We start from the raw sequence: 55,484 nt of genomic DNA on the forward strand, positions 1-55,484 counted from the left end.
CGCCGCGACGGGGTCGGCGGGCGGTCGCCGGGCCGCGTCGGTGGTGTCGGCCTCGGCGAGGACCGCGCGGACGGCGGCGTCCTCCGACTGCCAGGCGTCGAGCCGTCGTTGCAGCTCGCGGTGGGCGGTGTCGTCGAGCAGGGCGGCGGCCGCGTCCGCCGGGGTGTCGAAACCGGCCCGGAAGGCGGCGTCGGCGAGCCGGGCGTCGGCGTCCTTGAGCCGCTGGGCGGTGTCCTCGGCGACCCGGGCGGTGTCGGCCGCCTCCGTGAGCAGCGCCGCCCGTCGTTCCAGCTGCGCGGCCCGCGCGCGCACGCTCTCGGCGCTGCCCCGGGCCCGCGCCAACTCCTCCTCCAACGCCGTCTGTTCGCGCTCCAGCCGCTCCCGGCCCGCGACCCGGGAGGCGGACCGGACGGCGGCCTGCTGCTGGGCGGCGACGCGCTGTTCGCGTTCGCCTTCGGCCCGCCGCAGCTCCTCCTGCGCGGCGTGCAGGCCGGAGGCGGTCGCCCGCGCCCGCGTGTACGCCGCCTCCAGTTCCTCGGCCTCCTCGGCCAGCCGGGCGGTGGGCGCGTCCCCGGCTTCCGCCGTGGCGGCGGCGAGCGCCTCCCGTACGGTGCCCAGGTGCCGCTCGGCCCGTGCGCGCCGCTCGTCGGCGGCCTGGTAGGCGGCGAGGGCGCGCTCCTCCGCGTCGCGGTCGACGTGCCCGGCGGTCTTGCGGGCGGGGGCGGGGTGCTCGGTGGCGCCGCACACCGCGCACGGTGTGCCGTCGGTGAGGTTCGCGGCGAGTTCGGCGGCGATGCCGTGCAGCCGCTGTTCCTTGAGGTCGAGCCAGTGGGCGCGGGCCTCGACGGCGTCTTCCGCCGAGGCGAGCGCCCGCCGCCGCGCCTGTTCGGTGTCGTCGGTGAGCCGGTCCCGTTGCCGGGCGGCCTCCAGTCTGCGCCGCGCCGGGTCGCGCTGTACGGCGAGCTGTTCCGCGCGGCTGGCGGCCTCCTGCGCGGAGTCGACGCGGCCCTGGAGTCCGGCGCGGGTGGACTCCCAGTCGGCGAGCCAGGTCTCCGCCTCCTGGCGGACCTCCTCGTCGGCGCGTTCCTGCCGGTCGAGGCCGTCCCGCTCCGCGACCAGGTCGGCGAGGCGCCGTTCGGCGCGCCTGGCCGACTCGAGGCCGCCCAGTTCCTCGGCGGCCCGGCGGGCGGCGGCGGCGAGGCCGGGCCCACGGCCCAGCTGATCACCGAGGACGGTCCGGCCGAGGGGAGCGTGTCGGTGACCTACACGCCGCAGGGCGGTTCCGGCTCGGCGACGGCCACGGTGTCCAACGCGTGCGTGGGGACCGTGTACTGGACGGGGCTGCTGGCGGACTCGGGCTCGGGGGCGTAGCCCCTGGCGGGCGGCCCCGCCGTCAGGAGACGAGCCCCGCCCTGTCCCCGTCGGCCTTCTCCCCGTCGGCCCCGTCCCCGGACGCTCCGGGCGTCCTGCTCTCTCCGCTGGCCTCGTCCGCCCCGTCCGCCCCGTCCGCCCCGTCCGCGTCGTCCTGCGCGACCAGGCCCAGCTCGGCGTCGCGGGCGAGTTCGACCTCGCGGCGCAGCAGGCGGAACCACATGAAGATCACGAAGCCGACGAAGGCGAACCACTCGGCGGTGTAGCCGAGGTTCTGGAAGGCCTTCAGGTCGAGCCCCGTGTTCTGCGGCGCGCTCACGGGCACGGCCCGCATCCCGGAGTCGCCCTCGTTCAGCGTGACCCAGGCGTCGTACACGTCGTACGGCACCAGGTTCAGCAGCGTGGCCGCGCTGATCGCGCCGGTCTGTCCGGCGGGCCAGCCGGAGCGGCCGCTGACGCCGTTGCCGCCGGGGGACTCGGCGGCCTGGAGCGCCCCCGTGACGGTGACCTCGCCGGTGGGCGGGGCCGGGGCCTTCGCCGGGTCGGGCTCACCGGGCAGCCAGCCGCGCACGACCGGCAGCGCCTCGCCGCCGTCGGTGCGCAGGAGGGTGAGGACGTAGAAGCCCTCCCGGTCGTCCAGCTTCCGCTCCGGGACCAGCAGCTGATCGTCGTACCGGCCGGTCACGGTGGTCTGCTTGCCGACCGTCGCCTTGTCCACGGGCAGCAGCTCGGTCAGCGGGCGCGCCGCTTCCCGGCGGGCCGACTCGTGCTGCGTGGTGGCGGTCTCGTGGTCCTGCACCCGGTCCTCGAACCGGCCGAGCTGCCAGGAACCCATGAAGATGCAGAAGGGGATGGCCAGGACGACGAAGACGTTGATCCCCCACCATCGGGGCGTCAGCAGAAACCGGTACACGCCCTCCACGGTACGGTGCGCGCCCGACGACCCCGCAGCGGGGCTGTGGAAAACATGGTCGCGCGGGAGTGGTCCGGGGGAGGTTGTCCACAGGCTGGGGATCTCCTCTGCGCGTTGTCGCCGGGTCGGGGCAAGATGGGGCCATGACTGAGAGCAACGGGTCCGTTCCGCCGGACATGGATGACTGGGAGAAGCGGTTCCGGGCGCCGAGGGTGTCGCTGCCCGACTGGGCCGAGGACGCCCCGGACCGCTCCCTGTTCGTGTCGAACGCGACGGGGACGTACGAGCTGTACGCCTGGGACCGGTCGAGCGGCGAGCAGCGCCAGGTCACGGACCGGCCCAACGGCACCACGGACGGTGTGCTCGCGCCGGACGGCGAGTGGATCTGGTGGTTCGACGACAAGGACGGCGACGAGTTCGGCGTCTGGCGCCGCCAGCCCTTCGCCGGCGGCCAGGACGAGGAGGCCGTGCCCGGCCTCGACCCCTCCTACCCGGCGGGCCTCGCCCTCGGCCGGGACGGCCGCACGGCGGTGATCGGCCGCTCGACGGACGAGGACGGTACGACCATCCACCTCGCGCGCGGAGACGGCGGCGCCCCGGTGGAGATCTACCGGCACCGCGAGTCCGCGGGCGTCGGCGACCTCTCCCACGACGGCTCCCTGATCGCGATCGAGCACACCGAGCACGGCGACGCCATGCACTCGGCGCTGCGCGTCCTGCGCCCCGACGGCAGCACGGTCGCCGAGCTGGACGACACCGAGGGCGGCGAGCGGGAGCTGGGCCTGGAGGTCCTGGGCTTCGCGCCGGTCGACGGCGACACCCGCCTGCTCATCGGCCACCAGCGCCGGGGCCGCTGGGAGCCCCTGGTGTGGGACGTGGCGACGGGGGAGCAGACGGACCTCGCGCTGGAGCTGCCGGGCGACGTGAGCGCGGAGTGGTATCCGGACGGTTCCGCCCTGCTGATCGTGCACGGCTTCGAGGCCCGCAGCGAGCTGTTCCGCTACGACTTCGCCGAGCGCGGTCTGACGGAGATCGACACCCCCGCCGGCACCGTCTCCGGGGCCACGGCCCGCCCGGACGGCAGCGTGGAGTACCTGTGGTCCTCGGCCGCCGAGCCGTCGGCCGTCCGCTCCACCACCGGCCGCGTCGTCCTGGACCCGCCCGGCATGAAGTCGCCCCGCTCGGTGCCCGTGGAGGACGTGTGGGTGGAGGGGCCGGGAGGCCGCATCCACGCCCTGGTCCAGAAGCCGGCCGGGGCGGCCGGTCCGCTCCCGACGGTCTTCGACATCCACGGCGGCCCGACCTGGCACGACAGCGACTCCTTCGCCGCGGGCCCGGCCGCCTGGGTCGACCACGGGTACGCGGTGGTCCGCGTCAACTACCGGGGCTCCACCGGGTACGGCCGCGCGTGGACCGACGCCCTCAAGCACCGGGTGGGCCTCATCGAGCTGGAGGACATCGCGGCGGTGCGGGAATGGGCGGTCACCTCGGGCCTCGCGGACCCCGAGCGCCTGATCCTCACCGGCGGCTCCTGGGGCGGCTACCTCACCCTCCTCGGTATCGGCACCCAGCCCGAGGCGTGGACGCTGGGTATCGCGGCCGTGCCGGTCGCCGACTACGTCACCGCGTACCACGACGAGATGGAGGGCCTGAAGGCCCTGGACCGCACCCTGCTGGGCGGCACCCCCGAGGAGGTCCCCGAGCGCTTCGAGGCGTCCTCCCCGCTGACCTACGTCGACCAGGTCAAGGCCCCGGTCTACATCTCGGCGGGCGTCAACGACCCGCGCTGCCCGATCCGCCAGGTCGAGAACTACGTCAAGCGCCTGGAGGCCAGGGGCGCCGTCCACGAGGTCTACCGCTACGACGCGGGCCACGGCTCCCTGGTCGTCGACGAACGCATCAAGCAGGTCGCCCTGGAACTGGACTTCGCGAGGAGGCATCTGCCGAAGGAGTAGTGGCTGCCCGGCCTTCTCGGCCGACCGAGTCGGGACGGGGGCCCCCGCGCGAGCGCAGCCGAGCGTGGGGGAGGCTGGGCACAGGCCGGGGGCCCAGGGGGCGCGGAGCCCCCTGGCGGGGTCGCAGGGGCAGCGCCCCTACACGTCCGTCCGCCGCCGCGCCCGCCGCCCGAGCAACTCCGCCAGCCCCCGCCGAGTCGCCGCCAGCACCACCCGGTCCGACCCGCGCAGGACATACGTGTCGGGCAGCTCCCACACCAACCGCGACTGCCGCGCGCCCTCCGGGGCAACGTCCTCCACCCGCTCACCGTCGGAGACCTCGAGCGCCAGCACCCGCCACGCCCCCGCCCGGAACGTCTCCCCGACCGTCTTCCCCTCCAGCTGCGGATGCCCCGCCACCTCCACCGCCGCGAACAGCAGCACCCGTCGCTCCACGGGGATCGCCCCCAGGATCTGGCGGCCCATCATCGCCCCGGCGAAGGACGGCGCCGCCAGGTGCGTCACGCTCCGGCTCCGGGTGAGCGCGCGGGGGTGTGCGGCCCGCAGCGTGCGGTAGACAGCGGTCGCGAAGTCGTCGTCGTACAGGCGCAGCACCACCCGCAGCCGCGACCGTACGGAGCGGGCGTACAGCACCGCCTCCAGGTTGGTCGTGTCGACGCTGGTCAGCGCGAGCAGCGAGTGCGCACGGTGGATCTTGGCGGCCTCCAGGACGCCCTCCTGCGTGACGTCCCCGAGCACCACCGGCACCCGCAGCTGCCGCGCGGTCGCCATGCCGCGCGCCTCGGGGTCGGCCTCGACGCACACCACGGGGATGTCCATCTCCCGCAGCCGGGTCAGGACCCGGGTGCCGATCTTGCCGAGACCCAGCAGAACGACGTGCCCGCCCAGCCCGCGCGGCGGCTTGCGCAGGGCCGAGGCGCTGCGGAAGGTCCCGAGCGCCTCCAGCACCGCCGCCAGCAGGACGGGCAGCAGCAGCAGTCCGACGAAGCCGGAGAGGAGCTGGAGGATCTGACGGCCGGTGTCCTTGTTGTGCGCGGGTTCGTTGATGGAGAACAGGTCGAGCAGCGTCACGTACGTGGCGTGCAGCGGATGGTCGCCGGTGACCAGCATCAGCGCCACGGCGAGGGCGACCACGCAGGCCGCCAGACCGGCCAGCGACCACCGCAGCCGCCGTGAGAACAGCTCCCCGAAGGCGGGCACCCCGGCCCGCCCGGCGGGCAGCGCCGGCCCGGAGTACGACACCTGCTCCAGGACCACGGTCCCGCGTCCGGTGGCCGCCCGCACCGCCGCCTCGTCGGGCAGCAACCGCGGCCCCTGTTCGCCGCTGCTCTCCGAACCGTCCGCCCCGGCCGGGTCGTTGCTCGTCGCCGACAGCAGCGCGAGGGTGCACAGCCCCGGGTCGGCCACCTCGCCGGGCCGGGGCGGATCGCGTTCGACGGCGCGCAGCAGCAGGCCGTCCGTCTCGACGACCTTGCCGGTGCCGACGAGAGCGGTGGCCGCCAGCGCGGGCGCGGCGGTGTCGGCGTCGGACAGCACGGTCGTGGACCCGGTCCAGGAGCCGGGGCCGTCGCCGGTGGCCAGCGCGGCGCTCTGGTCGAGGAGTTCCTCGATGTGCTGGCCCAGCCGCCGGTTGTACAGGCGCAGGACCAGTCGCAGCCGGGGGTTGAGCCGGCGCGCGGTCAGGGCGGCGCGGATGTTCGTCTCGTCGTCGTCGTACACGAGCGCCAGGGCGGTGGCCCGCTCGACACCGGCCTCCGCGAGCACGTCCTCGGTCGGCTCGGTGGCCTCCAGTTCGCGGCCGGCGCCGCCCGGGTCGCCGTTGCCCGTCCGGTTCACCGCCGCGTTGACCATGTCCAGCAGGGCCGCCGAGGCCGCGCGGGCCCGCCCGACCACCGGTTGACGCACCCGGCGCACGGAGGGCGGGACGACGAGAGTGACCTGTTCGCGGTAGACGCCGCGCAGTTCGGCGGCCAGCCGGTGGGCCAGCCCGTCGTCGCCGCACACCACCATGTGCGCGTATCCGTCGCCCTGCGGAACCTGGTTCGGAACGCTCCCCGTATGAGTCCCCATGTGGAGAAGGACAGTACAGGCACCGCCTGCGGTTGCGGCCGCGCCGGAACGGACCGAGGGCGGCATCAAAGACGCGTAAAGATTGCCGGAACACGGCAATGACCCGCTGTCGCGCCGCGTGTGACGATTCATCTCACCGAAGCTCAGCGACGGGCGAGAGGGGGACGGCACGCATGGCCTGGTTTCTCGGGCTGGGTATCACGGGGGTCGTGCTGCTCGCCCTGTCGCTGGTCTTCGACGGAGTGCTGGAAGGCGCGTTCGGGGGAGCGCTGGACGGCGTCCTGGAGGGGTGGCTGTCGCTGCCGGTCGTCGCCGGGTTCACGGCGATGACCGGCTTCGCCGGCGCCATCGCCCTCGGCACCGGCTGGACCGGTCCCGCGGGCGCCGCCGGGGCCGGCGCGGTCGCCGGAGTGGGGGCCGGCTGGCTGACGTACCGCTTCAGCCGCGCCCTGATGCGCGACCAGACGGCCGTCACGCCCCGTACCGACGATCTCCTCGGCACATCCGGCAAGGTCGTCACCGCCATCCCGGCGGACGGCTACGGGGAGGTCCTGCTCCGGCTCGCCGGCCAGCCGCTGAAGTGCGCGGCGCGCAGCGCGGTGCCGGTGGCGCGGGGCGCCGAGGTGTGGGTCGAGGCGGCGCCGACCGGGACGTCGGTCGTGGTCCGCCCGGTGGACCGCTGAACGGCCCCGCGGACCCCTTCCTCCTGTTCTTTCTTGTTCGTCCGTACCTCTCTGTGAATCGGGGGCGTTGTCATGAGTCCTGTTGTCATCGCGGTGCTGGGGGTTGTCGTACTCCTGGTGCTGCTCGCGCTGGTGGTGGTCAGCCGGTACAAGGTGGCCGGCCCGAGCGAGGCGTTCATCGTCACGGGGCGGCGCGGCAAGAAGTCCACCGATCCGGAGACGGGCCGCGTCTTCACCGACAACAGCGGCCAGAAGGTCGTGGTCGGCGGCGGCGTGTTCGTCGTGCCGTTCGTGCAGCAGCGGTTCACCCTCGACCTCTCCTCGCGGCACATCCCGGTCGCCGTGCGCGGCGCGGTGACGCTGCGCGGGGTGAAGGCCCACCTGGAGGGTGTCGCGATCGTCAAGGTCGGGGGCACGGAGGACGCGATCCGCGCCGCCGCCCAGCGGTTCCTGATGCAGCAGGACGGCATCGTCGGCTTCACCCAGGAGGTGCTGTCCGGCGCGCTGCGCGCGATCGTCGGCCGGATGTCCGTGGAGGACGTCATCCGGGACCGGGCCGCGTTCGCCGGCCAGGTGGCCGAGGAGGCGGAGGCGAGCCTGTCCGGGCAGGGTCTGGTGCTCGACGCCTTCCAGATCCAGGACATCACCACCGAGGGTTCCTACCTGGAGGACCTCGGCCGTCCCGAGGCGGCCCGCGCGAAGCAGGAGGCCGACATCGCGGAGGCGGTGGCCCGGCGGGCGGCCGAGCAGGCGCGGCTGAAGGCGGAGGAGGAGATCGCGGTCGCGCAGCGGACCCTCTACCTGAAGCAGGCCGAGATCAAGGCCGAGACCGACCAGGCCGCGGCCCGCGCCAACGCCTCGGGCCCCCTCGCGGAGGCGGCCCGGCAGCAGGACATCCTCGCCGAGCAGGAGAAGGTCGCCGAGCGGCAGGCCGCGCTGAAGGACCGCCAGCTGGACACCGAGGTGCGCAAGCCCGCCGACGCCAAGCGGTACGAGGCCGAGCAGGAGGCCGAGGCCCGCCGGGTGGCCCGGGTGAAGCAGGCCGAGGCCGAGCGTGCCGCCGGTATCGCCGCGGCCCAGGCCGAGGCCGAGCGGGCCCGGCTCACCGGTGAGGGCGAGAAGCAGCGGCGCAGCGCGCTGGCCGAGGCGGAGGCCATCGAGGGCCTCAAGCAGGGTGAGGCCGAGCGGGCCCGGCGTGCGGCGATCGCCGAGGCCGTACGGCTCGAGGGCGACGCGGAGGCCGCCGCGATCGGTGCCAAGGGCGCGGCCGAGGCCGAGGCGATGGAGAAGAAGGCCGCCGCCTTCGACCGGTACGGCGACGCCGCCGTGCTGCAGATGCTGGTCGAGGTGCTGCCGCAGGTGGTGGCGAAGGCGTCCGAGCCGCTGGCGGCCGTGGACAAGATGACGGTCATCTCGACGGACGGCGCGAGCCGGCTGTCCCGTACGGTCGCCGACAACGTGGCGCAGGGCATGGAACTGCTCGGCTCCACCACGGGCGTCGACCTGGCGGCCCTGCTGAAGAACATCACGGCGAAGGGCGCCGCGGAGCCGGACAGCGGCCCCGACCAGCGCAACGGCAAGGTCGAGATCACCGGCTGACCCGAGGCGCGGGCGGCCCCGGTGGCCCGGTCAGATCTCCTGGCCGGGCCACCCCAGCAGCCGGGCTCCGATGACCGCGGTCTGCAGCGTGTAGCGGTGCACCGGGTCGGAGGCGTTCGCCCCGGTCAGCTGGTGGATGCGGTCCAGCCGGTAGGTGAGCGCCCGCACGCTGAGCGTGAGCCGCCGGGCGGCCTCGGCCGCGGTGCAGCCCGCGTCGAAGTACACCTCCAGCGTCCGCAGCAGCGGCTCGGCACCGCCGCGGGCCTCGCGCAGCGGACCCAGCACGCTCAGCACCAGGTCGGCCATGGCCTGCCGGTCACGGGCGAGGACCGGGTAGACCAGCATGTCGGCGGCGCGCACCACGGGCTCCTCCAGCCCCAGCCGGTCGGCGAGTTCGAGGGTGCTGAGCGCCTCCTCGTAGCTGTGCACCACGCCGCCCGCGCCGCTCTGCGAGCGCCCGATGGCGACCCTGCTGCCGTCCGTGGCGGCGTAGGCCTGCTTGGCGAAGAAGGACAGGACGTCGTCCTGGTCGCCGGGCGCGATGCAGATCAGCTGCCCGTTCTTGGTGGTGATCAGGATGCGCCGGTCGCCGAAGCGGGAGATGAGCGCGCTCTCCACGACCCGGGTGACCGGGGCCGTGTCGTCGTACACCTCGGGCCCCTCGGCCACCGCGACGGCGTGGGCGCGGGACAGGACGAGGCCGAAGCGCTCGGCCCGTTCGGCGAGACGGCCCAGATCACTGCGACCGTAGAGCAGGTCGTCGATGAACTCCCGCCGCGCGGCCTCCTCCTGGCGTACGGCGAGCCGCTGCGCGCGTTCGTAGCCCTCCGCGAAGGCGTCCACGGCCTGGGCGACGGCGGCGAGCACGGTACCGGTGACGTCCGGGCCCAAGACCGCCGAACCGCCGCCGGGCCAGGACGCGCGCGTGGCGTCCAGGTGCAGCCGGACCAGACTGCGCAGACTGTGTCCCGCCTCCGCGGCCTGCTCACCGAAGAGCCGCCGCTCCTCCAGTTCGTCGCGGGTCAGCCGGCGCCCCGTGCCGGCGACCTTCGCGAGGATCTCGGCGTACCCGGTCAGGTACGTCTCCCGCTGGTCCGTCTGCAGGTCCGTCACCCCGCGCCTCCCCTGCCGTTCACGCCCGGTGCGCGGAGTCCGGCAACGTGAGGGTAGTCAACACTGCCGGAACCCGGCAATGCGCGAGGGAGGGCGCGGCAGGTCCCTACGGCCGCTGGTACGGCTGCTGCCCCGACGGCCCGTACGCCTGACCGCCGGTCTCCTGCGCCTGGAGCTGCTCAGCCTGCTCCTTGGTCACCTGCTGCTCGGCGCCGCAGAACGTGCACTGGGTCGCGTACTTCGTGGAGAAGGGGAACAGCGGCACGAAGAACAGCGTGAACTTCGTGACGCGCTTCCTGAGCGTGTGCGCGGCGGGGTTGCCGCACCGGCCGCACACCAGCGTCAGTATCGCGAGCTGGTAGAGGTAGCCCTTGGTGCCGAAGATGATCACGAGCTGGGTCCTTCCCGGTCGGCCCCTGCGAGTGCGCAGGACACCCAGATCTTCCCCCGGACGGAACACGTCTCCCTAACACGTGCGCCCCACCCCTCTCCCTACAGGTCGCACGCCGCCGTATGTGGGTGCCGTCCCGGATGGCCCCGACCCGCCCGCGCGGGCGACTCTGGAGCCCACTCCCTCTTACCCGGCCGCTCGGCCCCGGTGCGATCGGGATGTCCCACCCGCAAGGAGAGCACATGGCCCGCCCCGCTGACCGCGTCGCCCGCCCGGGGCCCCGCGTCGGGAGGAGGACCCCATGCCCGTACCCGAAGACCGCAGGCTCACCGAGATCGAGAACCGGTTGCACCGCGAGGACCCCGAGTTCGCCAGGGCCTTCGCCGACGGCCGCCCCCGCCGCCCGCGCGAGTACCGGTACCACCGGGCCTGGCTGCTGCTCGCCGTCGCCCTGGGCGCGCTGGCCACCGGCATGTTCCTCGCCCACGGGCTGCTCATCGCCGCCGGGCTGGTCTTCGCCGGTGTCGCCGGTGAACTCTTCGACCCGCACCGCCGCGAGCGCGGCACCCGGTGCCCGCCGTCCGGGACCTGACCCGACCGTGATCGTGGCCGTGGCCCTGGCCCTGGCCGCGATCGTGGCCGGGGCCGCGTACCGCCCGGAGCCCGCTCGATGACCCTGTCCGAGCTGTACGTCATGCTGCTGATCGGCGGCACCGTGCTGCTGGCCAGCATCGCCGCGGCCCGCGCCGCCCACCGCATCGGCCTGCCCAGCCTGCTGCTGTTCCTGTGCGTCGGCCTCGTCGCCGGGGAGGACGGTCTCGGCCTGCGGTTCGACGACGCCCAACTGGCGCAGGCCCTGGGCGCCGCCGCCCTCGCGCTCATCCTGGTCGAGGGCGGGCTGACCACCCGGTGGAGCGACGTGCGGCGCCTGCTCGCCCCCGCCGGTGTGCTCGCCACGGTCGGCGTGGCGATCTCCGTCGTGGTGACCGCTGCGGGCGCGCACTGGCTGCTGGGGATCGACTGGCGGCTGGCCCTGCTGATCGGCGCGATCGTCTCCTCCACCGACGCCGCCGCCGTCTTCGCCGTACTGCGCGCCCTGCCGCTGCCGCGCAAGGTGAGCGTGCTGGTGGAGGCCGAGTCCGGCTTCAACGACGCGCCCACCATCATCCTGGTGCTGCTCTTCTCCACCACCGCCGGCCTGCCAGGACCGCTCCCCGTCGTGGGCAACCTGCTCTTCCAGCTCGTGGTGGGCGGCGTCCTGGGCGTGGCGATCGGATGGCTGGGCGTCGCGGCGCTGCGGCACATCGCCCTGCCCGCGACCGGCCTGTACCCGCTGGCCACGGTCGGCTTCGGCGTCATCGCCTTCGCCGCCGCCGGAGCGCTGGGCGCCAGCGGCATCATCGCCGCCTACCTCTCCGGGCTCGTCCTCGGCAACGCCAAGCTGCCCCACCGCGCGGCCACCCGCTCCTTCTCCGAGGGCGTCGGCTGGCTGGCCCAGATCGGCCTGTTCGTCATGCTCGGGCTGCTCGTCGACCCGACCGAACTGCCCTCCGCGATCGTCCCGGCCCTGGTCGTGGGCCTGGTGCTGCTGCTGGTCGCCCGTCCGGTCTCGGTCCTGCTGTGCCTGCTGCCGTTCCGGGTGCCCTGGCGCGAGCAGGTCTTCATCTCCTGGGCCGGTCTGCGGGGCGCGGTGCCCATCGTGCTCACGACCTTCCCGGTCGTGGCCGGAGTGGCCGGTGCGCGCGACGCCCTGAACATCGTGTTCGTCCTCGTCGTCCTGTTCACCCTGCTCCAGGGGCCCATGCTGCCCGCGGTCGCCCGGTGGACGGGGGTGACCCGTCCGGACGCGCTGCGCGAGATCCAGGTCGAGACCGCGCCGCTCGACCTGCTGGACGCCGACCTGCTCACCGTGTCCGTCCCGCCGGGCTCGCGCCTGCACGGCGTCACCGTCCTCGAACTGCGGCTGCCGCACCCGACGGTCGTCACCCTGGTCATCCGCGACGGCACCAGCCTCGTACCCGACCGCGAGACCGTGCTGCGCGCCGGTGACGAGCTGCTGCTCATCACCACACCCCGGGTCCGGGAAGCGTCGGAACGCCGGCTGCGCGCCGTCGGCCGCCGCGGCAGACTGGCCCGCTGGCTGGGCGAGCACGGCGCTCCGGAGTCGGAGCACGCCGGGGCGTGAGCGCGTGAGGGCGGGCGGTCTCTGAGGGGGTGTCGGGGGGGGTGTCGAGGGGGGTGTCCGAGGGGCGGCGACCCTCAGGTCCCGGTCACTCCGTATCGCCGCCCTCCGTACCGCCACCGGTTCCGCGCGGTCCGGTCCGGTTCCCGCCCGCCGCCCCGGACGGGTACCGCGAGGTCTGGGCCGCTGGTCGTGCTGGTTCGCTGTAGGACATGCCGCCAGTCAAGGCGGCGCGGTGTTGCCGACACGTATGCGGCTTCCGATACACCGGCGATATATACCGGCGAGGTCGGGCAAGGCTGCCCCGGTCCTGCCAGGCGACGCTCACCAGCTGACTCCGGCCGCCACCGGCAGGTGGTCGCTGCCGGTGGCAGGCAGCACCCACGAACCGGTCGGCTGCACGCCGCGCACCAGGATCTGGTCGATCCGCGCCACCGGGAACTTCGCCGGCCAGCTGAAGCCGAACCCGTCGCCGGCCGCGTCCTGGGCCGAGTGCAGCTGCGCGGTGATGCCCGCCAACGCGCGGTCGTCCAGGGTGCCGTTCAGGTCGCCGAGCAGCATCACCCGCTCACTCCGGTCGGCGGCGAGGACCTTGCCGAGCGCCTGTGCGTTCCGGTCGCGGGAGTCCGTCCAGAAGCCATCCCGGGGAGTGAGCCGTACGGAGCCCAGATGGGCCACGTACACCACCAGCGGACCCCGGTCCGTGGCCACCGTGGTGCGCAGCGCCCGGTTGCCGGCCAGCTGGACGTCGGCCGGTTTGGTGTTCGCGAGCGGCCCGTAGTCCGTCGCGATGTCGACCGGCCGCGTGTCCGACAGCGGCAGCCTGCTCCACAGCCCGACCGTGCCCTGCACCGTGTGATACGGATACGCCCCCGCCAGCTCCTTCTCGTACACCCCCCGGTCCTCCTCGGTGATCTCCTCCAGGGCCAGCACGTCCACTCCGGAGGCGACCAGGTCGCGGGCGGTGCCGACCGGGTCCGGATTCCCGGCGCCGACGTTGTGGGTGGCCACGGTCAGGTCGCCGCCCGGTTCGGACTTGTCGCCGAGCAACCCGCCGAAGAGGCTCAGCCACACCGTGACCGGCAGCACCAGCGCGACCACCGCGGAGGCGGAGCGGCGCCACAGCGCCCCGGCCGCGAGCACGGGGACGAAGAGCCCGAACCACGGCAGGAAGGTCTCCACCAGACTGCCGAGGGACCCGATCCGGTTCGGTATCTGGCCGTGCAGCAGCATGACCAGACCCAGCAGCAGCGCGGCCCCCGTGAGCACGGGCCCCCGCTTCCATGCCCCCGACCGGACAGCACGACGGAAGGCGGCACGCGGCAGCCGACTCGGCGCGGCGGCCGTTTCTCTCGCGGCGGCCGTTTCTCTCGCGGCTTCTGTCTGTGCCGCTGCTTCTGTCGCTGTTTCCGCTACCGGAGAAGGCGTTGGTGGTGAGATCTGACGCATATGGTCAGTGAACGCGGCGCGGTGTTGCCGGCACGTATGCGGTTTTCGATATGCCGACGATATGCGCCCACTCGTAACCTCGACGGCATGCGTGTGCTGATTGTCGAGGACGAGCCCTACCTGGCGGAGGCGATCCGCGACGGCCTGCGCCTGGAGGCGATCGCGGCCGACATCGCCGGGGACGGCGACACCGCGCTGGCACTGCTGAGCGTCAACGCCTACGACATCGCCGTCCTCGACCGGGACATCCCCGGTCCGTCCGGCGACGAGATCGCCGCGCGCATCGTCGCCTCCGGCAGCGGCATGCCGATCCTCATGCTCACCGCGGCCGACCGCCTCGACGACAAGGCCTCCGGCTTCGGACTCGGCGCCGACGACTACCTCACCAAGCCGTTCGAACTGCAGGAGCTCGCGCTCAGGCTCCGGGCACTCGACCGCAGGCGCGCCCACAGCAGGCCGCCCGTGCGGGAGATCGCGGGTCTGCGCGTAGACCCGTTCCGCAGGGAGGTCTACCGGGACGGCCGCTACGTCGCGCTGACCAGGAAGCAGTTCGCGGTGCTCGAAGTGCTGGTCGCCGCGGAGGGCGGTGTCGTCAGCGCCGAGGAACTCCTGGAACGGGCGTGGGACGAGAACGCCGACCCCTTCACCAACGCCGTCCGCATCACCGTCTCTGCCCTGCGCAAGCGCCTCGGCGAGCCGTGGATCATCGCCACCGTGCCGGGCGTCGGCTACCGCATCGACACGGGGACCGCCACCGGCCATGACGGTGGCGACCGTGGCTAGACGGCCCGGCTTGAGCGTCCGCCTCAAACTCACCCTCAGCTACGCCGGCTTCCTCATGCTCGCGGGGGCTCTGCTGCTCGTAGCCGTGGGAGTGTTCCTCGTACGACAGGGGTGGTTGATCACCAATGAGTGGGGGGCGGTGAAGGCGACTCCGGGCACGATCTTCCTCCGCGGTTTCGCCCCGACGGCAGTCGCGCTCATGGTGTTCCTCCTGGTGTTCGGCCTCCTGGGCGGATGGTTCCTCGCCGGACGGATGCTCGCCCCCCTGGACCGCATCACCCACGCCACCCGCACGGCCGAGGCCGGATCGCTGTCCCACCGGATCCGGCTGCCGGGCCGCAAGGACGAGTTCCGCGAACTCGCCGACGCCTTCGACACGATGCTCGCCCGCCTCGAAGCCCACGTCGCCGAACAGCAGCGCTTCGCGGCCAACGCCTCGCACGAGCTGCGCACCCCGCTGGCCGTCTCGAAGGCCCTCCTGGACGTGGCCCGCACCGACCCGGACCAGGACACCGACGAGATCATTGACCGCCTCCACTCCGTCAACACCCGGGCGATCGACCTCACCGAGGCCCTGCTCCTGCTCAGCCGCGCCGGCCAGCGCTCCTTCACCCGGGAGCACGTCGACCTGTCCCTCCTCGCGGAAGAGGCCACCGAAACCCTGCTCCCCCTCGCGGAGAGACACGGCATCACCCTCGAAACCGGCGGGGAGGTGACCCCCGCCCTCGGATCGCCGACCCTCCTCCTGCAACTGACCACGAACCTCGTCCACAACGCGATCGTCCACAACCTCCCCCACGGGGGCAGAGTCCGGGTCCACACCACCCCCGGCCCCCGCACCTCGCTGCTCACCGTCGAGAACACCGGCGAACGGATCAGCCCCCACCAGACCTCGACCCTCACGGAACCGTTCCAACGCGGCACGGAACGCGTACACACCGACCACCCGGGCGTCGGCCTCGGCCTGGCCATCGTCAACACCATCACCCAGGCCCACGACGGCACCCTCACCCTCACCCCCCGCCCCGCCGGCGGCCTCCGCATCACCGTGGAACTCCCCAGGAACCACCCGCACACCGGAAGGTGAGCGACGGCACTGTGGCTGGGGGCGGTGGCACGGGATTCCTTCGGTGGACTACGGTGCCGCCATGACTACCGGGACGGCATCGCGCCACACACGGACGGGTGACCCGGTGCCCTTCTGAGCGCCGTACGGGCGGGCGCGCGCCCGGTGTCGGATCGAGGGCCCTGCGCCGCAGCGCGGGCTCCGCCTCCGTCGTGTTGATCACAGCCTTGGCACATCAACCACGACAGGAGAACCCATGCCCACCAAGACGCTGCGGATCCCCACCCCGGACGGCCGGGCCGACGCCTTCGCCGCCTTCCCCGACGACGGCGAGCGGCACCCGGGGGTGCTGATGTACGCGGACGCCTTCGGCATCCGCCCCGCGCTGCGGGAGATGGCCCGCGAACTGGCCGGTCACGGGTACTACGTACTCGTCCCCAACTTCTTCTACCGGCAGGGACCGGCACCGGTGGTCGAACTTTCCGAGCACATCGGAGAAGAGGCCCGGCCCGCGCTCGTCGCCCAGCTGATGCCCCTGATCGAGGCGCACACCGCCGAACGCACGGTGAACGACGCCGACGCCTACCTCGAGTTCCTCACCGCCCAGCCCGAGGTCGGCTCCGGACCGGTCGCGGTGACCGGCTACTGCATCGGCGGCCTCCTGGCGGTGCGCACCGCCGCGGCCCACCCCCGCCAGGTGGCCGCTCTCGCCGTATTCCACGGCCCCGTGGGGGCGGACGGGCCCGACGCCCTCGAGAGGATCACCGCTCGGGTCCACTTCGGCCATGCCGAAACCGACCTGTCGACCGAGGCCCTCGGTGAGCTCAACGCGGCCCTGGACGCCGCGGGTGTCGACTACACCTCGGAGATCTACCCCGGCACCGTCCACGGCTTCACCATGGCCGACACCGACACCTACAACGCGGCCGCACTGCGACGTCACTGGGACCACCTGGTCCCCCTGCTCGACCGCACTCTGGTCAACGACTGAGGCGTCGGTGAGCAGACCGGCCCCCTTCACCCGACGAGTCTCCGCGCGTCGCGGTGTCGAACCGGGGGAGGGGGCCGGTCGTGTCCTTCTCAGAGGTGGACGCCCCGACCGCAGAAACGCCGGCAGGGGCCCGACCCGCACTGCGGATCAGGCCCCTGACCTGGTGCTTCACTGTCGGGGTGGCGGGATTTGAACCCACGACCTCTTCGTCCCGAACGAAGCGCGCTACCAAGCTGCGCCACACCCCGATCGTCGCTGCTCGTCGCGGCGACGTCGTTTACTTTAGCCCACCGGTGGCCGGAGACGAAATCCGGTTTATCGGTGGCGGCGGAGCGGGTCCGGGCGGATGTGGTCCAGGGCTACGAGGAGTACGGCCAGGGCGTAGAGGGCGAGGCCGATGAGGAGGGCGTTGCCCAGGACGATCTTGTAGCCGTGCTGGTCGACGTCGAGGAAGGGGTACAGATAGCGGTCCTGGGAGCCGGGGTCGAGCAGCGCGCCGCGGGTCAGGGAGAAGGCCAGGTAGGCCAGGGGGTACAGAAGCCAGACAGGGGCCTGGCGCAGGTGCAGGCGGCCGGCGGGGGTGAGGAGGAGCCAGTCCAGGATCGCGGCCACCGGTACCGCCGTGTGGAGGATGTGGGTCGCGGCGGTCTGCCAGGCCGTGCCGGTGCCCTCCGGCGCCGCGAAGGGGCTCGACGCGTGGGCCAGGAGCGAGTGGTGGACCAGGGCCGCGGCGAGGACGTAGAACAGGGCCGCGCCCGTGAGGGCGCCCGGCAGTGGGTGGTGGGCGGACCAGGCGCACCGCGCGGAGACGAGCATGGCCAGCGCCAGCAGGGTGCCGCTCTGGATCGTGAAATGGCTCAGGGCCGTCGCGGGCGCACCGCCGGTGAGCAGTTCGATCCCTACGCCGGTGAGAGCCAGCAGGGCGATCAGGCCGCGGAAGACGGCGACCGCGCGACGGCGGGCCGGGATCAGTACGGCGCGGGCCGGTACGACGGTGGGCGGCAGGACGACGTGGCCCGGGATCGGGGGGAGGTCCGGGATGTCCCTGGGTATCGGGGCTGTCATGGCCTCAACGTAGACAGGCCGGACATAGCGGGCTATATGGGTGGGCCGTGTGGGTTACCCCCGGGGCTACCCCCCCCCGGTGCCCCGTGCCCCGGTGCCCCGGCGCCCTGGTCCCTCCCCCTCCCAGACCCTCTCCCCTCCCCGGGACCCTCAGTGCTCCCGGCCCACCAGCGTCAGCAGTGTCGCCTCCGGTGGGCAGGCGAAGCGGAACGGGGTGTAGCGGTTCGCGCCGCAGCCGGCCGAGACGTGGAGGTAGGAGGTGTGGCCCCCGGACGTGTGCGTGGACAGGCCCTTCACGCGGTCGGTGTCCAGGTCGCAGTTGGTGACCAGGGCGCCGTAGAAGGGGATGCACAGCTGGCCGCCGTGGGTATGGCCGGCCAGGATCAGGGGGTAGTCGTCCGCCGCGTAGGCGTCCAGGACGCGCAGGTACGGGGCGTGCACCACGCCCATCGAGAAGTCGGCCGCGCCGGACGGGCCGCCGGCCACCTCCGCGTACCGGTCCCGCTTGATGTGCGGGTCGTCCAGCCCCGTCAGCTCCACCGACACGCCCTCGATCTTCAGCGAGCCGCGGGTGTTCGTGAGGTTCTGCCAGCCCGCGGCGTCGAACCCGTCGCGCAGGTCCTCCCACGGGTTGTGGACGGCTCCCACCACCGGCGGGTTGCCGTTGAGGCCGTGGCGGCCCTGAACCTTCTCGAGCAGGTACCGGGCGGGGTTGCGGGGCCTGGGCCCGTAGTAGTCGTTGGAGCCGAAGACGTAGGCGCCCGGGAACTCCATCAGGGGGCCCAGGGCGTCCAGGACCTCGGGAACGCCCTCCGGGTCGGACAGGTTGTCGCCGGTGTTGATCACGAAGTCGGGGCGCAGCCCGGCCAGCGAGCGCAGCCAGCGCTGCTTCTTGCGCTGACCGCCGACCATGTGGATGTCGGAGACCTGGAGTACCCGCAGGGGCCGCATCCCGGACGGGAGGACGGGGACCGTCACCCGTCGGAGGCGGAAGGAGCGGGGCTCGATCCCTGCCGCGTAGATCAGACCGGCGGTGCCAACCGCCGTCATTCCCAGGGGTACTCCGTATCGCGCGCGCATACGTCCATCGTGTCAGAAGCGGTGGGGAAGCGGCGCTGGGAGGCCGTCCGCGGCGGTGGGAGGCCGTCCGCGGCCGCCTTCGCCGGGGGCGCGGAAATCAGCGGGCGTCTTTCCTCCCGCACCTGCGACAATCAGGTCCATGACCACGCTCAAGTCGAAGCTGCACGACGACCTCAACTCCGCGATCAAGGAGCGCGACGAGCTCCGCTCCTCGACGCTCCGGCTGACGCTGGCCGCGATCACCAAGGAGGAGGTCGCGGGGAAGCAGAAGCGCGAGCTCTCCGACGACGAGGTGCAGAAGGTGATCACCCGCGAGGCGAAGAAGCGCCGTGAGGCCGCCGAGGCCTTCGCCCAGGGTGGCCGCGCCGAGCAGGCCGAGCGGGAGAAGGCGGAGGGCGAGGTGCTCGCCGCCTACCTGCCGAAGCAGCTGTCCGACGACGAGCTGAACGCGATCGTCGCGCAGGCCGTCGAGGAGGCGAAGGCGGTCGGTGCCGAGGGCCCGCGTGCCATGGGCGCCGTGATGAAGATCGTGAACCCGAAGGTGGCCGGGCAGGCCGAGGGCGGCCGGGTCGCCGCCGCGGTCAAGAAGCTCCTGGCGGGCTGAGTACGTACGACGGCCGACGGCCGGGAAGCATCCGCATCCCGGCCGTCCTGTGCTCCCCGGTCGGCGGCAGAACAGCCGAAAGCCGGATTTCTACCCTTCCGTAACACGGGCATGGAAAGCGTGGAAGCAACCGCTTGCGCGCAGTTTTCTTTCCCTGGAACCTTTGCACCGGTCTGTTCACGGCGAAATTCGGCCTTCGGGTTTCCGTGGTGCCCGAGTCCTTCTCGTGGCCGCCCGGATGATCTAGGTTCCTACTGGTCAAGAGCAGTCCTGAGGGCTGCTGGGGTGGGAAATGTCGTTCTCGGGGGGGAATCAGGGCATGCCCGACCCCATGAATGCCGCGGTGACGGTGGCGCGGTGTGCGCCGACCTCTTCCGCCCCGCCTTCGAATTCCGGCGGCAGGAAGGGACCCAATGGCTGATGAGATGGTGCTCCGCGCCCAGAGATTCATCAACACCACATACGGGAACGGCGCCACCCTCGGCATTTCCAAACTGGAGGAGAACGGTCGCACGGGTTGGACCGTGATGTATGCCCTGACTCGGGCACTGCAGTACGAGATGGGTATCCCGTCGCTGTCGGACAACTTCGGTCCGACCACCCTCGCCACCATCGGAGAGAAGTACGGCAAGCTCGACGAGACCACCATCCCGTCGGCGAACTTCTGCCGGATCATCCAGTCGGCGCTCTACTGCAAGGGCTACGACGGCGGTGACATCGACGGAACCTACAACGACCGCGTCAAGGCGGCCGTGGCGAAGCTGAACGCGAACATGGGCGTCGGCGGCACCTATCCCGGCAGTTCCCTGTGGCCGAAGGTGGTCAAGGGGCTGATGAACATGGACGCCTACGTCACCGTCAACAACGGGTCGGAGACCATCCGGTCCATCCAGCAGTGGCTCAACGGCCGGTACGTGCTCCGCAAGGACTTCTACATCATTCCCTGCGACGGCCATCACTCCCGTGACGTCGCCAAGTCGATGCTCTTCGCCATTCAGTACGAACTGGGCATGGCCGACGGCGTCGCGAACGGGGTCTTCGGTCCCGGAACGCAGTCCGGCCTGAAGAGCCACACGGTGTCCACCGGCTCCTCCGGGGTCTGGGTGCAGTTGTTCACCGGGGCGATGGTCCTCAACAAGCGCCCGGTGTCCTTCACGAGTTCGTACACGTCCTCGCTGGCCTCCAGCGTCAGTACGTTCCAGTCGTTCATGAAGCTCGCCGTGAACGGTCAGGGAGACTTCGAGACCTGGGCCGCCCTGCTCGTCTCCTACGGCGACCAGAGCCGGGCGGGCGAGGCCTGTGACGGCGTCACGAAGATCACCGCCGCTCGGGCCCAGGCCCTGAAGGCCGCCGGCTACAAGTACGTCGGGCGGTACCTCTACAACCCGTCCACCACGTCGCTCCCGGAGAAGGAGATCCAGCCGGGCGAGCTGGCGACCATCAAGGAATACGGGCTGCGCTGCTTCCCCATCTACCAGACGTGGGCGCGCTCGGTCGACTACTACAGCGTCGAGCAGGGCGTCACCGACTGCATGACGGCGTCGTTCAAGGCGGAGGAACACGGGTTCAAGCCCGGCACGCGCATCTACTTCGCCGTCGACTACGACGCGGTGGACGAAGAGGTCACCTCGTACATCCTGCCGTACTTCCAAAGCGTCAGGGACGAGATGAACCGGCTGGGCAGTCCCTACAAGATCGGGGTCTACGGGCCGCGCAACGCCTGTTCCCGGATATCCGCGGCAGGTTACGCGGATGCCAGTTTCGTGTCGGACATGTCGTCCGGCTTCTCCGGCAACCTCGGATATCCGATGCCCGAGAACTGGTCCTTCGACCAGATCGTCACCAAGACGATCGGTTCCGGCAGCGGCCAGATCGAGATCGACAACAACATCGCCTCGGGCCGCGACACCGGGCAGGGCGACTTCTACCCCGCACCCTCCGAGAAGCTCGACATCGGCTTCGACATCGATCTCCTGCCCGCTCTGCTGCAGGAGATCCAGGCGTACATGGCGAGCATCGGCAAGCCCGGCGGGGAGCGCATCTACACCCTGCAGGAGTGCCTCGAAACGATCATCAGCCACGACGCGGCGATCACCTCGGGAGCCCGCAGGTACCGGATGCGCAAGGCGCTCATCCAGACCTCGGCGTTCTGGGAGTTCTGCCACTACAGCATCAAGGACCTCACCGAGGACGCCGGTGTGACGCTCTACCACACCGGGATCATCCCCGACTGGGCCAAGGACCTCCCCAAGGTCGAGCAACTGGTCGACAGCAGCACCGGCATCGCCAAGATCTCCGGCCGCACCTGCATCCTGGCGCGCAACAACTCGATCCGCGCGGGGCTGCTGGAAGGCACCATCCTCGACGCGACCGACGAAGACGACCGCTGGGCCATGTGGCAGAAGGTCAACCAGGACAACGTGTTCAACCTGAGCACCGTGCCGCACATGCACATCTGGGGCGCCGACGGAAAGGCGGGCGATCACGCCGAGACCCCGATCCGACGCCCCGCGCTCGACTACACCGAGACCGAGATCTACGAGGTGCTGCGCCGGTACCAGGGCTTCGGCACCGAGGCGGAGGCCCACGCGCAGGAACGCATGCCGCTCTACGCGATCTTCGAGAAGTACAACCTCGCCATCCGCGGGGTCTGACGCGCGTGATCACGGCAGCCGATCCCTGGCAGGGCCACGACGACACCGTTCTCTTCACGACGCTCCTCACGGCGACACCGACGCTGATCGCCCTCCTGGCGTATCTGTGCTCCCGGTTCACCGCGCGGGCCCGCCTCCACCGCACTGCGGCCAAGGTGACGCGGGACGTCTCCCTGACGGCGGTCGCTGCGGGCCTCGCCGTCTACCTGTGGGGCCTGCTCGACCTGCTGTTCCTGGGGGACCAGGAGCAGGCGCAGGAGTGCGAGCGGCAGCGACCCGAAGGGGCGGTCCTGGTGGGCCGCAGAGGGGACTTCGTCCCGCTGCGGCTCGTCTGCGAGGTCTCGGACGGCCGTGACTACTCCGTCGTCGTCCCCGGCTACATCAATCCGACCCTCACCGTTCTGCTGGTGCTCGCGCTCCTCGGTGCCGCGGTTTCCGCTTTCCTGCACCACCAGCAGCGCACGCCGACACAGAAGAAAGGATGAGCCGTTGAACAACTCCGGTATTCCCCGCCGCACCACTCTCCTCGCCGCCGCCGGTGCCACCGCCGCCGCGAGCCTCACCACCACCGGCCTGCTCGCGTCCCCGGCCGCCGCCGCCGGGCCGCAGCCGGTCAGGAACGACGCGTTGAAGGAGGCGCTGCGCCGCGCCAAAGCGCGTCATCGCCGACTGCGTACGGGCCGGCCCTCGGCCAACGGGTGGGAGATGCAGAACGCCGTCGACGCCGACGGTGCCGTCGTCACCTGCCCGGTGCCGGGCACCGGGCTGACCGTCCGGTTGCGCATGGGCGACACGCAGACGGTGCTGGTCCATGTGATCCGCCGCTTCCACTACGAGGTGGACGCCCTGGGTGCCGGCACCGGGCCCGGAGCCCTGGAGGGGTGGACGGCGCCGTCGGCGGTGCGCGACGCCCGGCGGCCCGAGTCGAACCTGGCGTCCGGTACCGCCGTCGTGATCAGGCCGGGTTCCTATCCGGCGGGTGTGCGGGACGGTTTCACCGGGGCCCAGGTGCTGACCCTCCGGGACATCCTCGCCGACACCGAGGGCGTCGTCCGGTGGGGCGGCGACGACCGCCACCCGTACGAAGGGCTGTTCTACCTCGACGTACCGCCGGACGACGCGCGGCTGGGACGCGTCGCCGCGAAGATCCGCTCGTGGAACGAGGCCCCGGGTGCGGGTGCGGGTGTGGTCCCCGACGTGACGGAACCCTCCCGTCGCCGCCGGGCCGAGCGCAACCGCTGACGGACCGGTCGGCCCGTCACGGATTGCGGGAGGGCGTCCGCTCCAGCGGATGCCCTCCCGTTTCGTACGGCGGGCGCATGGCGCGGAGCAGGCCCAGCTCCTGGGCCCGCGCTCCCAGGGCCACGCGCCCGTTGGCCCGCAGCTGCTCCATGAGCCGCTGGACCCTGCGCTGTACCGTGCGGTGTCCCACGCCGAGTCGCCGGGCGATCGAGGCGTCACTGAAGCCCGCATACAAGAGATTCAGAATCTTTCGGTCGTCGTCGCCGACGGCGGAAAGGTCGACGCAATTCTCCGGTCTGGCGGTCAAAAGAACCCCGATGTGATGTGCGGCTGTTATGCGCGGTCCATTTTAAGTGAACTCTGTCGCACGGGGAAGACGGATAAATGAAAGATGAGCGACAAAAGGGCGGAACGATGGAATTCCATCGTTCCGCCCCACCGCTGCGGCGCCGTCGTCGCGGCGACCGTGGGCCGGCTCAGTACCAGGGGGTGCAGCTCTGGTCGCCCGACGGGTCCTCCACGCAGGCCCGCATCATGTGGGTCGAGGGGTTGTGGTACATCGGGGTGCGCGTCCAGTAGTAGTTCGTCCCGCCGGGAATCTTGGCGGTCCAGCCCGAGGCGCCGCCCTTCTTCAGGCCGAGCCGCCAGTAGCACTCGGACTGGTCCTTGGTGCAGCGCTGGACGTACACGCTCCAGTCACCCTCGTTGGAGCCGCTGATGTAGTGCAGCCGCGCCCAGCTGTACTGGTCGCCGTCGGTCTTGCCCCACCGCAGCTCGTACAGGAAGGAGCCGCCGAGTTGGTACGGCCCGTACGGGCTGACCGGTCCGGTCTGCCACGACTGGATGTTCGGGTCGTGCCCGTCGCAGCCGAAACCGGAGCACGCCTGGGCGCTCGCCTGTGCCGAGCCGGGGAGCATGAGGACCAGGGTGAGAGCGCTGATCAGTGCGCCGAACGTCGCGCCGATCCGTGTGCGAAGTTTCATTTCCCCTCCGTGGTGCAGCAATGAAAGGCACCCGGTGGCGGGGCCAGACGCGACTATGTCACGGCATCGCGCGAACGGAATGGCTCTCTCGTCGGCTGGCGTAATCACGTCGAATAGGTTTGGAAACAAGGCGAACGGTCCCTCCCCCGATTCGGGGAAGGGACCGTTTCGTCCTGGCCGTGCTTGTGCCGGTGGGGCGAGTCAGCGTCGCCCGCCCGGCCCGTTGCCCGGGCCCTGGATCAGATTGCCCGGGAAGCCGCCGTCCGGCCCACCGTTTCCGGTGCCGCCGTTGCCGGTGCCGCCGTCGGTCAGGCCGCCGATGAAGCCGTCGTCGTCGCCGTTGTTCCCGTCGTCGGGCTTCTCCTTGTCGCGGTCCTTGTTCTTGTCCTTGTCCTTGTTCTTGTCCTCGTCCGGGATGTCGACGAGGTTGAACGAGGGGGAGTCCTTGCCCGCCAGGGCGCCGGTCATGGCGTCCTTCCAGATGGGGCCCGGGACCGCGCCACCGAAGACCAGATCGTGGTACTGCCCGCCGATCGTGATGTTCTTCATCTGGACCTGCTGCGAGGCGCTGCCCACCCAGACGGCGCCGGACAGGTTCGGCGTGTAGCCGACGAACCAGGCGTTCTTGCGCTCGTCGGTCGTACCCGTCTTGCCGGCGTTGTCACGGTCCGTGAGCCCGGCCGCCTTGCCGGTGCCGGAGTCGACCACACCCTGCAGCAGGGTGCTGACCGTGTCCGCGGTCTTCTCACTCATCGCGCGCGAGCACGTCGACTTAGGGACGTCGAGCGACTTCTGCTTGTCGCCGATCTTCTGGGTGATCGACTCGATCACGATCGGTGTGCAGTACATCCCCCGGGAGGCGAAGGCGGCGTACGCGCTCGCCATCGTCAGCGGGGACACGCCCTTGGACCCGAGGGAGATGGCGGGGACTTCCGGAAGCTTCTCGCCGCTGCCCTGCACGACGTGCAGGGCGTCCGTCATCTTCATCACCGGGCACAGCCCGATGTCGGCCACCATCTGGACGAAGTAGGTGTTGACCGAGAGGGCCATCGCCTTCTTCAGCCGGTACGGGCCGACCTCCGACTCGCTCTCGTTGGGGACCTTCTCGCCGGCCGTGTTGAGCCAGGGCTTCCCACTGCACGTCTGCACGGGCTCGGGGTAGGGCATCTCGTACGGGGACGAGTACTCCTGCGTGGGCGGGCGCCCCTCCTCGAGCGCGGCCGCCGCGACGAAGGGCTTGAACGTGGAACCGGTCGGGAAGCCGTAGTTGGAGCCGCCCGCGGCGTGGCCGACCGAGTAGTTGATCTCGGTCTCGTTCTTGCCGTAGCCGTAGGGCTTGGACTGGCCCATCGCGAGGACCTTGCCGGTGCCCGGCTCGACCAGCGTGCTCGCGGCGGCGACCGAGTCCGACTGGTTCACATGGTCCTTGAGCGACTGCTGGACCGACTCCTGGGCCTGCGGGTCGAGCGTCGTGCGGATGGTCAGGCCGCCCTGGTTCCAGACCTTGGCCCGCTCCTTGCGGGTCTTGCCGAAGACCGGTTCGCTCAGGAAGACCTCGCGCACGTAGTCGCAGAAGAAGCTCGCGTCGTTCACGGCCGTGATGCAGCCGTTCTTCGGCTTGCTGACCTTCAGCCCGAGCGGTGCCTTCTTCGCCTTCTCGGCCTGGGCCGGCGAGATGTCGCCGACCTGGGCCATGCGCGTCAGGACGACGTTGCGCCGCTTGGTGGCCTCCGCCTCGTCGTTGACCGGGTCGTACCGGCTGGGCGACTGGACGATGCCGGCCAGGAGGGCGGCCTCCTGGACGTTGAGGTCCTTGGCGTGCTTGGAGAAGTAGCGCTGGGAGGCCGCCTCGACCCCGTAGGCCTGCTGGCCGAAGAAGGTGATGTTCAGGTAGTTCTCGAGGATCTTCTTCTTGCCCAACTCCTCCTCGACCTGGATCGCGAGCTTCAGCTCCTGGATCTTGCGGCCGATGGTCTGCTGGGTGGCCTGGGCGACCTTCGTCGGGTCGTCTCCCGCCTCCTCCACGAAGACGTTCTTGACGTACTGCTGGGTGAGCGTGGACGCGCCCTCGGAGACCCCGCCGCTGCGCGCGTTCTTGTTGAGGGCGCGCAGCACACCCTTCAGGTCGACCGCGCCGTGCTCGTAGAAGCGCGAGTCCTCGATCGCGACGATCGCCTTCTGCAGGTACGGCGAGATGTCCTTGAGGTCGACCACCGTGCGGTCGCGGGAGTAGACCGTGGCGATGGTGCCGCCCTCGGCGTCGAGGATGGCGGTGCGCTGGCTCAGCGGGGGAGTCTTCAGGTTGGCCGGGAGGGCGTCGAAGCTCTCCACCGACCCCTTGGCCGCCAGCCCCAGCGCACCCACGGCGGGCAACGCGATGCCGGCCAGCACTGCTCCCGCGAGCACACTGACACCGAGGAACTTGGCGGCCTGTTGCGTTGGCGACAGACCACCGCCCGAGCGCTTCTTTGGCATGGAGGCAGCCTACGTTCTCATTCGCCGGACACGCGTATATGCCTTGGCCTAAGCTGCACTCAACTGTCACAGCAGTGAGGCCACGTATCAATACGTCCGGCGACCCCGAATCGTTCCGGATCCGCTCGAATTTTTTCCGAGGGGGGCTCCGCTGGGGGCGCGTTGGTGTGTACCGGCGCGTGCCACGGCGTGGGGAGTGCGTGTCCGAATCCGCCTTGTGTGTCAATCGGTGTCCGTTGTGGCGCAACAGAGATGACCCGTATGTCGGGATCGTCGCGCATGTCGCCAGCTCACTCCCCCGGGTGATCTGCCGCTTACCCATAGTCCGTTCGGGCCATTCAAGATTGGGCCCGAAGGGGGTGTTGCGCTGTGCCCACCTTCCGTAACGTCCTCAACTGGCGGCGGTGAATATGCCGCTGCCGCCGTGGGGGAGCCTCGATTCGGGAGAGGACGGCGCCGGTATGGGCTGGGTAACCGACTGGAGTGCGCAGGCCGCCTGCCGCACTACCGATCCGGACGAACTGTTCGTTCAGGGAGCAGCGCAGAACAGGGCCAAGGCGGTGTGCACCGGATGTCCGGTGCGGACCGAGTGCCTGGCCGACGCGCTCGACAACCGCGTCGAGTTCGGCGTGTGGGGAGGCATGACGGAGCGGGAGCGCCGCGCACTGCTGCGCAGGCGGCCCACCGTGACGTCCTGGCGCCGGCTTCTGGAGACGGCGCGGACGGAGTACGAACGAGGGGTCGGCATCGTGCCCCTCGACGACGACGAGGTGTACGAGAACTACGCGGCCGTGGGCTGACCCCCACCAGGGCCCAGGGGCCCGAGGGCTGGCTCAGGCGCCCGGCTCGGGCAGCTCGGACCGGCCGACAGCCAGGCGTGCCCCGATGTCCCGCAGCCCTGCCAGGTCGTGCACGTCGCCGGGCAGCGCGGCCACCTCGGTGACCGCCACCTCGGGATGACGCGCGGTGAAGCGGTCACGTGTGCGCTGCTCGCGGGCGAGCAGGTGCATGCGTTCGGCGTGCAGTCGCAGCAGACCGGCGGTGAGGGTGTCGACGGACCGCTCCGGCGCGTCGGGAGCCTCGGAGGCGGTGTCGGTGGCCTCCGAAGAGGGGTCGGGAGCCTCGGGAGAGGCGTCGGAGGCCGAGTCGTCGGGGACGGAGTCGGCCGGTCCTGAACTGCCGTGCGGATCGGGAGAGTTGCCGGGAGAGGTACGAAGTCCAGCTTTCCCGCCGTCCTGATCCACAATGCGGGGATCCTCAAGATTTTCCGCGGCGGCGAGCGCCCGCTCGGCCGACAGCCGTGCGGCACCGCTGCCGTGGACCCGGTTGAGCACCAGACCGGCCAGCGGCATGTCCTCGGCGGCCAGCCGCTCCACGAAGTACGCGGCCTCGCGCAGTGCGTCCCGCTCCGGGGCCGCGACCACCAGGAACGCCGTCCCGGACGCCTGGAGCAGCTTGTACGTCGCGTCCGCGCGGGTACGGAACCCGCCGAACATCGAGTCCATCGCGGCCACGAAGGTCTGCACGTCCTTCAGGAACGGCCCGCCCAGCACCTTCCCCAGGACGCCCGTCATCATCGACATGCCGACGTTCAGGAACTTCATGCCCGCCCGGCCGCCGACCTTCGCCGGGGCCAGCAGGACGCGGATCAGCTTGCCGTCCAGGAAGGAACCGAGGCGCTTGGGGGCGTCCAGGAAGTCCAGCGCCGAGCGGGACGGCGGCGTGTCGACGACGATGAGGTCCCACTCGTCCTTCGCCCGCAGCTGCCCCAGCTTCTCCATCGCCATGTACTCCTGCGTGCCCGCGAAGCCGGCCGACAGCGACTGGTAGAAGGGGTTGCCCAGGATCGCCGCCGCCCGTTCGGGATCCGCGTGGGACTCGACGATCTCGTCGAAGGTCCGCTTCATGTCGAGCATCATGGCGTGCAGCTCACCGCCCGCCGAGTCGTCGACGCCCTTCACCCGGCGCGGGGTGTTGTCGAGGGAGTCGATGCCCATGGACTGCGCGAGCCGCCGGGCCGGGTCGATGGTGAGGACGACCACCTTGCGGCCGTGCTCGGCCGCGCGCAGGCCCAGCGCCGCCGCCGTGGTCGTCTTGCCGACCCCGCCCGAACCGCAGCACACCACGATGCGGCTCCGCGGGTCCTCCAGCAGGCGGTCGACGTCGAGCACGCGCGCGGGGGCCAGGCGGCGCGCGCCCTCCTGGTGGCGGGCCGGGTCGTCCGGACTCATGCGATCCCCTGCTTCCGCAGCTCGGTGGCCAGTTCGTACAGGCCCGCCAGGTCCATGCCCTCCGCGAGCAGGGGCAGTTCGGGCGTCGGCAGACCCAGCTCGGCGAGGACCGCCCGCTGCTCCTGCTCCAGCGCGTACCGCTCGGCGTACTCCCCGGCCTGGGCCAGGAGCGGGTCCACCAGCCGTTCGGCGTGCCCGCCCCGCCGCGCGCCGCCGAGCCCCGCCCCGGCCAGGGACCGGGCCACCGCCGTACGCGGTGTCTCCCGTACGAGCTCCAGGTCGGTGGCGTCCAGGGTCTGGGGCCGGACCATGTTGACGACGACCCGGCCCACCGGGAGCCGCGCCGTCCGCAGCTCGGCGACGCCGTCCACGGTCTCCTGGACCGGCATCTCCTCCAGCAGCGTCACCAGGTGCACGGCGGTCTCCCGCGACTTCAGCACCCGCATCACGGCCTGTGCCTGATTGTGTATGGGGCCGACCTTCGCGAGCCCGGCCACCTCGTCGTTGACGTTGAGGAAGCGCGTGATGCGGCCGGTCGGCGGGGCGTCCATGACGACGTAGTCGTACACGAACCGTCCCTTTTTGTCCTTGCGCCGGACCGCCTCGCACGCCTTGCCGGTCAGCAGGACGTCCCTGACCCCCGGCGCGATGGTCGTCGCGAAGTCGATCGCGCCGAGCTTCTTCAGGGCCCGTCCGGCGCTGCCCAGCTTGTAGAACATCTGGAGGTAGTCCAGCAGGGCCAGTTCGGCGTCGATGGCGAGGGCGTACACCTCCCCGCCCCCGGGAGCGACGGCGATCTTCCGCTCCTCATAAGGCAGCGCCTCCGTTTCGAAGAGCTGCGCGATGCCCTGGCGGCCCTCGACCTCGACGAGAAGCGCGCGCTTCCCCTCGGTGGCCAGGGCCAACGCGAGGGCCGCGGCCACCGTGGTCTTACCGGTACCGCCCTTGCCGCTGACGACCTGGAGCCTGCTCACGTATTCGAGCGTAACCAGTCCGCGCGCCGAGTACTCCGGAGGCTGTGGACAACGTCGCCGCGGCCGGCGCGCCGAGGGGCCCGGACAGCGGCTGCGGAGGTGCCCCGGCCAACGGCTAGAGTCGGCCGCATGACCAAGTGGGAATACGCAACCGTGCCGCTGCTCGTCCATGCCACGAAGCAGATTCTGGACACCTGGGGCGAGGACGGCTGGGAGCTCGTCCAGGTCGTGCCCGGGCCGAACAACCCCGAGCAGCTCGTCGCCTACCTCAAGCGGGAGAAGCAGGCATGAGCGCCGTCGAGGCGAAGCTCGCCGAGCTGGGTCTGACGCTGCCCGAGGTCGTCCCGCCGCTGGCCGCCTACCAGCCGGCCGTGCAGTCCGGCCCGTACGTCTACACCTCCGGCCAGCTGCCGATGCTGGGCGGCAAGCTTCCGGTCACCGGCAAGGTCGGCGCCGAGGTCACCCCGGACGAGGCCAAGGAACTGGCCCGCACCTGCGCGCTGAACGCCCTGGCCGCCGTGAAGTCCGTCGCCGGTGACCTCGACCGCGTCGCGCGTGTCGTCAAGGTCGTCGGCTTCGTCGCCTCCGCGACCGACTTCACCGGGCAGCCCGGCGTGATCAACGGCGCCAGCGAACTCCTCGGCGAGGTCCTGGGCGACAAGGGCGTGCACGCCCGCAGCGCGGTCGGCGTGGCGGTCCTCCCGCTGGACGCGCCGGTGGAGGTCGAGATCCAGGTGGAGCTGGTCCAGCCGTAGCGGACGCCGGGTGCGGCGCGCGTTGCCAGCCCGGCAACAAAGCTCGCACCCGCCGCTCCGACCTCGCAGGATCGGTTCCACGCCCCGTACGGGGCGGGAGCCGGCCCCGGTCGGTGGTCCCGGCCCGTACCGGGGCCGTACCGACCGTATGCGCCAGGAGGAACCATGCCGCAGCCGCCCGTGACCGACCAGCAGGCCGACCAGCCCGTCCACCGCCTGGTGCCCTCGCCCGCCGGCCGGATCCATCTGGTGGAGCAGGGCAGCGGGCCGCTGGTCCTGCTCGTGCACGGCTTCCCGGAGTCCTGGTACTCCTGGCGCCACCAGCTGCCCGCGCTGGCCGCCGCCGGGTTCCGTGCCGTCGCCCTCGACGTGCGCGGCTACGGGCGCTCCTCGCGGCCGGACGCCGTCGAGGCGTACCGGATGCTCGACCTGGTCGAGGACAACGTCGCCGTGGTGGAGGCCCTGGGAGAACGTTCCGCCGTGGTCGTCGGCCACGACTGGGGCGCGAACATCGCCGCCCACTCCGCGCTGCTGCGGCCGGACGTCTTCCGCGCGGTGGGCCTGCTGAGCGTGCCGTACACCCCGCCCGGCGGCCCGAAGCCCAGCGAGGTCTTCGCCGGCATGAGCGACCCGGCCGGGCCCTTCGGCGGGCAGGAGTTCTACGTCTCCTACTTCCAGGAGCCCGGCCGTGCCGAGGCCGAGATCGAGCCGGACGTACGCGGCTGGCTCGCCGGCCTCTACGCCGCGCTGTCCGCCGACACCATGCCCGGTCCGGAGGAGCCCGACCCGCACTTCGTCGCCCCCGGCGGCAGGATGCGCGACCGGTTCCCGGCCGCCGGGCGGCTGCCCTCCTGGCTGACCGAGTCGGAGCTGGACGTCTACGCCGGGGAGTTCGAGCGGACCGGCCTGACCGGCGCCCTCAACCGCTACCGCAACATGGACCGCGACTGGGCCGACCTGGCCGCCCACGAGGGCGCCCCGATCACCCAGCCGTCGCTGTTCCTCGGCGGCGGCCTGGACGCCTCCACCACCTGGCTGTCCGACGCGATCGAGGCGTATCCGGTCACCCTGCCCGGCCTGCGCTCCTCGCACGTCCTCGACGGCTGCGGCCACTGGCTCCAGCAGGAGCGCCCCGAGGAGACGAACCGGCTGCTCACCGAGTGGCTGACCGGCCTGCCCTCCTGACGCCCACCCGGCCCCGGGGGCCACTCGAACATCCGCCCGTCACCGGATAGCCTCCGGCCATGGCGAATGGTCAGGCGAATGGTCAGTGGTACCCACCGGAATGGCCGGACCGCATCCGCGCGCTGGCGGCCGGCACCCTCACCCCGGTCACCCCGAGGCGCGCGGCCACCGTCATGCTCCTCAAGGACACCGGCACCGGGTCGGGACCCGTCGTCCACATGCTGCGCCGCCGCACCTCCATGGCGTTCGCCGGGGGCGCGTACGCCTATCCGGGCGGCGGGGTCGACCCGCGTGACGACGACCGCGCCATCGGCTGGGCGGGCCCCACGCGCGCGTGGTGGGCGGACCGGCTCGGCGTCGCCGAGGCGGGCGCCCAGGCGATCGTCTGCGCGGCCGTACGGGAGACGTACGAGGAGGCCGGCGTTCTGCTCGCCGGTCCGACCGGCGACTCGGTGGTCGGCGACACGACGGGCGGGGACTGGGAGGCCGACCGGGCCGCCCTGGTCGACCGTGAGCTGTCCTTCGCGGAGTTCCTGGACCGCAGGGGCCTCGTCCTGCGCTCCGACCTGCTGGGCGCCTGGGCGCGCTGGATCACCCCGGAGTTCGAGTCCCGGCGCTACGACACGTGGTTCTTCGTGGCCGCGCTCCCCGAGGGGCAGCGCACGCGCAACGCGTCCACGGAGGCCGACCGCACGGTGTGGATCACCCCGGCGGACGCGGCGGCCGGGTACGACAAGGGCGAGCTGCTGATGATGCCGCCCACCGTCGCGACCCTGCGCGGTCTCGCGGAGTGCGGCACGGCGGCCGAGGCGCTGGCGGCGGCTCCCGGCCGCGACATGACACCGGTACTGGCCCGCGCGCGGCTGTCCGGCGACGAGGTGGTCCTCTCCTGGCCGGGACACGACGAGTTCACCAAGCACGTCCCGAGTGCGGCGGCGGCACCGGCGACACCTTCCGACCCGACCGGGGGAGCTCCCGCATGACGGACGCAGCAGCACTGCCCGGACAGCCGCGGGGCGGTGTCCTGTCGGGACCGGCCACCGCGCGCGCGGTGAACGTCCTGGCGCCCAACGCCTCGGCGATGACCCTGGACGGCACGAACACCTGGATCCTCGCCGAACCCGACTCCGACCTGGCCGTCGTCGTCGACCCGGGCCCGCTGGACGACGCCCACCTGCGCAACGTCGTCGACACGGCCGAGCGGGCCGGCAAGCGGGTCGCGCTGACGCTGCTGACGCACGGTCACCGCGACCACGCGGAGGGTGCGGCGCGCTTCGCCGAGCTGACCCGCACGAACGTACGGGCACTGGACCCGGCGCTGCGGCTGGGCGACGAGGGGCTGGCGGCCGGTGAGGTGATCGGGGTCGGCGGCCTGGAGCTGAGGGTCGTACCGACCCCGGGGCACACGGCGGACTCCCTGTGCTTCCATCTCCCGGCCGACCGGGCGGTCCTGACGGGCGACACCGTCCTGGGGCGCGGTACGACGGTGGTGGCCCACCCCGACGGCCGTCTCGGCGACTACCTGGACTCGCTGCGCAGGCTCAGGTCGCTCACGGCCGACGACGGGGTGCACACGGTGCTCCCGGGGCACGGGCCCGTCCTGGAGGACGCCCAGGGCGTCGTGGAGTACTACCTCGCCCATCGCGCCCACCGCCTCGCCCAGGTCGAGACGGCGGTGGAGGACGGCCACCGCACGCCGGGCGAGGTCGTCGCCCACGTGTACGCGGACGTCGACCGCTCCCTGTGGCCGGCGGCGGAGCTGTCGGTGCGGGCGCAGCTGGAGTACCTGGGCGAGCACGGGCTCATCCAGCCGCGCGACTGAGGCCGGTCAGCGGGAGCGCTTGGCCAGCCGCTCCACGTCCAGCAGGATCACCGCGCGGGCCTCCAGGCGGAGCCAGCCGCGCTGGGCGAAGTCGGCGAGGGCCTTGTTGACCGTCTCGCGGGACGCGCCGACCAGCTGGGCCAGCTCCTCCTGCGTCAGGTCGTGCACCACGTGGATGCCCTCCTCGGACTGCACGCCGAAGCGGCGGGACAGGTCCAGCAGGGCGCGGGCGACGCGGCCGGGGACGTCCGAGAAGACCAGGTCGGACATGGCGTCGTTGGTCTTGCGCAGACGGCGCGCGACGGCACGCAGCAGTGCGGTGGCCACCTCGGGCCGGACGTTCAGCCAGGGCTGGAGGTCGCCGTGGCCGAGGGCCAGCAGCTTGACCTCGGTCAGCGCGGTGCCGGTCGCCGTGCGGGGGCCCGGGTCGAAGAGCGACAGCTCGCCGATCAGCTCGCTGGGGCCGACGACGGCCAGCATGTTCTCGCGCCCGTCGGGGGACGTGCGGTGGAGCTTGACCTTGCCTTCCGTGACCACGTAGAGGCGGTCTCCGGGGTCCCCCTCGTGGAACAGGGTGTCGCCGCGGGCGAGGGTCACCTCACTCATGGAGGCGCGGAGCTCCGCGGATTGCTCGTCGTCGAGCGCCGCGAAGAGCGGGTTGCGCCGCAGAACGTCGTCCACGAGTTCTCTCCTTGTCGACCGGCTCAGAGGATCTTGTTCCCCCGGTGTACCAGGGGTCCGTGGTGCCCATTTTGCCGGACAGTCCAAACAGTGTGATCTGTCACAAGGATGCCGCACTGATGTCCTGGGGTACGCGGCAGGGGTCCAATTGGACGCCGATCTTCGAGGTCCGGGGCGGATGTCGGTGCCGGGTCGTAGGCTGGCCGGGTGTCCAAATCGCCGGTGAGAGCACAGGCCTAGGGGGCTGCGCGGGTGAGTGTACGTCGCGATTCCGCTGTGGGCGAACAGGGTCCCGATGGCGGTAGGAAAACGGCGAAAGCGACAAAGAAGGCAGTGCCTGCCAAGAGGGTGACTGCGGAGAAGGGTGCCGTGAAGAAGAGCGCCGCGAGCAAGGAGTCCGCCGCGACCGAGAAGAGCGCCGGGAGCGAGAAGTCTCCCGTGAAGAAGACCCCCGCGGAGAAGGCCACTGCGGCCAAGAAGTCCGCCGCGAGCGAGAAGACCTCCGCGGCGACGAAGACCTCCGCGGCCAAGAAGACGTCCGCAGGCAAGAAGGCGAGCCCCGCGAAGAAGGCCGCGCCCCTCAAGAGGCAGGCGCCCGCCAAGAAGCCCGCCGTCGTCCCGAAGAAGGCCGCCGCCGCCGTCAAGGGCGTCGCCCCGGCGAAGACCGTCGCCCCGAAGCCGCCGCGCGGCGAGTCGCGCACCGCGCTGGTCCGCCGCGCCCGCCGTATCGACCGCGAGCTCGCCGAGGTCTACCCGTACGCCCACCCGGAGCTGGACTTCGAGAACCCGTTCCAGCTGGTCGTTGCCACGGTGCTGTCCGCCCAGACCACCGACCTCAGGGTGAACCAGACGACGCCCGCCCTGTTCGCCAAGTACCCCACCCCCGAGGACCTGGCCGCCGCCGTCCCCGAGGAGGTCGAGGAAATCCTGCGACCGACCGGCTTCTTCCGGGCCAAGACCAGGTCGGTCATAGGGCTGTCCAAGGCCCTGACGGAGGACTTCGGGGGCGAGGTCCCCGGACGCCTCGAAGACCTCGTCAAGCTGCCCGGCGTCGGCCGCAAGACCGCCTTCGTCGTGCTCGGCAACGCCTTCGGCCGCCCCGGCATCACCGTGGACACGCACTTCCAGCGTCTGGTGCGCCGCTGGCAGTGGACGGAGGAGACCGACCCGGACAAGATCGAGGCCGCCGTCGGCGCGCTCTTCCCGAAGAGCGACTGGACCGACCTCTCCCACCACGTGATCTGGCACGGCCGCCGCATCTGCCACGCCCGCAAGCCCGCCTGCGGCGCCTGCCCCATCGCCCCGCTGTGCCCGGCGTACGGCGAGGGCGAGACGGACCCGGAGAAGGCGAAGAAGCTGCTGAAGTACGAGAAGGGCGGCTTCCCGGGGCAGCGGCTGAAGCCCCCGCAGGCCTACCTGGACGCGGGCGGGAAGCCGGCACCGCCGCTGGGGGCCGGGTGACGGAACGATCTCGGGGGCGTCGGGCGTTGGAGTCGGCAGGACGGGGGTGGAGATGACACGGGCGAGCGACACGCAGGGCCCCGCGAGGGGTCACGCCGGGAGCGTGATGCTCAGCAAGGAGGGTCTGCCCGGCTGGCTGGACCCGGTGGTGCGGGCCGTCGAGACGGTCCGGCCCACCCAGCTGAGCCGGTTCCTGCCGCCGGCGGACGGCGCGGGCCGCCAGTCCGCCGTCCTGATCCTGTTCGGCGACGGCACCCGCGAGGGCGAGGCCGGCCGTGGCCCGGAGCTGCTGCTCATGGAGCGGGCCGGCTCCCTGCGCTCCCACCCCGGCCAGCCCGCCTTCCCGGGCGGTGCCCTCGACCCGGAGGACGGCGATCCGCGCGGTGACGGCCCGCTGCGGGCCGCCCTGCGCGAGGCCGAGGAGGAGACCGGGCTCGACCCGGCCGGCGTCCAGCTCTTCGGGGCCCTGCCCAAGCTCTACATCCCGGTCAGCGGCTTCGTCGTCACCCCGGTGCTGGCCTGGTGGCGCGAGCCCACCCCGGTCGGCGTCGTCGACCCTGCCGAGACCGCGCGCGTCTTCACGGTCCCCGTGGCGGATCTCACGGACCCCGCCAACCGGGTGACGACCATCCACCCCAGCGGTCACCGAGGTCCGGCATTCCTGGTCGAATCGGCGCTCGTGTGGGGCTTCACCGCCGGCATCATCGACCGGTTGCTGCACTTCGCGGGCTGGGAGCGGCCGTGGGACCGGGAGAAGCAGGTCCCGCTGGACTGGCGCGCATGACAGGGTGGCCTGCGTACCGCAGACGACAAGACGAGGCCTGAATCGGTGAACGTGCTGGACATCCTGTTGCTGCTGGCCGCCGTCTGGTTCGCGATCGTCGGCTTCCGCCAGGGCTTCGTCGTCGGCATCCTGTCGGTGATCGGCTTCCTCGGCGGCGGTCTCGTCGCCGTCTACCTGCTTCCGGTGATCTGGGACGCGCTGACGGACAACGCGGAGGTGAGCACCACCGCCGCCGTCGTCGCGGTCGTGGTCGTCATCGTGTGCGCCTCCGTCGGGCAGGCCCTGACGACCCATCTGGGCAACAAGCTGCGCCGCTACATCACCTGGTCCCCGGCCCGCGCCCTGGACGCCACCGGCGGCGCCCTGGTCAACGTCGTCGCCATGCTCCTGGTCGCCTGGCTGCTCGGCTCCGCCCTGGCGCGGACCACGATGCCGACGGTCGGAAAGGAGGTGCGGCAGTCCACGGTGCTGGCGGGGGTGCAGCAGGTGCTGCCCGCCGGTGCCGACAACTGGTTCGACAGCTTCACCTCGGTCCTCGACAAGAACGGCTTCCCCCAGGTCTTCAGCCCGTTCTCCAACGAGTCGATCCCCGACACGCTGCCGCCGGACCCGACCCTGGCGAACAGCCCGGTCGCCGCCGGCGCCAAGCGGTCCATCGTCAAGGTCATGGGCACCGCCCCCGACTGCGGCAAGGTCCTGGAGGGCACCGGCTTCGTCTTCGCCGACCGCCGCGTCATGACCAACGCCCACGTCGTGGGCGGCGTCGACGAACCCACCGTGCAGATAGGCGGCGAGGGCCGGAAGTACGACGCGACGGTCGTCCTCTACGACTGGGAGCGCGACATCGCCGTCCTGGACGTGCCGGAACTGGACGCGCCCGCCCTCCGGTTCGCCGACGAGGACGCGGAGGGCGACGACGGCGCCATCGTCGCGGGCTTCCCGGAGAACGGGGCGTACGACGTCCGTGCCGCGCGGGTGCGCGGGCGCATCACGGCCAACGGACCGGACATCTACCACCGCGACACCGTCCGCCGGGACGTCTACTCGCTGTACGCGACGGTCCGTCAGGGCAACTCGGGCGGCCCGCTGCTGACGCCCGAGGGCGAGGTGTACGGCGTGGTCTTCGCCAAGTCCCTGGACGACCCCGACACCGGGTACGCGCTCACCGCGGACGAGATCCGCGAGGACATCAGCAAGGGCCGCACCGCCAGTCAGCAGGTGGACAGCGACAGCTGCGCGCTCTAGGCCCGCGCCCCCCGTGCCCGGGAGGCGTCGGGGCGTCGGGGCGGTGTCTCAGGTCCGCGGATGGCGCAGGCGTACGGAGACCCAGCGGGCCCGGCGGCGCAGGATGCGCGGAATGCCCACTCGAAGGTCCGCACCCGCGAGTTGCGGGGTGCCACCAGGTCGGTGGGTACTGCTCACGCCGCTCGTGGAGCGGCCGTCGCGTGCTACGTCACTGTAGTCGTGCGTCCAGCCCATACCGGGACGTGTGCCCCCGCCCCAAGGTCGATAACCGCTTCTGGTGCGCCCAATTGGCCTATGCGTCGGGCAAGTGGCCGTTCGTAGGACAAGCGTTCCGGTTCGGATACCGGGCGCGTCCGTTCGGTGACCGTTCGCTCACCGAACGGTCATCGATCCGGTTCGGGATCCTTCAGCCAGTTGATCAGTTCGGTGGAGAAAGCGACCGGATCCTCTTCGTGCGGGAAGTGCCCGAGCCCGTCGAACAACCGCCAGCGGTACGGCGCTTCGACGTACTGCCCGGACCCGGCGGCACTCCGCGTCCGCAGCACGGGGTCCAGGGAGCCGTGCAGGTGCAGGGTCGGCACGCGCACCGGCCGCTTCATCCGACGGTAGAACTGGATGCCGTCCGGCCGGGCCAGGGAGCGCACCAGCCAGCGGTACGGCTCGACCGAGCAGTGCGCCGTGGAGGGGATGCACATGGCGCGCCGGTACGCCGTCACCGCCTCGTCGTCGAGGAGCCGCGGCCCGGACCAGTCGTGGAGCAGCCGGCCAACCAGCGCGCCGTCGTCCGCGGTCAGTTGACGCTCCGGCACCCAGGGGCGCTGGAAACCCCAGATGTAGGATCCCGCCCGGCTCTGGCGGACGTCCCCGAGCATGGCCGAGCGCCAGCGCCGGGGGTGCGGCATCGAGGACACCGCGAGCCGGCGCACGAGCTTGGGCCGCATCGCGGCGGCCGTCCAGGCCAGGTAGCCGCCGAGGTCGTGACCGACCAGCGCGGCGTCCGGCTCGCCGAGGGAGCGGACCACACCGGTGATGTCGAGGGCGAGGCCCGCGGGGTCGTAGCCGCGCGGGGTGCGGTCGCTGCCGCCGACGCCGCGCAGATCCATGGCGACCGCGCGGAAACCGGCGTCGGCGAGCGCCACCAACTGGTGCCGCCAGGTCCACCAGAACTGCGGGAAACCGTGCAGCAGCAGCACCAGCGGTCCGTCGCCCAGCTCGGCGATGTGGAAGCGGGCGCCGTTGGCCGCGACGTCCCGGTGGGTCACCTCGGGCCCGCCCGGGATGCCGAGGCGCACGACCGAGGTGGGGTGGGGGCGCTGCGGCGAGGGGGATTGCCCCGAAGGGGTGCTGGAGCCCGTCATGAGGTCGAGCGTGCCACAGCCTCGATCGCTTCGGGGGACCGGTCCGCGGGCAGTTCCGGGCGCGGGTGCGGCTTGGCGTTCTGGAGCACGCCCGCGGACTGCTTCACCGAGGCGGCGACCTTCTGCGGACCGCGGCCCTTCTTGGCCTTCTTCGCGAAGACGATGCCGATCAGCGCGAGGAGGCCCGCGATCAGGACGTTGGCCGCGAAGGAGAGCAGGAAGCAGACCGCGAGGTTCCAGTGGCTCCAGGTCCTGATGCCGTAGGCCAGCGCGAAGCTCAGCATCGGCAGCGAGAACACCAGGAGCAGGCCCGCGGCGGAGAACGCGCCGCCGCTCGTCGCCCCACGCTTGACGTCCTGCTTCAGCTGCGCCTTCGCCAGCGCGATCTCGTCGTGCACGAGCGCCGACATTTCGGTGGTCGCCGAGGCGAACAGCTGGCCGATGCTGCGTTCGGTGCCGACCGGGCTGCCGTCGGGTGCGCTCATCGCGGTCTCCCTCTTCTGCTGGCTCATCTGAGTACGGTTCCGTCTTTTGTACCGTCTCGTCAGATCATGCCGGACGGTCGTCCTCATCGCCTGCCCCGCCCGCCACTTCGGCAAGCCGCGCCGACTCCATCTCCTCGGCGATCCGGCGGTGCTCGGCGGCCTTCCTCTCGTACACGGCGGCCACGCGCAGGTGGTACGCGGGGTCGTCCTCCTCGTAGACGTCCGGTACGCCGCTGAGGTCGTCGTCGCGCTCCTCCTCCGCGACCATCCCCCGGTACTTCGCGTTCCGTATCTTCAGCAGCACCGTCGCCAGGGCCGCCGCGATGAGCGAGCCGGTCAGGACGGCGGCCTTGACCTGGTCGGTCATCGCCGCGTCACCCTCGAAGGCCAGCTCGCCGATGAGCAGCGAGACGGTGAACCCGATGCCGGCCAGGGTGGCCACCGCGAACACGTCCGCCCACTGGAGGTCGTCGCTGAGCGAGGCCCTGGTGAAGCGGGAGGTCAGCCAGGTGCCGAAGAAGATGCCCAGCGTCTTGCCGACGACCAGCCCGAGTACGACACCGAGGGTCTCCGGCTTGGTGAACACGTCCGCCAGCGCCCCGCCGGAGATGGCCACCCCCGCGCTGAACAACGCGAACAGCGGGACCGCCAGGCCCGCCGACAGCGGGCGCACCAGGTGCTCGATGCGCTCGCCCGGGGAGTGGTCCTCGCCCTCGCGCCGGTGGCAGCGCAGCATCAGGCCCATCGCGACGCCGGCGATGGTGGCGTGCACGCCGCTGTTGTACATCAGGGCCCAGATCACCAGGCCGAGCGGGACGTACACGTACCAGCCGCGCACCCCCTTGCGCAGCAGCAGCCAGAAGACGACGAGGCCGACGACCGCGCCGCCCAGCGCGGCGAAGTTCAGGGTGTCGGTGAAGAAGACCGCGATGATCAGGATGGCGAACAGGTCGTCGACGACGGCGAGTGTCAGCAGGAAGGCGCGCAGCGCGCTCGGCAGCGAGGTGCCGATGACGGCGAGCACGGCGAGCGCGAAGGCGATGTCGGTGGCGGTCGGCACGGCCCAGCCGGACAGGGAGCCGCCGCCCGCGGTGTTGGTGACCGTGTAGACCAGCGCCGGTACGACCATGCCGCACAACGCCGCCACCACCGGGAGCGCGGCGGCCTTGGGGTCCTTCAGGTCACCGGCGACGAGTTCGCGTTTGAGTTCGATGCCGGCGACGAAGAAGAAGATCGCCAGGAGCCCGTCGGCGGCCCAGTGCGCGACCGACAGGTCGAGACCGAGCGCCGCGGGGCCGAAGTGGAAGTGGCTGACGCTCTCGTAGCTGTCGCGCAGCGCCGGTATGTTCGCCCACACCAGGGCGGCGATCGCGGCGACGAGCAGCAGGACGCCGCCGACGGTCTCGGTGCGCAGCGCGTCCGCGAGGTAGGTGCGCTCCGGGAGGGACAGCCGTCCGAAGGCCTTGCGGGGGGTGTGGGGCGCGGTCACGAGGAGAACCTCCGGTGGGTGGGCAGCACGGAACACATGCCGACCAGACTTCCCGGCGCACCATGAGGATCTTGATGAGTCTCTTACGTCCGTCCAGCTTACCCGTGCCCCGGGTGCCGCACAGGGCGAGGGCACCCGGCGCGCGTCCGGCGCCGGGTGCCCTCGGGGTGCGCAGCTCAGTCCTCGCTGGTCGCCGCCGGGAGCTTCGACTGGATGAGATCCATCACCGTCGAGTCCGTCAGGGTCGTGACGTCCCCGAGCTGCCGGTTCTCCGCGACGTCGCGCAGCAGGCGCCGCATGATCTTGCCGGAGCGGGTCTTCGGCAGCTCCGCCACCGGCAGGATCCGCTTGGGCTTGGCGATCGGGCCGAGCGTGGCACCGACGTGGTTGCGCAGCGCGGTGACCAGGTCCTCGCTCTCCGCGGCCGTGCCGCGCAGGATGACGAAGGCCACGATGGCCTGGCCGGTGGTCTCGTCCGCCGCGCCGACCACGGCCGCCTCGGCGACCGACGGGTGGGAGACGAGGGCCGACTCGACCTCGGTGGTGGAGATGTTGTGGCCGGAGACGAGCATCACGTCGTCGACGCGGCCGAGCAGCCAGATGTCGCCGTCGTCGTCCTTCTTGGCGCCGTCGCCCGCGAAGTACTTGCCCTCGAAGCGTGACCAGTAGGTGTCGATGAACCGCTGGTCGTCGCCCCAGATGGTGCGCAGCATCGACGGCCACGGCTCGGTGAGGACCAGGTAGCCGCCGCCCCCGTTCGGCACCTCGTTGGCCTCGTCGTCGACGACGGTGGCGGAGATGCCGGGCAGCGCGCGCTGGGCGGAGCCCGGCTTGGCCTCCGTGACGCCCGGCAGCGGCGTGATCATCATCGAGCCGGTCTCGGTCTGCCACCAGGTGTCGACGACCGGGGTCGCGTCCGCGCCGATGTTCTTGCGGTACCAGATCCACGCCTCGGGGTTGATCGGCTCGCCGACCGAGCCGAGGACGCGCAGGGAGGACAGGTCGAACTTCGCGGGGATGTCGTCGCCCCACTTCATGAACGTCCGGATCGCGGTCGGCGCCGTGTACAGGATCGTCACGCCGTACTTCTGCACGATCTCCCAGAACCGGCCCTGGTGCGGGGTGTCCGGGGTGCCCTCGTACATGACCTGCGTCGCGCCGTTGGCGAGCGGGCCGTAGACGATGTAGGAGTGCCCGGTGACCCAGCCGACGTCGGCGGTGCACCAGAACACGTCGGTCTCCGGCTTGAGGTCGAAGACCGCCCAGTGCGTGTACGCCGTCTGCGTGAGGTAGCCGCCGGAGGTGTGCAGGATGCCCTTGGGCTTACCCGTCGTGCCGGACGTGTACAGGATGAACAGCGGGTGCTCGGCGTCGAACGCCTCGGGTGTGTGCTCGGCGGACTGCCGGTCGACGGTCTCGTGCCACCACTTGTCCCGGGCGCCGTCCCAGGCGACGTCCTGGCCGGTGCGGCGGACGACGAGCACGTGCTCGACGATCCCGGCGCGCTCGACGGCCTCGTCGACGGCCGGCTTGAGCGCGGACGGCTTGCCGCGCCGGTAGCCGCCGTCGGCGGTGATGACGACGCGGGCGTCGGCGTCCTGGATGCGGGTGGCCAGCGCGTCCGCGGAGAAGCCGCCGAAGACGACCGAGTGCGCGGCGCCGATGCGGGCGCAGGCCAGCATCGCGATCGCCGTCTCGGGGATCATCGGCATGTAGATCGCGACGCGGTCGCCCTTCTGCACACCCAGCTCCAGCAGGGCGTTGGCGGCCCTGGAGACCTCGTCCTTGAGCTGGGCGTAGGTGAGGGCGCGGCTGTCGCCGGACTCGCCCTCGAAGTGGATGGCGACGCGGTCGCCGTTGCCGGCCTCCACGTGCCGGTCGACGCAGTTGTAGGCGACGTTCAGCGTGCCGTCCTTGAACCACTTGGCGAACGGCGGGTTCGACCAGTCGAGCGTCTCGGTCGGCTCCTTCGCCCAGGTCAGTCGGCGGGCCTGCTCGGCCCAGAAGCCGAGCCTGTCAGCCTTGGCCTGTTCGTACGCCTCCGCCGTGACGTTGGCGTTCGCGGCCAGGTCGGCGGGGGGTGCGAACCTGCGTTCTTCCTTGAGCAGGTTGGCCAAGGATTCGTTGCTCACGACATCTCCCTTTCTCAGGGTTGTCCGTTGTGTCCCAGGCCACAGCTCATCAGACCCGGGGGGCCGATGACAAGGGTCGACGGGCAAATGGTTTAGACCTGTCCTGGCCGCCGCCTGCCGCCGCGCCGCCTTCGTGGTCCGTGGTCACCCGTACCCACGGAAGCCGACGACGCGGGGTTCAGTGTGTGTAATGCCTCTCACACCGGCCCGCGCCGCGGCTCACCGGGACCGCACCCGGCCGGAGGGGCCGGAGGGGCCGGAGGGTCGGACGGTCCGGAGGTCAGCCGGTCGGGTTCGGCTCCCGCACGAGCTCGAACACGTCGCCGTCCGCGTCCTCGGACAGCAGGTACGACTGCGCCTCGCCGACGTGGAAGTACATGCCGTGCAGCTCCAGGTCTCCGGCGCCCAGTGCCCGGGCCACCGACTCGTGGGCGCGCAGGTGCTCCAGCTGCTGGACCACGTTGGCCAGGCACAGCCGCTCGGCGGCATCGGCGGGCGCGCGTCCGGCCAGCCGGGGCCGGGCGCGGTCGTCCCCGCCTGTGTCCGCGGGCGCGCGCTCCAGGCTCGGCACCCCGTGCCGCAGCCATCGCTGGAGAGGGGTGCGCGCGCCCCCGGGGTCGGCGCCGAGCAGCGCCTGCATCGCCCCGCACCCGGAGTGTCCGCACACCGTGAGGGACCGCACCTTCAGCACGTCCACCGCGTACTCGATCGCGGCGGCCACCGAGTCGTCGCCGCTCTCCTCGCCGGGCAGCGGCACGAAGTTGCCGACGTTGCGCACCACGAAGAGGTCGCCGGGGCCACTGGAGGTGATCATCGACGTGACCACCCGCGAGTCGGCGCAGGTCAGGAACAGCTGGGAGGGCTGCTGGCCTTCCCGGGCCAGCCGGGCCAGTTCGCGGCGCATCAGCGGGGTGGTGTTGCGGTGGAACGCGCTGATGCCACGGGCGAGTTCGTGTCCGGGGGGTCCGTCGGGTGTGCCGGGCGCACGGGAAGCCCCGGTCGCACCGCGGGCGTTCGGGCCGGTCGCGGTGCCGGAGGACCCGTCGGGGGAGCTGCCGGGGGATCTGCCCGTGGCGGCCTGTCGGTGCTCGCCGGACGCCGGTGCCTTCGGTGGGCGCTCGCACTGGTGGTTGCGCCAGGGTGTCCAGGGGCGGCAGCGGCAGCCGTCCATCTCGGCCGGTTCGGAGATGCGGGTGCCGGGCCGGCGGCCGGTGATGTCGACGGAGCCGCCGTGCGCGGTGTGCGTCTTCTGCCAGTCCTGGAGCGTCTCGTACGCCGCGTGGTCCATGAAGGACCCGTCCAGCTCCACGACGGCGTCCGCCTCGTGGGGCACTTGGTGCAGGATCCGGCTGAGCCGCGGCACGGCGAGGAAGGTCAACTGCCCCCGTACGTGTACGTGGTGGACTCCCTCCATGTCGTCGTGGGTGATCCGGGTGCGGGTGAGGCGGTGCAGGGCGACGCCGACGGCGACGGCGATGCCGAGCGCGACGCCCTCCAGTACGCCGAGGAACACCACGCCGCAGGTGGTGACCGCGTAGACCAGCACCTCGCGGTGGCGCGTCACCGTACGAATGTGGTTCAGCGACACCATCTTGAGGCCGACGGCCATGACCAGGGCGGCGAGCGAGGCGAGCGGGATGAGCTCCAGGGCCGGGACCATCAGCAGCGCGGCGATCACTACGAGAACGCCGTGCAGCATCGTGGAGTTCCGGCTGACGGCACCCGCCGCCACGTTCGCGGAACTGCGCACGGCCACACCGGCGACGGGCAGCCCCCCGAGCGACCCGGAGACGATGTTGGCGGCGCCCTGGCCGAGCAGTTCGCGGTCGAGGTCGCAACGCTTGACGCGGCCGGTGAGCGCGGGCCGGGCGGCGACCAGCTTGTCCACGGCGACCGCCCCGAGCAGGGACTGCACACTGCACACCAGCGTGGTGGTGAGGACGGCGGCGACGAGACCGAGCACCGGTCCTTCGGGCAGCGAGGCCAGGGCGTGACTGCTCCAGGACGGCAGGTCGACCTTGGGCAGGCGGAGCCCGGTGAGGGCGGCGACCGCGGTGGCACCGGCGACGGCGACCAGGGCGGCGGGCAGCTTGCCCAGGATCTCGCCGGCCCGGCCGGGGATGCGGGGCCAGAGCAGCAGGAGGGTCAGGGTCAGCACGCTCACGGCCACGTCGGCGGGGTGGAGGCCGGCCAACTGGGCGGGCAGTGCGACCAGGTTGTCGGGCACGGAGCTCTGCGGGGTGCCGCCGAGGACGATGTGCAGCTGTGCGACGGCGATGGTGACGCCGATGCCGGCGAGCATGCCGTGCACGATGGCGGGGCTCACGGCGAGCGCCGAGCGCGCCACGCGCAGGCAGCCGAGCCCCAGTTGGGCGATCCCGGCGAGAACGGTGATGGCACAGGTCGTACGCCAGCCGTAGTGCTGGATGAGGTCGGCGGTGACCACGGTGAGTCCGGCGGCGGGACCGCTGACCTGGAGCGGGCAGCCGCCGATGCGTCCGGCGACGATTCCGCCCACGGCGGCGGCGACGAGGCCGGCCTGGAGGGGGGCGCCGGTGGCGAGGGCGATGCCCAGGGAGAGGGGCAGGGCGATCAGGAACACCGCGACGGCGGCCGAGACGTCGGCGCCCGCGAGGCGGAAGCGCCGGGGGCCGCCAGGCGGCGGGCTGTGGGGTGGGTGGACGTGCTTGGTCCGGGCCGAATCGGCGCGGGCGGGGACGCAGGCTGACATGTTCCCGTCTCCTGAGGGTCCGTTCGATTACAGCGAGTAAATGAATGGTAATTCAGAGTAAAGAAGAGGCATAGGTTTTTAGCGCGAATGGAGTAACGCCCCGGGCATTCGGGTGGATCAGTTATTTCATCGGCTTGTCGTACTAATTCCTTCTCATTTCCGTGTCACCTTGACGGCGCTGACGGCACGGCCCGGCTCAGCACCCGACATCGCCTAGTCGGCGTTGGCCCGAGAGAAGGAAGAAGGTGGGCGGACATGGCCGCCACCCGCAGGATGGCCTCCCACAGGATGGCCGCGCGCGCCGTGGTCGCCGCGATCTGCGCCGCGTCGCTCGCCGGTTGCGCGATCGACAACGGCACCGGTTCCGGCGAGGGGACTCAAGGTCCGGAGAAGGAAAAGGGGAAAGCGGCACCGGCGCCCAAGAACGCGGTCCGGCTGATCGGTGACGGTTCCACCGCGTACGCCGGGGCCCAGCCGCACCTGCCCCGCCCCGAACGCCTCAAGCCGGGCCAGAAGCCCCCGCAGTTCGTGGTGTTCTCGTGGGACGGCGCGGGCGAGGACAGTCAGAAACTGTTCTCCCACTTCCGCGAAGTGGCCAAGGAGAACAACGCCACGATGACGTACTTCCTGAGCGGCGTGTACATGCTGCCGACCGAGAAGGGGGATCTGTACAGCCCTCCCCAGCACTCCCCGGGCCGCTCCGACATCGGCTTCAACGACGAGCAGGGCATCGCCGACACCGTGAAGCAGCTGCGGCTGGCGTGGCAGGAGGGCAACGAGATCGGCACCCACTTCAACGGGCACTTCTGCGGCGCCGGCGGCGGCGTCGGGGAATGGTCCGTCGAGGAGTGGAAGGAGGAGATCAGCCAGGCCAAGCAGTTCGTGAAGACCTGGAAGACCAACACCGGGATGAAGAACGCGGCGCCCCTGCCCTTCGACTACGACAAGGAGCTGATCGGTGCCCGCACTCCGTGCCTGGAGGGCCAGAAGAACTTCATGAAGGCCGCGAGCCAGATGGGCTTCCGCTACGACAGCAGCGGGGTGAACAACCAGGTCTGGCCGTCGAAGAAGGAAGGCCTGTGGGACCTGTCGATGCAGCTCGTGCCGTTCCCCGGCCACTCCTACGAGCAGCTCACCATGGACTACAACTACATGGTCAACCAGTCCGGCACCGCCACCCAGGGTGACCCCGCCAAGCGCGAGTTCTGGGGCGACCAGATGCGTGACAGCCTGCTCAAGGGCTTCGAGCGGGCCTACGACGGGAACCGCGCGCCCCTGATCATCGGCAACCACTTCGAGTCCTGGAACGGCGGCACCTACATGCGCGCCGTGGAGGAGGTCGTCGAGACGGTGTGCACCAAGGAGGAGGTGCGCTGCGTCTCCTTCCGGCAGCTCGCGGACTGGCTGGACGCCCAGGACCCCAAGGTGCTGAAGAAGCTGCGCACCCTCGGTGTGGGTGAGGCTCCCGACAAGGGCTGGGCGTCCTTCCTTTCGGCCGCGCCCGCACCGGCCCCGAAGGGCGTGCCCGGGGCGCCGGCCGCCAAGCGGTAGCGCCGGGCCGCCGGGCGCCCCGGAGGGTACGAGGGCGCGGTGACCCACAGGTCACGCGGGGGCGGCGACCTCCTCGCCGAGCACGAAACCGGGGTCGACCTGCGCGGCCAGGTCGTCCCCGGTGCGCTCGTTGCCCCAACTGGCGGCGTTCTTCAGGTGGAAGTGGACCATCTGGCGGGTGTAGCGCTCCCAGTCCCGCAGCGCGTACGTCGCGTCGACGGCCGTGTGCAGCGCGCGCAGCGCCCGGCCGTTGGCCTCCTCCAGGAGCTCGAACCGGGGCGGGCGGCCCTTCTCCATGGCGCGCACCCAGTCCGAGTGCCCGACGGTGACCAGCAGGTCGTCCCCGACCTGGTCGCGCAGGAAGTCGAGGTCGTCCTGGCCCTGCACCTTGTTGCCGACGACCTTCAGGGTGACGCCGAAGTCGCGGGCGTACTCCTTGTACTGGCGGTAGACGGAGACCCCCTTCCGGGTCGGCTCGGCGACGAGGAACGTGATGTCGAAGCGGGTGAACATGCCGGAGGCGAACGAGTCCGAGCCGGCGGTCATGTCCACCACGACGTACTCGTCCCGGCCGTCGACCAGGTGGTTGAGGCACAGCTCCACCGCTCCGGTCTTGGAGTGGTAGCAGGCGACTCCCAGGTCGGCGTCCGTGAAGGGCCCGGTGACCATCAAACGGACGGCCCCGCCGTCGAGTTCCACCGGCCGGGCGCAGGCGTCGTAGACCGGGTTGTCCTCGCGCACCCGCAGCAGACGTGAGCCCTCGCCGGGCGGCGTCGTCTTGATCATTTTCTCGGCGGAGGCGATCCGCGGATTGCTGCCGCGCAGATGGTCCTTGATCAGCGGGAGGTGCTCGCCCATCGCGGGCAGCCCGGCCGCCTCCGCGTCGTCGAGGCCCAGCGCGGCCCCCAGGTGCTGGTTGATGTCGGCGTCGATCGCGACGACGGGTGCGCCGGTGGCGGCGAGATGGCGGACGAACAGGGAGGACAGGGTGGTCTTGCCGCTGCCGCCCTTCCCGACGAAAGCAATTTTCATGTTCACCAAGCGTAGTGGCTCGATAGCTGTAGGTGGCATGCGAGGCGGGTGAGGGGTGAAGAAGACCACTCATTCGTGGGGTGCGGCGCCGGGTTGCGTAGGGTCTTACTCATGAGTACGACAGGCGCGAACGCCGATCCGCTCGCGGCCCTGGGCGCCCTGCCCGGCGTGGCCGAGTCCGTGGAGTCCGTACGCACGGCCGTGGACCGCGTCTACGGCCACCGGGTCATGCGGCGCCGCAGCAACGAGATCACCTCCGAAGCGGCACTGCGCGGCGCCCGGGGCTCGGCGGCGCTGTCCGGGGCGGACTGGGCCCTGGAGGAGGTGCGCCGGCGCAGCGACTTCAGCGGCGACGGCGACGCGCGCGCGGTGGGCGCCGCGCTGCGACTGACCGCGGAGGCGGGACAGCTGCTGTCCATCTGGCGCCAGTCGCCGCTGCGGGTGCTGGCCCGGCTGCACCTGGTGGCGGCCGCGGACAAGGCCGACGAGGTGGGGCGCCCGCGCCGGCCGGGCGAGCCGGTGGACGAACCGCTCGTCGAGCTGCCGCTGCCGGACGCCGAGGAGGCGCACGGCCGCCTGGACGGCCTGGCCGCGCTGGTCGCGGCCGGCGGTTCGGCACCGGCGCTGGTGACGGCCGCCGTGGTGCACGGGGAACTCCTGGCGCTGCGCCCCTTCGCCTCGCACAACGGACTGGTCGCGCGCGCCGCGGAGCGCATCGTCCTGGTCGGCAGCGGACTGGACCCCAAGTCGGTGTGCCCGGCCGAGGTCGGCCACGCCGAGCTGGGGCGCGCGGCCTATCTCACGGCGCTCGACGGCTACGTCTCCGGAACGCCGGAGGGCATGGCCGCCTGGATCGCGCACTGCGGCAGGGCCGTCGCGCTGGGCGCACGCGAGTCGACGGCGGTCTGCGAGGCTCTCCAGCGCGGGGCGGCGTAGGGCGAACGACGCGCTGTCCGGCGGACGGGACAGATGGGACAGAGACAGGACAGAAATGCGGCGGTACGAGTGCTCGTACCGCCGCTGGCACGACCACCGGGGTACCAAGCGTCCTCGAAATATGCCCATCAGGTCGGGAACTTCGCCCGTCACCTGGTGCGGCTGGCCCGTAATCGACGGGTCGACGTCGCGTGGGTGCCCGGTGTCCGTGCTCGGTCCGTGGGGCCAAATGCGTGTTGAAGGCGATCCTTTCGGATGTCCTTGGTCTCGCGGGCCGTTGAGTCCTTTGTACTACCGGGCCCCAGTAAGCGGAAGCCCTCGCCGCACTTCTTTACTTTTGCGCTCATACGCGCGTGAAAGGGGCAGTCGGGTGGCCGGTCAGGCGGCCGTGGACCGCCGTCGGCTCGCGTACCAGACGAGGCCCGCGGTGGCCGCCGCGGCTCCTATCGCGGCGGCGGCGACGAGCGCGGGCCGCGGCGGCACGGAGAACCCCCCGATCCGCTGCTTGAGCCGCACCGGGCGGTGGAAGTCGAGAATCGGCCACTCGCGCGCGAGGGCCTCCCGGCGCAGCGCCCGGTCCGGGTTGACCGCGTGGGGGTGGCCGACGGCCTCCAGCATCGGCAGGTCGGTCGCCGAGTCGCTGTAGGCGTAGCAGCGGGACAGGTCGTACCCCTCGGAGGCGGCCAGCTCCCGGATCGCCTCCGCCTTGGTCGGGCCGTACGCGTAGTACTCCACCTCTCCGGTGAAGCAGCCGTCGTCACCCACGATCATGCGGGTCGCCACCACCCGGTCCGCACCGAGCAGCTCGCCGATCGGCTCGACGACCTCGGCGCCCGACGTGGAGACGATCACCACGTCGCGGCCCGCGGTGTGGTGCTCCTCGATCAGGGAGGCCGCCTCGTCGTAGATGATCGGGTCGATCAGGTCGTGCAGGGTCTCGGCGACCAGCTCCTTGACCAACTGGACGTTCCACCCGCGGCACAGCGCGGAGAGGTACTCGCGCATCCGCTCCATCTGGTCGTGGTCGGCACCGCCGGCGAGGAAGACGAACTGGGCATATGCGGTACGCAACACAGCCCTGCGGTTGATCAGCCCGCCTTGGTAGAACGACTTGCTGAACGTGAGCGTGCTCGACTTCGCAATGACCGTCTTGTCCAGGTCAAAGAAGGCCGCCGTGCGGGGCGTGGAGTGAGGCGCGGAGTGGGGCAAGGAGTGGTTTTCCACAACCCTGAGCATAGGCGCAGCCCATTCGGCGTAAGGTGGGGCGCGTGGGTTTGCCTGAGAAGGCTCTCGGGTACACCATGGAAGTCACGGATCGTTCGCGACCGTGCTAACCCGGTCCGACTCCTCCCCCCCCGAGTCGGCCGTGGAGACGACCCCCGCTCTCCCCCCCGGCGGGGGTCGTCGCATGTCCGGGTGGGTTTTCTCGCTCTTTCCATGACCTGGGCCCCGCGCCGTGCCGGCGCGGGGCCCAGGTTTTGTCGCCACCCATTCGGCTACGCAGCGTAGTTGCCGGACTGCCCTGCGGGAGTCGCACGCGGGGTGGAACGGGGCCGGGGGAGGCTCACCGGTTCGAGTGAGTCGATATTCACAACCGTCGAGTTGTCCACAGTTTTTGACCAAGATCCACACGATTTCCCGGATCGCTGCACCGTGATTCCCACGCGTCCGGGCCGTGCCGAGTTCCACGGCTGGATCTGTTTGCCGGACGCGTGCTGCGAGCCGCTCGTGCGGAGACCGGTTTCCGGTTCTTCGGGCGGCCGCGAATCGCGGGGCCGCGGCGGCTGCGCGAGACCACGAGACACCGGGCGCGACCGCGGGAGCCGCGCCGAAGGGGGAAAGGCCATGACCGGAACCATCACGCACGACCCGCCGCCCACCGCCGGAGGACGGCAGGGCGCACCCCTCATCGTCACCGAGGACACGGAGCTCCTGGACGACCTGCTGCGCCTGTGCGCGGCCGCGGGCGCCACACCGGAGGTGCACCACTCGGTGCCCGTGACGCCTCGTGCGACGCCTTCGGCACTGACCGGGACGGCGACGCCCTCGGCATCCCCGGCGTCCGGGCGGCGGACCGGGTGGGAGACCGCGCCACTGGTCCTCGTCGGGGACGACGTGGCCCGGCGCGTGCGCGGAGCGGTGCGGCGGAGGGGAGTGGTCCTCGTGGGCCGCGATCAGGACGACTCGGGAATCTGGCAGCGGGCCGTCGAGATCGGCGCCGACCACGTCCTGATGCTGCCCGACGGTGAGGAGTGGCTGGTCGACCGCATCGCCGACGTCGCCGAGGGCGTCGGCCGCCCGGCACTGACCGTCGGCGTCATCGGCGGCCGGGGCGGTGCCGGAGCGTCCACGCTGGCCTGCGCGCTCGCCGTCACCTCCGCGCGGGAGGGGCTGCGCAGTCTGCTGGTGGACGCCGATCCGATGGGCGGCGGCCTCGACGTCCTCCTCGGCGGCGAGACGGCCGACGGGCTGAGGTGGCCGGCGTTCGCGGCCTCGCGCGGGCGGGTCGGCGGCGGTGCCCTGGAGGAGTCGCTGCCCGAGCTGCATTCACTGCGGGTGCTCAGCTGGGACCGGGGCGACTGTGTCGCGGTACCGGCTCAGGCCGTGCGCGCGGTGCTCGCGGCGGCCCGGCGGAGGGGCGGCACGGTCGTCGTGGACCTGCCGCGCCGCATCGACGACGGCGTCGCCGAGGTCCTCGCGCAGCTCGACATCGGGATCCTCGTGGTCCCCGCCGAGCTGCGGGCCGTCGCGGCGGCGGGCCGGGTGGCGGCCGCGGTCGGCATGGTCCTGCGCGACCTCCGGGTCGCGGTGCGCGGGCCCTACGCCTCCGGTCTCGACGACCGTGAGGTGGCCCGGTTGCTCGGCCTGCCGTTGGTCGGTGAGGTGCCGGTCGAGTCCGGGCTTCTGCGTGCCACGGAGAGCAAACGTCCCCCGGGCACACCCTCCCGAGGCCCCCTGGCGCGCTTCTGCCGGGGCTTTTGGGAAGGGGCGCTGACGGAGACGGGCGGACGGGGCGGGAGCGGCTCATGAGGTGCGTGACGGGATCGGTCGTGAGCGGTGGAAGGCGGGGCGAGATGGACGCGGTGGTCGTGGGGGAGCGGGGCGGGGCGTCGGAGGCGCCCGCCGGGCCGGCTACGGGGAGGGGGACGGGGTGCCCGACCCCAGGGACACCCGACGGGCCGACCGCGCGCGTGGTTCCGGGCTGGGCGGTCCGGCAGTCCACCGGATCGCCTGGGGGCCCGACTGCCGGAGGGATGCCGCGCCGGACCTCCGGGGCATCGCTGGGACCGGCCTCCGGCGGATCGCCGGGCTCGGCTTCCGGCGGATCGCCCGGCTCGGCCTCCGGATGGGCTCGGACGAGGGCAGCGCGGGGTTCCGTGCGGTCTCCGGCGACGGTCGCGCAGAGGGGCCCGGGAGCCGCGCCCGGGATGCTCGACGGTGTGCGGCGGTGGCTCGCCGAGAGCGGGGCGGAGCCGACGCCCGCGCGGGTGGCGCAGGCCCTGCGGGAGCAGGGCCGGGTGCTGGGGGACGCCGAAGTGCTCGGTGCCGCCGAGCAGCTCAGGTCGGAGCTGGTCGGCAGCGGGCCGCTCGAGCCGCTGCTCGCCGACCCCTCGGTGACCGACGTACTGGTGTCCGCCCCGGACCGGGTCTGGGTGGACCGGGGCGGCGGCCTGGAGTTGACGCCGGTCTCCTTCGCCGACGCGGGGGCGGTGCGGCGGCTCGCGCAGCGCCTCGCCACCGTCGCCGGGCGCAGGCTCGACGACGCCCGGCCCTGGGTGGACGCCAGGCTGCCCGACGGCACCCGGCTGCACGCGGTGCTGCCGCCGGTCGCCGTCGACTGCACCTGCCTGTCGCTGCGGGTGGTACGGCCGCGCGCCTTCACCCTCGACGAGCTGACGGCGGCGGGCACCGTGCCGCCCGGCGGAGACCGCGTGCTGCGCGCTCTTCTGCGGGCCCGGCTGTCCTTCCTCGTCAGCGGCGGTACCGGCAGCGGCAAGACGACGCTGCTCAGCGCTTTGCTCGGGCTCGTCGGACCGGACGAGCGCATTGTGCTGGCCGAGGACTCGGCGGAGCTGCGACCCGACCATCCACACGTCGTCCGTCTGGAGACCAGACCGGCGAACCAGGAGGCCGCGGGTCTGGTCACGTGGAGGACCTGGTGCGCCAGGCGCTGCGGATGCGACCGGACCGGCTGGTCGTGGGTGAGGTGCGCGGTCCCGAGGTGGTCCATCTGCTCGCCGCGTTGAACACGGGTCACGAAGGCGGGTGCGGGACGGTGCACGCCAATGCGGCCATGGACGTACCGGCCCGCCTTGAGGCGCTCGGCACGGTCGCGGGCCTGGACCGTGCGGCTCTGCACAGCCAGCTCGCGGCGGCCCTCTCGGTGGTCCTCCACCTGGTCCGTGACCGCGCGGGTCGGCGCCGGATCGCCGAGGTGCACGTCCTGGAGCGGGACCCGTCGGGGCTGGTGCGGACCGTACCGGCCCTGCGATGGGGAGCGGAGGCCTTCGTGGCCGAACGCGGCTGGCAGCGGCTGCGGGAGCTGTTGCGCGGTGCGGAGTTCGAGGAGCGGGCCGTCGGACGGGAGGTGCAGGGGTGCTGAGCGCGGCGGGGACGGGCGTGCCGGGGGCGGGCGAGCTGTCGACGGGCGTGGCCCTGGTGTGCCTGGGAGCGGCCGCCTGGCTGGCCGGGGGGTGGCACTCGGGCGTACGGCGGGCTCGGATGGTGCTCGCCGAAGGCCGAACGGGCGGAACTGGCAGGACGGGCGGAACTGGCAGGACGAACGGGACTGACGGGACCGACGGGTCGGGTGGAGCGGGTAGTGCCGGGCCGCCCCCGGCGCGCCGGATGGCGGACGGGTTGCGGCGGGTCCGTGACCGGCTGACGCCCGAGTGGTGGTCACCGGTGGCCGGGCTGGTGCTGGCGCTCCTGGGCCATTCGCTGCTGCCGGTCGTCGCGGGGGCGGCCGGTGTGCCGGTGCTGCGGCGGGCGCGGCTGGACGGCCGGGAGCGGCAGGCCCGGGAGCGTCGGCAGGACGCGGTGATCGCCCTGTGCGGGTCGCTCGCCGGGGAGGTGCGGGCGGGACGACAACCGGGCGAGGCGCTCCTGTGTGCCGCGCACGACACCGGCGGGCTGGGCGACGCGCAGGCGGCGGTGCTGGCGGCGGCCCGGTTCGGCGGGGACGTCCCCGGGTCGCTGGCGGCGGCGGCCGGACAGCCAGGCGCCGAAGGGCTGCGCGGACTCGCGGCGTGCTGGCGGGTCGCAGTCGACCAGGGTGCGGGACTCGCGGCCGGTCTCGACCGGCTGGAGGGCGCGCTGCGTGCCGAGCGGGACCAGCGCTCCGAACTGCGCGCCCAGTTGGCGGGCGCTCGGGCCACGGCCGTGATGCTCGCCGGCCTGCCGGTCCTCGGCCTCCTGCTCGGCGTCGCCCTCGGGTCCGATCCGCTGCACGTGCTGTTGCACACCGGAGCCGGGCTGGGCTGTCTGCTGGCCGGTGGGGCTCTGGAGAGCCTGGGTGTGTGGTGGGTGGCGCGGATCGTGCGCGGGGGGGAGGCGGCGTCGTGAACGGCGACCTTGTCCACAGGCTGGGGGCAGTTGCGGGGACGGTGCTGGTCGCCGGCTGGCTGACGCGCGGTCTCGTGGCCGCCCGGCGGGAGCGCGGGGTGCGCAAGCGGCTCACCGGCCTGCTGGCACCGGAACCGGCTCGTCCCGCCGCGCGCCGCGCCGAGGTGCTGAGCACCGTCCGCCCATGGCTGCCGCTGGTCGGCACGGTGGGCGCCGGCTGGGCCGTGGTCGGCGGTGCGGTCGGAGTCCTGGTGGGCCTGGTCGGCGCGGCCGCGCTGTGGCGTTGGAGTGCCCGGCGTTCGGCGGCCGGTACGTCGGCGGCGGAGGCCGCTGCCGCGGAGGCCGCCCGCCAACTTCCGTTGGCGGCCGACCTGCTGGCGGCCTGTGTAGCGGCGGGC

General features: G+C 71.9%; 46 protein-coding genes, 1 tRNA gene and 3 pseudogenes. 27 read left to right on the plus strand and 23 right to left on the minus strand.

What is annotated here, in order from left to right:
• Both BZZ08_RS24765 and BZZ08_RS24775 read right to left on the minus strand, forming a co-directional pair.
• Positions 1-1,203, minus strand: a pseudogene (locus BZZ08_RS24765) (AAA family ATPase); the annotation flags it as partial.
• A 190-nt stretch (positions 1,204-1,393) separates the two neighbouring features.
• Entirely contained in the window at positions 1,394-2,284 is an 891-nt protein-coding gene (locus tag BZZ08_RS24775; RefSeq protein ID WP_104634472.1) for an SURF1 family protein, read from the minus strand.
• Positions 2,285-2,427: 143 nt separating this feature from the next.
• Here BZZ08_RS24775 and BZZ08_RS24780 point away from each other — a divergent pair, with 143 nt between their 5' ends.
• Positions 2,428-4,239, plus strand: coding sequence for a S9 family peptidase (locus BZZ08_RS24780; protein WP_104634473.1), 1,812 nt, complete (start codon positions 2,428-2,430; stop codon positions 4,237-4,239).
• 138 nt (positions 4,240-4,377) lie between these two features.
• Here BZZ08_RS24780 and BZZ08_RS24785 read toward each other — a convergent pair whose 3' ends face one another.
• Positions 4,378-6,249, minus strand: a complete 1,872-nt coding sequence (locus BZZ08_RS24785; protein WP_104634474.1) for an NAD(P)-binding protein — start codon at positions 6,247-6,249, stop codon at positions 4,378-4,380.
• Positions 6,250-6,482: 233 nt separating this feature from the next.
• On the opposite strand from BZZ08_RS24785, the gene BZZ08_RS24790 reads away from it, so the two are divergent.
• Both BZZ08_RS24790 and BZZ08_RS24795 read left to right on the plus strand, forming a co-directional pair.
• The gene (locus BZZ08_RS24790; protein ID WP_104634475.1) at positions 6,483-6,992 is read left to right on the plus strand and encodes a hypothetical protein; all 510 of its coding nucleotides are present in this window, start codon (positions 6,483-6,485) and stop codon (positions 6,990-6,992) included.
• 72 nt (positions 6,993-7,064) lie between these two features.
• The gene (locus BZZ08_RS24795) at positions 7,065-8,591 is read left to right on the plus strand and encodes a flotillin family protein (protein ID WP_104634476.1); all 1,527 of its coding nucleotides are present in this window, start codon (positions 7,065-7,067) and stop codon (positions 8,589-8,591) included.
• A 30-nt stretch (positions 8,592-8,621) separates the two neighbouring features.
• On the opposite strand, the gene BZZ08_RS24800 is transcribed toward BZZ08_RS24795, so the two are convergent.
• Entirely contained in the window at positions 8,622-9,704 is a 1,083-nt protein-coding gene (locus BZZ08_RS24800; RefSeq protein ID WP_104634477.1) for a PucR family transcriptional regulator, read from the minus strand.
• A gap of 106 nt (positions 9,705-9,810) precedes the next feature.
• Positions 9,811-10,095 carry a zinc-ribbon domain-containing protein gene (locus tag BZZ08_RS24805; protein ID WP_104634478.1) on the minus strand — a complete coding sequence of 95 codons (285 nt, stop codon included), beginning with the start codon at positions 10,093-10,095 and terminating at the stop codon, positions 9,811-9,813.
• Between the two features lie 301 nt (positions 10,096-10,396).
• Here BZZ08_RS24805 and BZZ08_RS24810 point away from each other — a divergent pair, with 301 nt between their 5' ends.
• Together BZZ08_RS24810 and BZZ08_RS24815 are read left to right on the plus strand one after the other, a co-directional pair.
• The gene (locus BZZ08_RS24810) at positions 10,397-10,687 is read left to right on the plus strand and encodes a DUF3040 domain-containing protein (RefSeq protein ID WP_104634479.1); all 291 of its coding nucleotides are present in this window, start codon (positions 10,397-10,399) and stop codon (positions 10,685-10,687) included.
• Positions 10,688-10,765: 78 nt separating this feature from the next.
• A complete protein-coding gene (locus tag BZZ08_RS24815; RefSeq protein ID WP_104634480.1) occupies positions 10,766-12,280 on the plus strand; it encodes a potassium/proton antiporter in 1,515 nt (504 codons plus the stop codon).
• Between the two features lie 321 nt (positions 12,281-12,601).
• On the opposite strand, the gene BZZ08_RS24825 is transcribed toward BZZ08_RS24815, so the two are convergent.
• Positions 12,602-13,726 carry an endonuclease/exonuclease/phosphatase family protein gene (locus BZZ08_RS24825; RefSeq protein WP_446750272.1) on the minus strand — a complete coding sequence of 375 codons (1,125 nt, stop codon included), beginning with the start codon at positions 13,724-13,726 and terminating at the stop codon, positions 12,602-12,604.
• Between the two features lie 87 nt (positions 13,727-13,813).
• On the opposite strand from BZZ08_RS24825, the gene vanR-Sc reads away from it, so the two are divergent.
• The 3 genes from vanR-Sc (at position 13,814) to BZZ08_RS24840 (ending at position 16,566) form a co-directional block, all read left to right on the plus strand.
• Positions 13,814-14,509, plus strand: a complete 696-nt coding sequence (vanR-Sc, locus tag BZZ08_RS24830) for a VanSc-type vancomycin resistance response regulator transcription factor VanR (RefSeq protein ID WP_104634482.1) — start codon at positions 13,814-13,816, stop codon at positions 14,507-14,509.
• Positions 14,502-15,596, plus strand: a complete 1,095-nt coding sequence (locus BZZ08_RS24835) for a sensor histidine kinase (RefSeq protein ID WP_104634511.1) — start codon at positions 14,502-14,504, stop codon at positions 15,594-15,596. Before vanR-Sc ends, BZZ08_RS24835 begins: the two co-directional genes overlap by 8 nt.
• A 235-nt stretch (positions 15,597-15,831) precedes the next feature.
• Positions 15,832-16,566, plus strand: coding sequence for a dienelactone hydrolase family protein (locus tag BZZ08_RS24840; protein WP_104634483.1), 735 nt, complete (start codon positions 15,832-15,834; stop codon positions 16,564-16,566).
• Positions 16,567-16,740: 174 nt separating this feature from the next.
• Here BZZ08_RS24840 and BZZ08_RS24845 read toward each other — a convergent pair.
• The 3 genes from BZZ08_RS24845 to BZZ08_RS24860 all read right to left on the minus strand — a co-directional run bounded on the left by BZZ08_RS24845 (position 16,741) and on the right by BZZ08_RS24860 (position 18,711).
• Positions 16,741-16,814: transfer RNA gene (locus tag BZZ08_RS24845), tRNA-Pro, on the minus strand.
• Between the two features lie 67 nt (positions 16,815-16,881).
• Entirely contained in the window at positions 16,882-17,631 is a 750-nt protein-coding gene (locus BZZ08_RS24850) for a Pr6Pr family membrane protein (RefSeq protein WP_104634484.1), read from the minus strand.
• Between the two features lie 150 nt (positions 17,632-17,781).
• Complete coding sequence (locus tag BZZ08_RS24860; RefSeq protein ID WP_104634485.1) at positions 17,782-18,711, minus strand: metallophosphoesterase; 930 nt, start codon at positions 18,709-18,711, stop codon at positions 17,782-17,784.
• Between the two features lie 139 nt (positions 18,712-18,850).
• Here BZZ08_RS24860 and BZZ08_RS24865 point away from each other — a divergent pair, with 139 nt between their 5' ends.
• From BZZ08_RS24865 to BZZ08_RS24880, 4 genes are all read left to right on the plus strand, one after another.
• Positions 18,851-19,315 carry a GatB/YqeY domain-containing protein gene (locus BZZ08_RS24865; RefSeq protein ID WP_104634486.1) on the plus strand — a complete coding sequence of 155 codons (465 nt, stop codon included), beginning with the start codon at positions 18,851-18,853 and terminating at the stop codon, positions 19,313-19,315.
• A gap of 413 nt (positions 19,316-19,728) precedes the next feature.
• Positions 19,729-21,969 carry a glycoside hydrolase domain-containing protein gene (locus tag BZZ08_RS24870; RefSeq protein ID WP_104634487.1) on the plus strand — a complete coding sequence of 747 codons (2,241 nt, stop codon included), beginning with the start codon at positions 19,729-19,731 and terminating at the stop codon, positions 21,967-21,969.
• Positions 21,970-21,974: 5 nt separating this feature from the next.
• Positions 21,975-22,454 (plus strand): hypothetical protein, encoded by a 480-nt coding sequence (locus BZZ08_RS24875; RefSeq protein WP_104634488.1) that lies wholly within the window; start codon positions 21,975-21,977, stop codon positions 22,452-22,454.
• Positions 22,455-22,458: 4 nt separating this feature from the next.
• Complete coding sequence (locus BZZ08_RS24880) at positions 22,459-23,211, plus strand: hypothetical protein (protein ID WP_104634489.1); 753 nt, start codon at positions 22,459-22,461, stop codon at positions 23,209-23,211.
• A 16-nt stretch (positions 23,212-23,227) separates the two neighbouring features.
• Here BZZ08_RS24880 and BZZ08_RS24885 read toward each other — a convergent pair whose 3' ends face one another.
• The 3 genes from BZZ08_RS24885 to BZZ08_RS24895 form a co-directional block, all read right to left on the minus strand.
• Positions 23,228-23,518, minus strand: a complete 291-nt coding sequence (locus BZZ08_RS24885; RefSeq protein WP_274543296.1) for a response regulator transcription factor — start codon at positions 23,516-23,518, stop codon at positions 23,228-23,230.
• A 169-nt stretch (positions 23,519-23,687) separates the two neighbouring features.
• Entirely contained in the window at positions 23,688-24,194 is a 507-nt protein-coding gene (locus BZZ08_RS24890; protein ID WP_104634490.1) for a hypothetical protein, read from the minus strand.
• Positions 24,195-24,395: 201 nt separating this feature from the next.
• A complete protein-coding gene (locus BZZ08_RS24895) occupies positions 24,396-26,669 on the minus strand; it encodes a transglycosylase domain-containing protein (protein WP_104634491.1) in 2,274 nt (757 codons plus the stop codon).
• Positions 26,670-27,130: 461 nt separating this feature from the next.
• Here BZZ08_RS24895 and wblA point away from each other — a divergent pair, with 461 nt between their 5' ends.
• Entirely contained in the window at positions 27,131-27,469 is a 339-nt protein-coding gene (gene wblA, locus BZZ08_RS24905) for a transcriptional regulator WblA (protein ID WP_011029097.1), read from the plus strand.
• A 33-nt stretch (positions 27,470-27,502) separates the two neighbouring features.
• Here the strand turns inward: wblA and BZZ08_RS24910 are convergent, their stop codons facing one another.
• On the minus strand, positions 27,503-28,900 hold the full coding sequence (locus BZZ08_RS24910) for an ArsA family ATPase (RefSeq protein ID WP_104634492.1): 1,398 nt from the start codon (positions 28,898-28,900) through the stop codon (positions 27,503-27,505).
• Positions 28,897-29,874 (minus strand): ArsA-related P-loop ATPase, encoded by a 978-nt coding sequence (locus BZZ08_RS24915; RefSeq protein WP_104634493.1) that lies wholly within the window; start codon positions 29,872-29,874, stop codon positions 28,897-28,899. Before BZZ08_RS24915 ends, BZZ08_RS24910 begins: the two co-directional genes overlap by 4 nt.
• A 129-nt stretch (positions 29,875-30,003) precedes the next feature.
• Here BZZ08_RS24915 and BZZ08_RS24920 point away from each other — a divergent pair, with 129 nt between their 5' ends.
• From BZZ08_RS24920 to BZZ08_RS24940, 5 genes are all read left to right on the plus strand, one after another.
• Positions 30,004-30,165 carry a DUF4177 domain-containing protein gene (locus tag BZZ08_RS24920; RefSeq protein ID WP_003975360.1) on the plus strand — a complete coding sequence of 54 codons (162 nt, stop codon included), beginning with the start codon at positions 30,004-30,006 and terminating at the stop codon, positions 30,163-30,165.
• Complete coding sequence (locus tag BZZ08_RS24925; protein ID WP_104634494.1) at positions 30,162-30,629, plus strand: RidA family protein; 468 nt, start codon at positions 30,162-30,164, stop codon at positions 30,627-30,629. The genes BZZ08_RS24920 and BZZ08_RS24925 overlap by 4 nt, the downstream gene beginning before the upstream one ends.
• Before the next feature lie 165 nt (positions 30,630-30,794).
• Positions 30,795-31,814 carry an alpha/beta fold hydrolase gene (locus BZZ08_RS24930; RefSeq protein ID WP_104634495.1) on the plus strand — a complete coding sequence of 340 codons (1,020 nt, stop codon included), beginning with the start codon at positions 30,795-30,797 and terminating at the stop codon, positions 31,812-31,814.
• A gap of 59 nt (positions 31,815-31,873) precedes the next feature.
• On the plus strand, positions 31,874-32,797 hold the full coding sequence (locus tag BZZ08_RS24935; protein WP_104634496.1) for an NUDIX hydrolase: 924 nt from the start codon (positions 31,874-31,876) through the stop codon (positions 32,795-32,797).
• Positions 32,794-33,636, plus strand: a complete 843-nt coding sequence (locus BZZ08_RS24940; protein ID WP_104634497.1) for an MBL fold metallo-hydrolase — start codon at positions 32,794-32,796, stop codon at positions 33,634-33,636. The genes BZZ08_RS24935 and BZZ08_RS24940 overlap by 4 nt, the downstream gene beginning before the upstream one ends.
• Positions 33,637-33,642: 6 nt before the next feature.
• Here BZZ08_RS24940 and BZZ08_RS24945 read toward each other — a convergent pair whose 3' ends face one another.
• Positions 33,643-34,317, minus strand: a complete 675-nt coding sequence (locus BZZ08_RS24945) for a Crp/Fnr family transcriptional regulator (protein WP_003975365.1) — start codon at positions 34,315-34,317, stop codon at positions 33,643-33,645.
• Between the two features lie 369 nt (positions 34,318-34,686).
• On the opposite strand from BZZ08_RS24945, the gene nth reads away from it, so the two are divergent.
• The 3 genes from nth to BZZ08_RS24965 are packed head-to-tail and all read left to right on the plus strand — an operon-like array spanning position 34,687 to position 37,807.
• A complete protein-coding gene (nth, locus tag BZZ08_RS24955; protein ID WP_198601679.1) occupies positions 34,687-35,778 on the plus strand; it encodes an endonuclease III in 1,092 nt (363 codons plus the stop codon).
• Positions 35,779-35,830: 52 nt separating this feature from the next.
• Positions 35,831-36,562: an NUDIX hydrolase gene (locus tag BZZ08_RS24960; RefSeq protein WP_104634513.1), complete on the plus strand. Its 732-nt coding sequence runs from the start codon at positions 35,831-35,833 to the stop codon at positions 36,560-36,562.
• Between the two features lie 45 nt (positions 36,563-36,607).
• Positions 36,608-37,807, plus strand: a complete 1,200-nt coding sequence (locus BZZ08_RS24965; protein ID WP_104634499.1) for a MarP family serine protease — start codon at positions 36,608-36,610, stop codon at positions 37,805-37,807.
• Positions 37,808-37,855: 48 nt separating this feature from the next.
• On the opposite strand, the gene BZZ08_RS39630 is transcribed toward BZZ08_RS24965, so the two are convergent.
• From BZZ08_RS39630 to BZZ08_RS24995, 6 genes are all read right to left on the minus strand, one after another.
• Positions 37,856-38,041 carry a hypothetical protein gene (locus tag BZZ08_RS39630; RefSeq protein WP_104634500.1) on the minus strand — a complete coding sequence of 62 codons (186 nt, stop codon included), beginning with the start codon at positions 38,039-38,041 and terminating at the stop codon, positions 37,856-37,858.
• Positions 38,042-38,190: 149 nt separating this feature from the next.
• Positions 38,191-39,165, minus strand: a complete 975-nt coding sequence (locus BZZ08_RS24975; protein WP_104634501.1) for an alpha/beta fold hydrolase — start codon at positions 39,163-39,165, stop codon at positions 38,191-38,193.
• A complete protein-coding gene (locus BZZ08_RS24980; protein WP_104634514.1) occupies positions 39,162-39,650 on the minus strand; it encodes a phage holin family protein in 489 nt (162 codons plus the stop codon). Before BZZ08_RS24980 ends, BZZ08_RS24975 begins: the two co-directional genes overlap by 4 nt.
• Before the next feature lie 64 nt (positions 39,651-39,714).
• Positions 39,715-41,139 (minus strand): Na+/H+ antiporter NhaA, encoded by a 1,425-nt coding sequence (gene nhaA / locus BZZ08_RS24985; protein WP_104634502.1) that lies wholly within the window; start codon positions 41,137-41,139, stop codon positions 39,715-39,717.
• A 176-nt stretch (positions 41,140-41,315) separates the two neighbouring features.
• The gene (gene acs, locus BZZ08_RS24990) at positions 41,316-43,271 is read right to left on the minus strand and encodes an acetate--CoA ligase (protein WP_104634503.1); all 1,956 of its coding nucleotides are present in this window, start codon (positions 43,269-43,271) and stop codon (positions 41,316-41,318) included.
• Positions 43,272-43,551: 280 nt separating this feature from the next.
• Positions 43,552-46,002 (minus strand): SulP family inorganic anion transporter, encoded by a 2,451-nt coding sequence (locus BZZ08_RS24995; protein WP_104634504.1) that lies wholly within the window; start codon positions 46,000-46,002, stop codon positions 43,552-43,554.
• A gap of 255 nt (positions 46,003-46,257) precedes the next feature.
• On the opposite strand from BZZ08_RS24995, the gene BZZ08_RS25000 reads away from it, so the two are divergent.
• The gene (locus BZZ08_RS25000; RefSeq protein ID WP_104634505.1) at positions 46,258-47,553 is read left to right on the plus strand and encodes a polysaccharide deacetylase family protein; all 1,296 of its coding nucleotides are present in this window, start codon (positions 46,258-46,260) and stop codon (positions 47,551-47,553) included.
• Positions 47,554-47,604: 51 nt separating this feature from the next.
• On the opposite strand, the gene BZZ08_RS25005 is transcribed toward BZZ08_RS25000, so the two are convergent.
• Positions 47,605-48,585: an ATP-binding protein gene (locus tag BZZ08_RS25005; protein WP_198601680.1), complete on the minus strand. Its 981-nt coding sequence runs from the start codon at positions 48,583-48,585 to the stop codon at positions 47,605-47,607.
• Between the two features lie 111 nt (positions 48,586-48,696).
• Here BZZ08_RS25005 and BZZ08_RS25010 point away from each other — a divergent pair, with 111 nt between their 5' ends.
• On the plus strand, positions 48,697-49,521 hold the full coding sequence (locus BZZ08_RS25010; protein ID WP_104634507.1) for a Fic family protein: 825 nt from the start codon (positions 48,697-48,699) through the stop codon (positions 49,519-49,521).
• Positions 49,522-49,899: 378 nt separating this feature from the next.
• Here the strand turns inward: BZZ08_RS25010 and BZZ08_RS25015 are convergent, their stop codons facing one another.
• Positions 49,900-50,757 (minus strand): HAD family hydrolase, encoded by an 858-nt coding sequence (locus BZZ08_RS25015; RefSeq protein WP_104634508.1) that lies wholly within the window; start codon positions 50,755-50,757, stop codon positions 49,900-49,902.
• A 609-nt stretch (positions 50,758-51,366) separates the two neighbouring features.
• On the opposite strand from BZZ08_RS25015, the gene ssd reads away from it, so the two are divergent.
• The 4 genes and pseudogenes from ssd to BZZ08_RS25035 form a co-directional block, all read left to right on the plus strand.
• Positions 51,367-52,551, plus strand: coding sequence for a septum site-determining protein Ssd (ssd, locus tag BZZ08_RS25020; protein ID WP_104634509.1), 1,185 nt, complete (start codon positions 51,367-51,369; stop codon positions 52,549-52,551).
• Between the two features lie 398 nt (positions 52,552-52,949).
• Positions 52,950-54,124, plus strand: a pseudogene (locus BZZ08_RS25025) (TadA family conjugal transfer-associated ATPase).
• 17 nt (positions 54,125-54,141) lie between these two features.
• Entirely contained in the window at positions 54,142-55,086 is a 945-nt protein-coding gene (locus BZZ08_RS25030; protein ID WP_241965561.1) for a type II secretion system F family protein, read from the plus strand.
• Positions 55,083-55,484 (plus strand): annotated as a pseudogene (locus BZZ08_RS25035) (type II secretion system F family protein); the annotation flags it as partial. The gene BZZ08_RS25030 and the pseudogene BZZ08_RS25035, both read left to right, overlap by 4 nt.

The sequence above is a fragment of the Streptomyces sp. MH60 genome, from assembly GCF_002939385.1.
Taxonomy (GTDB): domain Bacteria; phylum Actinomycetota; class Actinomycetes; order Streptomycetales; family Streptomycetaceae; genus Streptomyces.

Excerpts from the sequence above, each read along its gene's own strand:
- ssd (WP_104634509.1), top strand. The coding sequence starts at position 51,367 with ATGACCGGAACCATCACGCACGACCCGCCGCCCACCGCCGGAGGACGG.
- BZZ08_RS24870 (WP_104634487.1), top strand. The coding sequence starts at position 19,729 with ATGGCTGATGAGATGGTGCTCCGCGCCCAGAGATTCATCAACACCACA.
- BZZ08_RS24825 (WP_446750272.1), bottom strand. The coding sequence starts at position 13,726 with ATGCGTCAGATCTCACCACCAACGCCTTCTCCGGTAGCGGAAACAGCG.
- BZZ08_RS24930 (WP_104634495.1), top strand. The coding sequence starts at position 30,795 with ATGCCGCAGCCGCCCGTGACCGACCAGCAGGCCGACCAGCCCGTCCAC.
- BZZ08_RS24895 (WP_104634491.1), bottom strand. The coding sequence starts at position 26,669 with ATGCCAAAGAAGCGCTCGGGCGGTGGTCTGTCGCCAACGCAACAGGCC.
- BZZ08_RS24995 (WP_104634504.1), bottom strand. The coding sequence starts at position 46,002 with ATGTCAGCCTGCGTCCCCGCCCGCGCCGATTCGGCCCGGACCAAGCAC.
- BZZ08_RS24975 (WP_104634501.1), bottom strand. The coding sequence starts at position 39,165 with ATGACGGGCTCCAGCACCCCTTCGGGGCAATCCCCCTCGCCGCAGCGC.
- BZZ08_RS24980 (WP_104634514.1), bottom strand. The coding sequence starts at position 39,650 with ATGAGCGCACCCGACGGCAGCCCGGTCGGCACCGAACGCAGCATCGGC.
- BZZ08_RS24790 (WP_104634475.1), top strand. The coding sequence starts at position 6,483 with ATGGCCTGGTTTCTCGGGCTGGGTATCACGGGGGTCGTGCTGCTCGCC.
- BZZ08_RS24815 (WP_104634480.1), top strand. The coding sequence starts at position 10,766 with ATGACCCTGTCCGAGCTGTACGTCATGCTGCTGATCGGCGGCACCGTG.
- BZZ08_RS24940 (WP_104634497.1), top strand. The coding sequence starts at position 32,794 with ATGACGGACGCAGCAGCACTGCCCGGACAGCCGCGGGGCGGTGTCCTG.
- BZZ08_RS24920 (WP_003975360.1), top strand. The coding sequence starts at position 30,004 with ATGACCAAGTGGGAATACGCAACCGTGCCGCTGCTCGTCCATGCCACG.
- BZZ08_RS24785 (WP_104634474.1), bottom strand. The coding sequence starts at position 6,249 with ATGGTGGTGTGCGGCGACGACGGGCTGGCCCACCGGCTGGCCGCCGAA.
- BZZ08_RS25005 (WP_198601680.1), bottom strand. The coding sequence starts at position 48,585 with ATGAAAATTGCTTTCGTCGGGAAGGGCGGCAGCGGCAAGACCACCCTG.
- wblA (WP_011029097.1), top strand. The coding sequence starts at position 27,131 with ATGGGCTGGGTAACCGACTGGAGTGCGCAGGCCGCCTGCCGCACTACC.
- BZZ08_RS39630 (WP_104634500.1), bottom strand. The coding sequence starts at position 38,041 with ATGGGCTGGACGCACGACTACAGTGACGTAGCACGCGACGGCCGCTCC.
- BZZ08_RS24910 (WP_104634492.1), bottom strand. The coding sequence starts at position 28,900 with ATGAGTCCGGACGACCCGGCCCGCCACCAGGAGGGCGCGCGCCGCCTG.
- vanR-Sc (WP_104634482.1), top strand. The coding sequence starts at position 13,814 with ATGCGTGTGCTGATTGTCGAGGACGAGCCCTACCTGGCGGAGGCGATC.
- BZZ08_RS24935 (WP_104634496.1), top strand. The coding sequence starts at position 31,874 with ATGGCGAATGGTCAGGCGAATGGTCAGTGGTACCCACCGGAATGGCCG.
- BZZ08_RS24960 (WP_104634513.1), top strand. The coding sequence starts at position 35,831 with ATGACACGGGCGAGCGACACGCAGGGCCCCGCGAGGGGTCACGCCGGG.
- BZZ08_RS25010 (WP_104634507.1), top strand. The coding sequence starts at position 48,697 with ATGAGTACGACAGGCGCGAACGCCGATCCGCTCGCGGCCCTGGGCGCC.
- BZZ08_RS24890 (WP_104634490.1), bottom strand. The coding sequence starts at position 24,194 with ATGAAACTTCGCACACGGATCGGCGCGACGTTCGGCGCACTGATCAGC.
- BZZ08_RS24925 (WP_104634494.1), top strand. The coding sequence starts at position 30,162 with ATGAGCGCCGTCGAGGCGAAGCTCGCCGAGCTGGGTCTGACGCTGCCC.
- BZZ08_RS25000 (WP_104634505.1), top strand. The coding sequence starts at position 46,258 with ATGGCCGCCACCCGCAGGATGGCCTCCCACAGGATGGCCGCGCGCGCC.
- BZZ08_RS24810 (WP_104634479.1), top strand. The coding sequence starts at position 10,397 with ATGCCCGTACCCGAAGACCGCAGGCTCACCGAGATCGAGAACCGGTTG.
- BZZ08_RS24795 (WP_104634476.1), top strand. The coding sequence starts at position 7,065 with ATGAGTCCTGTTGTCATCGCGGTGCTGGGGGTTGTCGTACTCCTGGTG.
- BZZ08_RS24865 (WP_104634486.1), top strand. The coding sequence starts at position 18,851 with ATGACCACGCTCAAGTCGAAGCTGCACGACGACCTCAACTCCGCGATC.
- BZZ08_RS25015 (WP_104634508.1), bottom strand. The coding sequence starts at position 50,757 with ATGCTCAGGGTTGTGGAAAACCACTCCTTGCCCCACTCCGCGCCTCAC.
- BZZ08_RS24860 (WP_104634485.1), bottom strand. The coding sequence starts at position 18,711 with ATGCGCGCGCGATACGGAGTACCCCTGGGAATGACGGCGGTTGGCACC.
- BZZ08_RS24850 (WP_104634484.1), bottom strand. The coding sequence starts at position 17,631 with ATGACAGCCCCGATACCCAGGGACATCCCGGACCTCCCCCCGATCCCG.
- BZZ08_RS24840 (WP_104634483.1), top strand. The coding sequence starts at position 15,832 with ATGCCCACCAAGACGCTGCGGATCCCCACCCCGGACGGCCGGGCCGAC.
- BZZ08_RS24780 (WP_104634473.1), top strand. The coding sequence starts at position 2,428 with ATGACTGAGAGCAACGGGTCCGTTCCGCCGGACATGGATGACTGGGAG.